Raw genomic sequence first — 42,249 nt, forward strand, 5'->3', positions numbered from 1 at the left:
TCATCAACAAGCGATTCGTGTGTCATCGCAGTGTAGAATCACACCCGATTCCGCAGGGCAATACCTATCTTAGCGCCTATGCCCTTGCGGGGGAGATGTCCGGCAGGACAGAGGGGGGTGTGAGGGAACGCGACACCGGGTGATCACCGCGTCTAAGCGACCTCTCTCAACCGCTCGTCCTGCGGCAGCGCCGCCACCGCCGCCTGCCACAAAATATCCGCCAGCCGCGTCGCCACCGGGTCCAGTTCGGCGTCTTTCTGGTGCATCACCAGCGCCATGGTTGGCAGCGCGGGTAAGCCCAACGTTTGCGGTGCCATCGTCCTGACATTGGCCGGCAGGCCGATATCGGTGCGGATGGTCAGGCCGAGGCCGACGGCGACCGCCGCCCAGATGCCGCCAAGGCTGGGGCTGGAGAAGGCCATCCGCCATGGCAGGCCGGCGCGGTCGAGCGTTTCCGTCGTCACTGTGCGCAGCAGGCATGGCGCTTCCAGCGCCACCAGCGGCAGTGCCTCGCCCTCGCGTAGCCTGGTCTCGATCAGCTTTGCCGGCCCGATCCAGCGCAATTGCGCGTCGCCGACATGCCGGCTGTAAGGCAGCGCCTGGCCGCTGTCCCAGGCCAGCGCAATGTCGAGATTGCCTGATGTGATCCGCTCGGCGAGTTCATAGCTGCGCCCGATCCGCGCCTCGATCTTGACCTTGGGGTGCGCGCGGGCGAAGCGTCCGAGCACCTCCGGCAGCACCGCCTCGCCGAAATCCTCCTGCAGGCCGAGCCTGACCCAGCCTTCCAGTTCCACGTCGTGGATGGCCGAGGCCGCCTCGTCGTTCAACTCGAGCAGCCGCCTGGCATAGCCGAGCATGGTTTCGCCGGCTTCGGTCAACGCCAGTCCGCGGCCCGACTTGCGGAAGATCGGCGTCGCCGCCTGGTCCTCCAACTTCTTCAGTTGCGCGCTCACCGCCGAGGTCGAGCGTCCAAGCCGGTCGGCGGCCTTGGCGAAGCTGCCGAGTTCCATGCCGGTGACGAAGCTTCGGAGGACATCGAGGTCGAAGGTTACGCGGCGCATCACAACGATCCTGTTTTTCGGGAACAATTGTCAAAAACTTCCCGATATTCGGGATGAAGTTATGGCGGTAAAGACGAGGCGTCAAGGTCCCGAAAGGGCATCAACAGGAGTCCCGCCATGTCGATTGCCGACGCAAATTGTGAGCCAGGCCGGGTTGGCCGAGCCGCCGCCGTCAGGTCGAAGGCTGAACGATTTCGCGCCAATCATCGCTGGAAGGTGCTTGGCATCGGCGTTGCCGCCAATGCCAGTTTCTCCGCCACCTTCGCCGGCATACCGGCGGCGGCGGTGTTTCTGCGGTCGGGCTATCACTTGAGCAATGGCAATCTCGGCCTGGTCCTCGGCCTTCTCGGACTGGGCGTTGCCTTGAGCGAACTGCCCTGGGGTCTGCTCACCGACCGCTGGGGCGATCGCGGCGTGCTGTTGACCGGCCTTGGCGCGACCGCGGCGTGGCTCGCCTTGATGGCGTTGTTCATCGTGCCCTCAGTGACCTATGTGCCTGGCGTCGCAATGCTGGCCGCATGCCTTCTGGTCGCCGGCCTGCTCGGCGGCAGCGTCAACGGTTCCAGCGGCCGCGCCATCATGGCCTGGTTCCACGAAGGCGAACGTGGCTTTGCCATGAGCATTAGGCAGACCGCCGTGCCGCTCGGCGGCGGGCTCGGCGCGCTGGTCCTGCCGTCGCTGGCATCGGTGCACGGTTTCGCGGCGGTCTTCGGGCTGCTGGCCGCCATGAACGCCGTCTCTGCGCTGTTTGCCTGGCGATGGCTGCACCAGCCGCCGGAACTGGACAATGCCGGCAGCATGGCCATGGCAAAGTCGGGCGGTCCGGCGCCGCTGCGCAATGTCGAGGTCTGGCGCATCGCCACCGCCATCGGCCTGCTCTGCTTTCCGCAAGTGGCGGTGCTGACCTTTGCCTCGGTCTTCCTGCACGATTTCGCCGGCATGGCCACGCTCACGATCAGCGCCAGCCTTGCCGCGGTGCAGACCGGCGCCATGGTGATGCGCGTCTGGAGCGGCCGCTTCACCGACCGCCATGGCAACCGCCGCTGGTTCCTGCGCCTCTGCAGCATGACAAGCGCGCTTGGCTTCGCGGCCGTCGGCCTGCTGGTCCTGGCGGCAGGAGCCACGCCAGACGCCCATGCCGCGTTGATCCTGGCGATCGCCGTGCTGCTGGTCGTTGCCGGCATTTCGGTCTCCGCCTGGCATGGCGTCGCCTACACCGAACTCGCCACGCTTGCCGGCGCCAGCCGCGCCGGAACCGCGCTCGGTCTTGCCAACAGCTTCGTCTTCATCGCCTTCTTCGTGGTGCCGACCGCCATTCCGGCATTGCTGCTCATCTGGTCGTGGCCTGGCGTCTGGCTGGTGGGCGCGCTCTGCGCCTTGATTGCATGGCCAATTTTCCTGCGGCCGAACTGACGGGTTGCCGGTCGGCAAACGGCGTCCCATTTCGGGCCGCTTCGGAAAAACACGATCAACCGCGTTAACCCCGCATCAAGGTTAATGCTTCACTTTGGCTCTCCAGTGGCTCAGTGGCGTTTCTGGAGAGTTCCCCGTGCATCGACGTGTCTTGAAGCGGCTGGCCGCCGCCGCCGGTGAGAAAAAACGTTCCTTCGTAGCGCCATTGGTCATCGGGCTCGGCATCTGGATCGGCTTTCCGACCGTCGTCGCCTACCAGGACATGGGCAGCTTGATTTCCGGCCTCGAAGCTTCGGGCACCCGCTGGAACTCTTATGTCGAGCGCTCCGTCGCCGGCTCGGTTCATGCCGCCGAAATGCCTTTCATCGATTCCGTCACCACCGGTTCGCTCTCGGGCTCGGGCGTGCGCCTGCCCGGCGTCGGCAAGGTCTCGTTTCGCGGCAAGGGCAATGTCGCCGGCATCACGCCCGACGAGGACCGCATCATGCGCGCCGACAAGAAGGGCCGCATCATCCAGGTCTCGCCGGTGGCGCCGCCGAAGAACTTCAATGCCGGCTCGATCTTTCAGCGCACGTCCTCGCTGCTGCGGCCGAGCATGGACAGCGGCCTGAAGCTCGCCTTCGCCAAGCCCGGCATCAAGGGCAAGGAAATCCAGATCGCCCAGGCCTTCCACACCAATGTGGACAAGAAGCCCGATCCCGGCGTGCCGGCCATGCTTGCCGCCCTCGTCAACAATGACAGACCGGACGTGCTGGCCACCGCCTATGCCCAGGCCGAACCAGATTACGCCAAGGCCTCGCCCTTCGAAGCGCTGCTGCAGGACGAGGAGCCGAGCAGCGGGCGCTTCATTCCGCCGATGGCCAAGGGCGATCATTCGTGGATCCAGAACCCGCTGCCGGCCAGCGTCTTCTCCACGAAGGAGCAGGCCTGCCTTGCCAACGGCATCTATTTCGAGGCGCGCGGCGAATCCGTGCGCGGCCAGGCCGCCGTCGCGCAGGTCATTCTGAACCGAGTCCGCAATCCGGCCTATCCGAACTCGATTTGCGGCGTCGTCTACCAGAACGACAACTGGCTGAACCGCTGCCAGTTCTCCTTCGCCTGCGACGGCCGCAAGAAGCGCATCGAGAGCCCCGCCCACTACAAGACCGCGCAGGACGTCGCGATGGCGGTCACCGCCGGCAAGATCTTCATTCCCGAAGTCGGCTCATCGACCCATTACTACGCCAACTATGTCCATCCGGGCTGGGCGCGCACGATGCAGAAGATGACCAAGATCGGCCTGCATATCTTCTACCGCACGTATGGCGGCGGCTGGAGCTGAGCCCTTCGGCTTGCCTGTCGCAAACGAACCGCAAAGGCCCTGGAAGCCGAAATCGGACAGCGGTCGCCGGACGGATTCGGGGCATGTGCCGACCCGATAGTGCCGGGCACGATGTCGCACCTCGCCAAGTGGTTGATTCCAATAGAAAAAATACATGGCTTTGAAGTCCCGCCCGTGGCTTGACGGGCGCAAACCCTCTAACTATGTTGCCGGCGACTTTAGAAGCGGACGGACGGTGACGGTCTGACCGGGCAGGGGGGTTACGATGGCCGACAAGAACGGGCCAGACGGAACCGGAGAAACCGGCCGCGGCAGCAAGCACGAGGCCGACATCCGCGACGAAGATCTCGAACGCCGCCGGCGTGAGCTTGGAGCATCGCTTGCGACAAGACGGCCGGATCAGCTCGAGGGGAATGACGGCGCGAAAGCGACGGCCGGATATGGCCAGGCGCTCAAGCTGTCCAGCGAGTTCATCGCCGGGATAGTGGTGGGTGTGGGCCTTGGCTGGTTTCTGGATCGCGTGGCGGGAACCTCGCCATGGGGTCTGGTCGTCGGCTTGTTGCTGGGCTTTGGCGCCGGCGTGCTCAATGTCCTGCGTTCGTCAGGTGTTGTGGCGGAATTCGGAAAAAGCGAGAAGTCGCACGATCCGAAAGAATGAAATGGCGCGCCGCCAATGGCGCACAAGGACACTTAAGGCCGCTCGCGGTTTTGACGGGGATGTAAATGGCTGCTGACAAGGTCGATCCGATCCACCAGTTCCATATCGTCAAGCTGATTCCGATCAATATCGGAGGCTATGACCTGTCCTTCACCAATTCGTCCCTGTTCATGGTCGCGACCGTGCTCGTCGCATCGGCGTTTCTGTACCTCTCGACCTCCAGCCGCAGCCTTGTTCCCGGGCGCCTGCAGTCGGTTTCGGAAATGGGCTACGAGTTCGTCTCCAACATGCTGCGCGACGCCGCCGGAACGCAGGGCATGAAGTTCTTCCCCTTCGTGTTCTCGTTGTTCATGTTCGTACTGGTCGCCAACCTGCTTGGCCTTTTCCCGTACTTCTTCACCGTCACCAGCCACATCATCGTCACCTTCGGCCTCGCAGCCCTGGTGATCGGAACCGTCGTTGTCTACGGCTTCACGAAGCACGGTCTGGGTTTCCTCAAGCTCTTCGTGCCGCATGGCGTTCCGGTGTTCCTGCTGCCACTGGTGGTGCTGATCGAAGTGATCTCCTTCGTGTCGCGCCCGGTCAGCCTCTCGGTTCGTCTGTTCGCCAACATGCTGGCCGGCCACATCACACTGAAGGTGTTTTCGGGCTTCGTCGTCAGCCTGAGCGCGCTCGGCGCCGTCGGCGTTGCCGGTTCGGTGTTGCCGCTGGCCATGGCAGTCGCGCTGACCGCGCTGGAATTGCTGGTCGCTTTCCTGCAGGCCTACGTCTTTGCGGTGCTGACCTGCATGTATCTGAACGACGCCCTGCATCCCGGGCACTGACCTAGAATTTCCGGCATCTTTCGCCGGATGGAATTGCAACGAATTACAGATCCAAAGGAGTTTAAAATGGACGCAGAAGCAGCAAAGTACATCGGCGCCGGTATCGCTTGCCTGGGCATGGGCGGCGCGGGCATTGGCCTCGGCAACATCTTCGGCAGCTACCTGGCGGGCGCCCTGCGCAATCCGTCGGCCGCCGATGGCCAGTTCGGCCGCCTGATTTTCGGCTTCGCCGTGACCGAAGCTCTGGGCATTTTCTCGCTTCTCATCGCGCTTCTCGCCCTGTTCGGCTGAGCCCCTGTTCGGCCAATATCGGTCGGACGAGCATTGGGAAGAATTGGCTGGCCGCATTCCTGCGGCCATGCCTGATATCAGGGGATAGTCCATGTTCGTGACATCTGCGTTTGCGCAAGAGTCCGCACCCGCCGCTGAAGGCGCCCATACCGGTACGGAAGGCGGCACGCATTCCGGCGCCGGCGTGCCTGCCGAGGCGCACGGCACGTTCCCGCCATTCGATCCGGCGACGTTTCCGTCCCAGCTTCTGTGGCTGGCGATCACGTTCGGGCTGTTCTATCTGTTCCTGAAGAAGGTGGTGATGCCGCGCCTTGGCGGCATCATCGACGTCCGCAGCGATCGCATCACGCAGGACCTCGACCAGGCCGCCAGGCTGAAGGGCGAGGCCGACGCCGCCGTTGCCGCTTACGAGCAGGAACTTGCGGAAGCCAAGGCCAAGGCCAACGCGATAGGCCAGCAGGCCAACGACGCTGCCAAGGCTGAAGCCGAGGCTGCCCGCAAGAAGGTCGAGGCCGCCCTCGACAAGAAGCTCGGCGAGGCCGAGGCCAGCATTGCTTCCATCAAGGCCAACGCCATGAAGGAAGTCGGCACGATTGCCGAGGACACCGCTTCAGCCATCGTCGATGCGCTTGTCGGCGGCAAGACGAGCAAGGCCGAGATCTCGGCTGCGGTCAAATCCGTGGCCCGGTGAGGAGCACATCATGGACGCCACATCTCTCGCAACGCTTTGGGCAACAGTTGCCCTCGTCATTTTCCTCGGCGTTGCCGTTTACATCAAGGTGCCAGGCCTGATCGCCAAGTCGCTCGACGCCCGTGCGACCAAGATCAGCGACGAGCTTGCGGAAGCCCGCCGGTTGCGCGAAGAGGCCCAGCAACTGCTCGGCCAATACCAGAAGAAGCGCAAGGAAGCAGAGCAGGAGGCCGCAGCCATCGTCGCTGCCGCCAAGCGCGAGGCCGACATGCTTGCCGCCGAGGCGCACAAGAAGACCGAAGACTATGTCACCCGCCGCACCGCGCTTGCCGAGCAGAAGATCGGCCAGGCCGAGCGCGAAGCCGTCGCCGAAGTGCGCGCCAGCGCCGTCGACATCGCCGTCGAGGCGGCCCGCACGCTGCTTGCCGGCAAGATCGACGCCAAGGCCGGCGCCGACCTGTTCAAGTCCGCGCTGCAGGACGTGAAGGCCAGGCTGAACTGAGCGGGGTAACTCGCTGACATCAAGCCGCCCGGGCAACCTGGCGGCTTTTTTGTTGAGCGCGGACAATCTCCCCCCTTGAGGGGGAGATGTCGCCAAAGGCGACAGAGGGGGTCGGTGCCACCGGGCGCGACGCATTCTGCTGCGAAGAAGGGCTGGCGCTTCACGCGCGGCGACCCCCCTCTGGCCTGCCGGCCATCTCCCCCTCAAGGGGGGAGATTAGCTGTCCAACCCGACAAACCCTTCTTCCTCAACCACCTCAACTCCACCCAGCCTGAACGGCGCGAATGACGCCCGGTGCAGCCTTGCCACCGGACCATGCGCTTCGATCGCGGTGCGGTGCCGCACGGTGGCGTAGCCCATGTGGACTTCGAACCCGTAGCGTTCGTGGTGGCTGCCGCAGCCGCACATCATGCGGTCGCGCATCACCTTGGCGACGATCGAGGCGGCGGCGATCGATTGCGAGCGCTGGTCGCCCTTGATCAGCGCGCGGCCTTCGCAGAGGAGGCCCGGCGGCACATCGCGGCCATCGGCCAGCGCCAGCTTCGCCTGGATCGGCAGGCCGGCAAGGGCGCGGCGCATGGCTTCCAGGCTGGCCTTGAGGATATTGCTGCCGTCAATGCCTTCGGCGCTGACCGAGGCCATCGACACGCCGAGCGCTGACCCCAGGATTTTCAGGAACAGCGCCTCGCGCTGCAAATGGTTGAGCCGTTTGGAATCGTCTAGCCCGTCGGGAATGTTGGCGGGATCGAGGATCACCGCCGCCGCCACCACCGGCCCGGCCAGCGGACCGCGGCCGGCCTCGTCCATGCCTGCCACCGGCCACAGGCCTTCAGCCATCGCCTTCGTCTCGAAGGAGAAGTCGGGCTTTTCGACGATTTCTAAAAGAAGCGGAGAATCGGAACGCGCGCGAGCCATGTTGCGGCGAGGTTCGCATCGGCTCCGATTCTCCGCAAGTCCCTCCAGGGTCGAGTGGGGCAAGACCGGGAGGGCACCGTCTGCAGGCCGGGGGACAGGCCGGACGGGATTCTTGGGTCGCCTGCCAACCACGAGGGCAGGGCAGGCGCTACTCTCAGAGCAGCATCAGCTGCTCGGTCGCCTTGGCGGCGGCGACAAACTGGTCGGTTCGGAGGGTGCGCCGCTCGGCGTTGAGGCCGAGCCGCTTGGCCGTGATCTCGAAGCGCCGGCCGATCTGCCAGGCATAGGGGCCGGCGCCTTTCATCCGCTTGCCCCATTCCGAATCATAGTCCTTGCCGTCGCGCATCGAACGGATCAGCGACATCACGTGCCGGTAGCGGTCGGGATAATGGCGCAGCAGCCAGTCCTTGAAGATCGGCGCCACCTCGAGCGGCAGGCGCAGGATGACATAGCCGGCCTCGCGGGCGCCTGCGGCGCGTGCCGAATCGAGGATGCGCTCCATCTCCTGGTCGGTCAGGCCGGGAATGATCGGCGCCACCATGACAGAGGCCGGGATGCCGGCATCGGAAAGCTGCCGGATTGCCTCAAGCCGCTTGGTCGGCGTCGACGCGCGTGGCTCCATGGTGCGCGCCAGCATGCGGTCCATCGTCGTCACCGACAGCGCCACCTTGGCCAAGCCCCGTTCGGCCATGCGCGACAAGATGTCGATGTCGCGCGTCACCAGATGGGATTTGGTGACGATGCCGACCGGATGGCCGCGCGCCTCCAGCACTTCGAGGATCTCGCGCATGATCCGGTATTGTTTCTCGATCGGCTGGTAGGGATCGGTGTTGGTGCCGATCGCGATGGTGCGCGGCTGATAGCCATCCTTCGACAGTTCCTTGTCGAGCAGCCGCGCCGCATCCGGCTTGGCAAACAGCTTCGCTTCGAAATCCAGCCCCGGCGACAGGCCCATGAAGGAATGCGTCGGCCGGGCGAAACAATAGACGCAGCCATGCTCGCAGCCGCGATAGGGGTTGATCGAGCGGTCGAAGGAAATGTCGGGCGATTCGTTGCGGGTGATGATGGTGCGCGGCTTCTCGACCTGCACTTCGGTCTTGAACGGCGGCAATTCCTCCAGCGAATTCCAGCCGTCGTCGAACACATGCCGGCTGACCGGCTCGAACCGGCCGGACGGGTTGATGCCCGCGGAACGGCCGCGGTTGCGATCCGGACGGACGCGCATGCCGCTCTGTTCGATCATCGCATTGGCCATCTCGGCTCGCCCTGCTCCGAAAGCAGCAATGTCCGCACGCACGATATGTTCCATTTTGGCCCTTTCCCAAGGACTGTCGGCTGGCTGTCGAATCGCTCTGTTCATGAAAATAATCCTATTTCGCTGATGAGAACAAAGCAAGAACTTTTTCGTTGGGCCATGCAAAACTGGCGCTGCGCCGGGCTTTCCGCTATTCGGCTAAAAATGCTCAGCGTTCTCATCGAAACCCGGGATGACGAAGAAGGCCTTGCCCGCACGCTCGCCTCGTTGATCGGCGGCGCGGTCGAGGGCGTGGTGCGCGATGTCATCGTCTGCGACACCGGCTCGACCGACCAGACGCATCGGGTTGCCGATCATGCCGGCTGCCACTTCGTGGCCGGCGGCATTGCCGCGGGAATCAGGCAGGCGAAGGGTGACTGGCTGCTGTTTCTGGAACCCGGCGCAAGGCTGGCGGAGGGCTGGATCGACGACGTTGTCGCTCACACGGCGCGGCAAACCATGCCGGCGCGCTTTTGCCGTGCGCGCGGCAGCCGCACGCCGTTCCTGTCACGGGTGTTTTCGGGCAACCGGGCGCTGGCCGAAGGGCTGGTCATCAGCAAGCGCCAGGCCGCTGCCCTGTCGAAGAACGCGCACAGCGCCGAAGCCCTTGCGCGCGGTCTCGCCACCAAGCGGCTCGACGCCGAAATCTGGCTGGCGCCGAAGAAGTGATGTTTCTCCCTTTTCCCGTTCCCAGGGAGAAGGGTGCCCGAAGGGCGGATGAGGGGCAGCGTCGGCGTCTCATCCGCATTGGCACGGTCGCAGCACCATCCCTCTTTTTCGCCGCAAAAAGCTATTGTGCATTGCACAAAAGCTGACGCGGGATTAGCATTCCGTTGATGCGGGATATCGGGGTTTGGGTAGTGCCGGAGCGGTAAGCAAGCGCCGCGTCGTCGTTGCTGCCGTTCATATCTGAGGACCCCGATGAACCTTTCGTCCCCTGACAAATCCGGCGCCCCCAGTCTGGAAGCCATTGCCCGCAACGGCAGCCTGCTCCGCCGCATTGCGGTGCGTATCCCGACCTATCTGTCCGACCTGCGCGAAAATCCCGCATGGCTGCCGATGTTCGTGCTTGCCCGCACCATGCCGGCGCGCAAGCTGCACTGGCTTGGCGCCAAAGCCGCGCGCCCCGCGCAGAGTGCCGGAGCGACGATGTTCAGGGACGTCGACCTCAAGTCGATCGTCGCGGCGCTGCGCACCGATGGCCTGTTCTCCGGACTGGTCCTGCCGCAGGCAATCCACGAAGAGATCGCCAGCTTCGCGCAGAGCACGCCGTGCTTCGGCAATTTCGACCGCCGGCTCGAATTCATGCCCGGAGAACACGCAGAAGCCGAGAAGCGGTTCGGTCGCTCTTTGCTCAGCGGCCACTATTTCGAGCGCATCCTCGGCTGCAAGGCGGCACTCGCCATCCAGAACGACCCGCTGCTGTTCGACATCGCCCAGCACTATCTGGGCGGGCAGGCAAAGCTGATCACCACGCGTGTGTGGTGGAGTTTCCCGACTGGCGAGGCTTCCGACGCCGACAAGAACCTTGCCTCGCTCGGCAAATATCATTTCGATCTCGACGACTGGCGGATGCTGAAATTCTTCTTCTATCTGAAACCCTGCGATGCCGGCACCGGCCCGCATGTCTATGTCAAAGGCAGCCACAACAGGCGCAGTCTCAAGCACCAACTGACGCTGCTGGTCGGCCATCCGGCGCAAGACGTGTTCAAGGTCTATGGCGAGGACAGCCCGGTCACGCTGACCGGCGAGGCCGGGCTCGGCTTCGTCGAGGACCCGTTCGGCTTCCACATGGGCACCGTGCCGTCCACCACGCCACGGCTGATGATGGAGGTCGGCTTCGGCGTCTCGCCGCCCTCGCGCCGCCGCTTCCACGGCGAGCCGGTCATCCGCTGACGCCGGAGCGGATCTCGACCGGCATCCAGCGCGCTTGCCGCCGGGCAATGCGACCCTCTTTGTTCTCGGCATCATAGTCCATTGGGACCGGCTCGCGGTTGAACCGCGGCCGGTCATCCAGCGCATTGACGATGACGATCGCTCTCGGTTCGCCGTCGGTGGTCACAGCAGCGACATAGACGCCGCAGTCCCGGCAGATGAGATAATCGGCGGTGCGCAATCCGAACCGGTATCGGTGCAGCCGGGCCTCGTCCTCGACCGCGACGATCAATCGCCCCTGCGGATCGGCGGCGGCGCGTGAGCCATGCCGGACGCAGAAGGCGCACTGGCAGGCGCGGATCTCCATCTCGGACGGCTCAATTCCGGTTTCGAAGGTCAGGTGGATGTTGCCGCAATGGCAGCCGCCGCGGTGCGCGCTCATTGGATCTCTTCCGTCTTGACTTGGCGACAGACTATCCGCCCGACGACCCGGAGGAAATGACCTCTCGAAGGCGCAGCCGCCATTCTGCCTGACAAAGGCAGCACTTGGCCGGCACTTTGCCTTGGTTTACGAGGCGGCCTTGCCGCGCCGCAAATGCTCGTCCAGGCGCGGCATGATCTCGACGAAGTTGCAGGGCATGTGGCGGTAGTCGAGCTGCGGTTTCAGGATGCCGTCCCAGGCGTCCTTGCAGGCGCCGGGCGAGCCCGGCAGCACGAAGACGAAGGTGGCGTTGACGACGCCGCCCGTCGCTCGGCTCTGCACTGTCGAGGTGCCGATCTTGTCGTAGGAAATGCGATGGAACACTTCGGAAAAGCCGTCCATGCGCTTTTCGAAGATCGGCTCCAGCGCCTCCGGCGTCACGTCGCGGCCGGTAAAGCCAGTGCCGCCGGTGGTGATGACGACATCGATGTCTTCGTCGCGCGACCAGCCCAGCACCTTGTCGCGGATTTTCTCCCGGTCGTCGGTGACGATGTCGCGCGCGGCCAGGACATGGCCGGCCTCGACGATGCGATCGGCCAGCGTCCGCCCTGATTTGTCGTCGGCAAGGCTGCGCGTATCGGACACCGTCAGCACCGCGATGCGCACCGGGATGAAGGGGCGGCTTTCGTCAATTTTGGTCATCGGCCCCCTCTGAAGCGATGCTTCGTGTCGCGGCGACAAACCATTCCGGTTCGCGGCTGCGGATCTCGGCGGCGGCGCGCTTGGCGACATTGCCGGTCTCGAACAGCCCGAAGCATGTCGCGCCGGACCCCGACATGCGCGAGAATCCAGATCCGGCCCTGTTCAGCAGGGAAAGCGCTCTGCCGATGGGCGGCTGTATTGCTTGCGCCGGTTCCTCAAGATCGTTGCGGGTGATCTCCAGCCAATTGCGGACGCCGTGGAAATCGAAACCGCGCGGCAGCGGCGGCAGTCCTTCATTGTCGCGTTTCTCAAGTGCGTTGAACACATCAGGCGTCGAAACGGCGACGCCGGGATTGACCAGCACCAAGGCCAGCGCAGGAAAATCCGCAATTGGCGACAGCTCGTCGCCGACGCCACGCGCAACCAGCGGTTTTGCCGCAAGACACATCGGCACGTCGGCGCCGAGCGTGAGACCGATCCGGCTCAGTTCGGCCTCGCCGATGTCGAGCCCCCAGGTCCGGACAAGACCCTGCAATACCGCCGCCGCGTCGCTTGAGCCGCCGCCGACGCCGGATGCGATCGGCAGGTTCTTTTCCAGCCGGATGGCAACCGGCGGCGTGCTCTGCTGGCCGGCCTGCCTGCGCAGCGCCTCGCGCGCCTTCACCACCAGATTGCTGTCGTCGATCGGCACGGAAGTCGCGTAACGGCCCGATACGGAGAACCGGTCGGCGTCGGCAGGCTCGATCTCGACCCTGTCGCCGAAGCGGGTGAAAACGACCAGGCTCTCGAGCAGATGGTAGCCGTCGGCGCGCTTGCCGGTGACGTGCAGCGCCAGATTTATCTTGGCGGGCGCAAGCCACGTCCGGGCTGCGGCATCCAAACTGTCGGCTGCTGACGGGATGATGATCAGTCCTTGGCCAGGCGGTATTCGCCGGTCTTGGGATCCTGGACCAGCGTGCCGTTGGTGCCGTTGGCTGCCTGCTTTTCGGTGCGCCGCACCTTGGCGGTCACACGTTCGGCCTCGCGGACGAAGGTGCGGTAGCCGAAATAAGCGGCTGCGCCGACAACTGCGAAGAAAATGATCTGTGGCATTTCAAAGCTCCTCCCTCGCAAGGCGGCAAGGCAGACTGTCAAGCCCTCATGCTAGACGCTTTCCCTGCTTTTTCAAAGCCCGAAGCGAGCCCACAATGCGCGCTCTTCCGCCGCATCGATCACGCCGCTTGCGGCGGCGGCGGCAATATCGGGCGCTGAAAAGTTCGAGCCGAACAGGCCGATGCGGCCAAACAGGCCACGCGGCGCGGTGACCAGCCTGAGCTGGGTTTTCGCGCCGAAGCGGGTTTTCAGTACCGTGCGCATGTCGCTCAACGCATCGACGAGGCCAAGCTCCAGCCCTTTCTTGCCGGTCCAGAACAGGCCGGTGAACAGGTCCGGATCGTCCTTCAGCTTGGTGCCACGGCGTTCCCTGACCAGGTCGATGAAGGTCTCGTGCACTTCCAGCTGCAGCGCCTTCAGGCGCTCGACGTCTTCCCTCTTCTCCGGCTTGAACGGGTCGAGCACCGCCTTGTTCTGGCCGGCGGTGTGGACACGGCGCTCGACACCGATCTTCTTCATCAACTCGGGAAAGCCGAACGAGGCCGAGACGACACCAATCGAACCGACGATGGAGGACGGATCGGCAAAGATCTCGTCGCCGGCGACCGCGATCATGTAGCCGCCCGAGGCCGCCACATCCTCGACAAAGACCAGCACCTTTTTGTTCTTCTCGACCGCGAGGTCGCGGATGCGCTTGAAGATCAGCCGCGACTGCACCGGCGAGCCGCCAGGCGAATTGATTGAAATGGCGACGGCGGGCGCATCGAACAGGAACGCCTTTTCGATGAGGGCGGCGGTGGACGCCAAGGACAGGCTCGGCCGGAACGGGCCGCCGCCGGCCATGATGGTGCCATGCAGCCTGATGACGGGAATGGTGACGACGCTGGATCGCCAGGATTTCGGCAGCAGGCGGTTGAAAAGGCGTTTCACGAGGTGGCTGTCTCCAAATGGCTTCAACGCATGTAGGGATTTGCCGGTCAACGGCAATGCTGCAATCCATCTCAGCGAACTGTGTGCCGGTTTTGCGGCAACGACACTGACGGGCCCAAAATCAATCGCCAAACAGCGACGCCAGTCCGTTGTTGATCATCTCGGTGCGTTCCGACGGGCCGTCGCCCGTTTGCCCATGCAGCATCAAAGGCTGGCGGATCGACAGCTTGCCGCGCGCGCCGAGCGCTGCCCTGACGACAATGCGGATTGCGGCTGCTTCCGGGCGCGGATGGACGGCCAGCATCTCGGCGTCGCCGAAGCGACCCGACAGCGCATGGAGGAGGTCGCCAAGCTGTTCCGGCCGCGCAATGACGGCCAGGCCCCCGCGCGGTTTGGCGACGGCAGCCGCACTCCGGATCCAGCTTTCGAACAGCCCCTGTTCCATCACATGCGCTTGCCGCCGCAGCGGATCGGGCGTGGCGCGGTCTTGCGCCGCGTTGAAGGGCGGGTTCATGATGACGAAATCGAAGGAATTGTCGGCAAGGCCGGCTTGCGTCCGCGCCCGGCCCGACAGCGTGACGTCGGCGGTCAGCACCGAGGCGCGATTGCCGAGATGCGCATTGCCGGGATGGGCGAGCGTGGTTGTGGCGAAGCCTGCCATCTCGGTCGACCGTTCGACGAGCACGACCTGCGCCTCTGGGCAGCGCGACAGCACGGCGAGACCCGCCGCACCGGCGCCGGCGCCGAAATCGGCGAGGCGTCCAGAAAAGCCGGATGAAACTGCTGCCGCCAGCATCATGGCATCCATCCCGGCGCGATGCCCTGTCCTGGGCTGGACCAGCCAGAAGCGGCCGCGATGGAAGGCATCGACCGTATGGGCCGGCGTATCGCTGGTAAGCGCGCTCGCTTCAGCCATTATGTCTGGCGGATTTCGTTCTCGATGCCGGCGTCTTTCAAGATGCGCCGCGCCTGATCGGCCTGGTCGGCATCGACCATCACGCGCTTCTGCAAAAGACCGATCGACCCTTCGAGAATGCTCATGTTCTGGTCGGCGACGAAGCAGGCAATCCCGGCATCGCGCATCAGCGATTCGACAAAGGAGATGATCACGGCATCGTTGGTGCGCACGAGTTCTATCATCGGACGAAGTTCGCAGGTTGCAGCGTTGATGTAAACGCTGGAGCATGGCGCCGAAAGTGTGGAGCGGTTTTCGGGCAACGGCATGCGGTCGCTAAGGTTGACACGCCGTCACCGCAGCCGCGCCAATTCGCCTCTTGCCGTGCCCGTATGTGCCGCCCTAGAGTCCCAGGCGGGACCAGGGTGCCGTCGCACGCGTGATCAAAGACGGGAGTGTTTGTTGGTGGGTGTCGTTCTCAACATCGAAAACGGGAAGCGGGAACCCGCCTCCATCAAGGATCTCATCGACCTGACAGCAGCCGATATGGGGCGCGTCAACAAACTGATCCTGTCCAAGGCCGGCTCCGACGTCGAGATGATCCCGGAGGTCGCCAATCATCTGATCTCGTCGGGCGGCAAAAGGCTGCGTCCCATGCTGACGCTCGCGGCGGCCCAGATGTTCGGCTATTCCGGCGAGGGCCACGTCAAGCTCGCCACCGCGGTCGAGTTCATGCACACCGCCACGCTGCTCCATGACGACGTCGTCGACGAGAGCGGCATGCGGCGCGGCAAAAAGACTGCCCGCATGATCTGGGGCAACCAGGCGAGCGTGCTGGTCGGCGATTTCCTGCTCGGCCAGGCTTTTCGCATGATGGTCGATGTCGGTTCGCTGGAAGCGCTCGACATCCTGTCCAGCGCCGCCTCGATCATCGCCGAGGGCGAGGTGATGCAGCTGGCGGCCGCCAAGAACCTCGATACCACCGAGGACGAGCATTTCGCCGTCATCAAGGCCAAGACCGCGGCGCTGTTCTCGGCTGCCGCCGAGGTCGGTCCGGTCATCGCATCGGCGACGCGCAACGATCGCGCCGCATTGCGCTCCTACGGCATGAATCTCGGCCTTGCCTTCCAGCTCATCGACGATGCGCTGGATTATGGCGGCTCCAGCCAGGAGCTGGGCAAGAATGTCGGCGACGATTTCCGCGAAGGCAAGGTTACGCTGCCGGTCATCCTCGCCTACCGGCGCGGCACCAAGGCCGAGCGCACCTTCTGGAAGCGCGCCATCGAGGACAATGTCACCGACGATGCCGGACTGGAAAAGGCCATCGGCCTGATGACCCGCCATGGCGCCATTGCCGACACCATCGGACGCGCCCGCCATTTCGGCGAGATCGCCCGCGACGCGCTGGCGCCGCTGGAGGCGACGCCGCAGAAATCGGCGCTGATCGACGTCATCGACTTCTGCATCAGCCGGGTGAACTGACCCGCGCCTGGCGCCAAAGCAAGTTTGCACGCAAAATCGGGCAATCACCGCTCGACAATCGGTTGCGGCGCAAATTATCTATAAAACATGGCAAAGACCGCAGACGACACCATCGCCGTGCGCATCAGCAAGGTGCTGGCGGATCGCATCATATCGGGTGCGATCGAACCCGGCGCCCGGCTGCGGCAGGATCACATCGCCGAGGAATTCCAGACCAGCCATGTCCCGGTGCGCGAGGCCTTTCGGCGCCTGGAGGCGCAAGGGCTGGCGGCCAGTGAGCCCAGGCGGGGCGTACGCGTCGCTGCTTTCGATCTCGGCGAGGTAAGGGAAGTCGCCGAAATGCGGGCAGCGCTCGAAGTGTTGGCGCTGCGCCATGCCGCGCCGCATCTGACGGCTTCCATTCTCAATCTTGCCGAAGAAGCCACAAAGGCCGGCGACAAATCCCGCGATGTCCGCTCTTGGGAGGAGGCCAACCGCACCTTCCACCGGCTGATCCTGGCGCCCTGCGGCATGCCGCGGCTGATCGCCACCATCGACGATTTGCACGCAGCAAGCGCCCGCTTCCTGTTCGCCGCCTGGCGCTCGGAATGGGAAATCCGCACCGACCAGGATCATCGCGCGATCCTCAGCGCGCTGCGGCAAGGCAACACCGAATCGGCCGCCGCCACGCTTGGCCGGCACGTGCAGTGGATCGGCCAGAAACCGGTCAAGACCGCGTCGGGCAAGATGCGCGAAGCGTTTGCCATCGTCGGGTAGGGCTCGGCGGAGCTAGCGGCTGCGGACAAATCGTCAGCCTCTTTGACAAGCGCGAGCGTCGCGATCCTTCACACCCCCCTCTGTCCTGCCGGACATCTCCCCCGCAAGGGGGGAGATCAACAGCTTTGCCGTTGCGTTAGTCCTGCAACGTCGGCCATTGGCGAAAGCAGAGGCGACATCCGATCTCCCCACTTGCGGGGGAGATGGCCGGCAGGCCAGAGGGGGTGCTGTCCCGCCAGCCTTCCAAATGCCCTTTATTCGGCACGCAAGCCCAAGCCTTTTTAGGGGCGAGGGTTGCCATTCCCGCGCAAATATGGATTCGATAATAGATCGAACAACAAAATTATCTATAATTTAAACCAGCCAGGAAAGCCGCCATGACCGACATCGCCTTTTCGCCCTCCAAGCCCTCCTTCAGCCCGTTGCGCCTGCAAACCCGCTCGTATGCCTGGCAAGCCGCGGCCATCGTCATCGGCACGCTGTTTCTGGCGCTGTTGTCCCAGATCGAGGTGCCGATGGTGCCGGTGCCGGTCACCATGCAGGCCTTCGCCGTGACGCTGGTCGGCGCGCTCTATGGCTGGCGGCTTGGCGCCATCACCATCATCGCCTGGCTGGTCGAAGGCGCCGTCGGCTTGCCGGTCCTGTCGGGAGGGGCAGGCGGTGCGGCCCATTTCGTCGGGCCGACGGGTGGCTATCTCTTTGCCTTCCCGCTTGTCGGCGCGCTTGTCGGCTGGCTAGCCGAACGCGGCTGGAACGGCAGCCGCGTGCTGCTCGCGTTCGCCGGCATGGTCCTCGGCAACCTCGCCTGCCTGGTTCTCGGCACGGCCTGGCTCGCCGTCATGATCGGCCTCGAACAGGCCATCGCCTTCGGTTTCCTGCCGTTCCTCGTCGGCGGCCTGCTGAAATCGGCGCTCGGCGCCGCGACGCTCAAGCTGTTTTGGAGCAACAAGGCGGACCCGGCAGGAGCATGATCCCGAAAAGTGGAGTCCGGTTTTCGGAAGAGATCATGCTCAAACAAAGAGATGGAACAGGCTCCGCTGGCGCGTCCTGACCGATGACCGTCCGGCTGCGCTCCCACCATCTGCTTTGCCTGCTGACCTATATTGGCGAAGGGTACAGCGCAGCCTTCGTCGCCAATTATGACGTGATCGCGAAACGTCTGGGCCGGGGCGAGGATATTCTGATCGTCTCCGGCCCCGACGACATCTGTCGGCCGCTGCTCGGCGAGGCCGAGCCCCACTGCTTGCGCGAAAGCGCGGCAGGCCGGGACGAGCTGGCAGCACGCGATGTCGGCAAGCTGCTGGCCCGGCCCATCGAGGCGGGCGTCCGTCTCAGCCTCGACGCGGCAACGCTTGCCGCCTTGCGCGCGGCCTTTTCAGCCGGCGTGACGCGTGAGGCCTGCCAGGGTTGCGAGTGGGCCGGCCTGTGCAGCACGATAGCGGCAGGCGGATATCGCGATGTCAGGCTGTAGCTCCCAACCCCGATCTGCTATTGTCGGAACCGATAGTGTCTGCGTCGCCATGGTTTGTTAATCGGGTGACCCGATTGTGAATTCGGCCCGGATTGAAGCCTGACCCCAAAAAGGCCATGCTTTGTCAGGAAACATCGAGTCTATGGCTTCTCCGCGCCGACGCGGGATGGCGCTTGGCTGAAAGGGATACGATGCGGCAAGGACGTGCGCGCTGGCTCGCGGGGCTGGCAATTGTGGCAGGGATGGCGATTTCTCCGCTGCCTGCCTACGCCAAGGAATCGACCGACCCGGTCAAGATCACCTCCTTCTCGGGCGCCTATCTCGCCGCCCGCATCGCCGAAGGCGACAACGACCTCGACAATGCCATCGCTTATTACAAGCAGGCGCTCGCCTTCAATCCCGGCGACACCTCACTGCAGCAAAGCCTGATGCTGTCGCTGATCGCGCAAGGCCGCTTCGAGGAATCGCTGGTCTATGCCGACAAGCTCAAGGGAGTTCCCGACGTCGAGCGCTTCTCGCGTCTGGCTCTGGCGGTCGATTCCTTCCACAAGAAGGATTTCACCAAGGCGCAGTACTGGCTCAAGCTGTCGCTCGAATCCGATCTCGACCGACTGATTTCCGGCGTCATGTCCGGCTGGGCACAAGAGGGCGCCGGCGACCCCACCGGGGCGATGGCCTCGATCGACAAACTGCAGGGGCCTGACTGGTTCGGCCTGTTCAAGTCCTTCCACCGCGCGCTGATCGCCGATGCCGCAGGCCTATCGGACAAGGCCGACGCGCTTTATGACGCGACCCTGACCGACGTCACGGCCGGCGGTGCCGCGCCCGAGACATGGATGCGCAACGCCCAGGCCTACGCGTCTTTCCTGGCGCGCAAGGGCAACAAGAACAAGGCGCTCTACGTGCTCGACAAGGCCGAGGCGTTCGCGCCCGGCAAGCTCGACATCCAGGCGCTTCGCGACAGGATCAGCAAGGGCGACAAGATCGAGCCCTTCGTCGCCAGTCCCTCCGAAGGCGCCGCTGAAATCCTGCTCGACCTCGCCATCGCGCTCAATCGCGGCGGCGGCGAGCCGTTCGTGCGCCTCTATCTGCAATATGCGCTCGCGCTCAAGCCAGACAGCGACGCCGCTTTGGTGCAGCTTGCCGCCGTTGCGGAGCAGCTGAAGGACGGCGAAGGCGCCATTGCGCTCTATAGCCGCATTCCAGCCTCCTCGCCGCTGAAGGAGCTTTCCGACCTGCAGCTCGGCCTCAACCTTGCCGATCTCAACCGTCACGACGAGGCGATCGCCCATCTCAAGGCATTCGTCGAAGCTCACCCCGATGACATGCGCGCCTATCTGGCGCTGGGCGGGGTCTATGCCTCGAAGGAGGATTTCCGCTCCGCCGCCACTCTCTACGACAAGGCGGTCGCGGTGCTGAAGACGCCGACCAATGCCAACTGGAACATCTACTATCAGCGCGGCATCGCCTATGAGCGGCTGAAGGAATGGCCCAAGGCCGAACCGAACTTCCTCAAGGCGCTGGAACTGTTCCCCGACCAGCCGCAGGTGCTGAACTATCTCGGCTATTCCTGGGTCGACATGAACATGAACCTCAAGGAAGGCCTGGCGATGATCCAGAAGGCCGTCGACCTCAGGCCGAGCGACGGCTACATCGTCGATTCGCTGGGCTGGGCCTATTTCCGCATGGGCCGGTTCGACGACGCCGTGCGCGAAATGGAGCGCGCCGTGTCGCTCAAGCCGGAAGATCCGGTGCTCAACGACCATCTCGGCGATGCCTATTGGCGCGTCGGCCGCAAGCTCGAAGCCACTTTCCAGTGGAATCAGGCGCGCGACCTGAAGCCGGATCCCGATGTGCTTGCCATTTTGCAGCAGAAGCTGATGAAGGGCCTGCCGCCGATCGAATCCAACACGGCGCAGGAAACCCCGAAGGTCAAGCCGGCCACCCCGCCAGCGCCGAAGGGGTGATCGGGCCATACTTCTGATGAAACGGGGCTCGCTGAGCCCCGTTTTTGTTTCGGCTTGGCGTCTTAGAGCAATTCCAGGAAAAGTGTGCGCGGTTTTCCGCTCGGAATTGCGACAGAAACAAAGAGATAGAGACGCCCTATCGCGATCGTCATTCTATGGCGGAGCAAGGAGCGAAGCGACGCGGCGCAGACCCAGCGTTGGCGCTCATTCTAGAACAGCTTTCGGTAGACGACGAAGCCCGAGAGATCGCCGATCTTGTCGTAGAGCTTCATCGCCGTGTGGTTGGTTTCGTGTGTCAGCCAGTAGACGCGGCTGGAGCCTGCGGTTTGCGCCCTGGTATAGACGTCTTCGATCAGTGCCCGGCCGACGCCCTTGCCGCGCGACGCCTCATTGGTGAAGAGGTCCTGCAGATAGCAGTTCGGCGAAATCGCCGTCGTGGTGCGGTGATAGAGATAGTGGACAAGACCGAGAAGCTTGCCTTCGCTCTCCGACCAGCGCATGCATAGGCTCATAGGCATCGAAGAAGCGCGACCATGTCATTGCAGTGATGTCACCGGGCAGGGCGGTCTCGCCCGAGCGGCCGTAAAACGCATTGTAGCCGTCCCACAGCGGCAGCCATTGCTCGTAATCCTCTCGGGTGACGGGGCGTACGGTGAGCTGGCCTTGCATGGCTGAACCTCTGTCGTTGAAGCTGGGCGAGCAAACGGCCACCGGCACCGTCCGGCAATGGGCCAGTCCGAAGCAAAGCGTTCAACCTCTCATCAAGGCGGCGATAGGCGCTGCCTTGACGCTAGCCGGCCCGGCAACTAGGGAATGGCATCATTTCAGCGCTTTCCGAGGCCGCCGTGACGTCAGACAGTCCAGCCCATATACATCCCAGCCGCTCGTTCCAGGGGCTGATCCTGACCCTGCACAATTACTGGGCCGCCTATGGCTGCGTCATCCTGCAGCCTTACGACATGGAAGTCGGCGCCGGCACCTTCCATCCGGCCACCACGCTGCGCGCGCTCGGGCCCAAGGGCTGGAACGCCGCCTATGTCCAGCCCTCGCGCCGGCCCAAGGACGGCCGCTACGGCGAAAACCCCAACCGGCTGCAGCATTATTACCAGTACCAGGTGATCCTGAAGCCCAACCCGCCGAACCTGCAGGAGCTCTATCTCGGCTCGCTCAAGGCGATCGGCGTCGATCCGTTGCTGCACGACATTCGCTTCGTCGAGGACGACTGGGCAAGCCCGACGCTTGGCGCCTGGGGGCTCGGCTGGGAGTGCTGGTGCGACGGCATGGAAGTGTCGCAGTTCACCTATTTCCAGCAGGTCTGCGGCATCGAATGCGCGCCGGTGGCGGGAGAACTGACCTACGGCCTGGAGCGGCTGGCCATGTATGTGCAGGGAGTCGACAATGTCTACGACCTCAACTTCAACGGGCGCGAAGGTGCTGAAAAAGTCACCTATGGCGAGGTCTTCCTGCAGGCCGAGCAGGAATATTCCAGGCACAATTTCGAATATGCCAACACCGCCATGCTGCTCAGGCATTTCGAGGACGCCGAAGCCGAATGCAAGGCGCTGCTCGCGGCCGGCGCCCCGGCCTTGAACGACAATCTGCCGATGCACCGCATGGTCTTCCCGGCCTATGACCAGTGCATCAAGGCCAGCCACGTCTTCAACCTGCTCGATGCGCGCGGCGTGATTTCGGTGACTGAGCGGCAGAGCTACATCCTGCGGGTGCGCAATCTGGCGAAGGCCTGCGGCGAGGCATTTTTGCAGACCCAGGCCGGCGGCCTCGCCGCCTGAGGCTCACTTCATCATTTCGGGGGAAATGTTGATTGGCGCCGATAACTGGCCAGTCGACCCCGCCATGGTCCGCATAGCCTGCCGTACGCCCGGCATCGAGAAGGCGCCATGCACCTGCGCGGCGAAACAGGCGCTGAGCGCGATGATCTGGAGAAGTCTCGATGCCGTTTTCATGGTCGTTCAGCCAATAGGTCCCTGCCTGAGCGTTGGTCGCTTCAGCGCTGCGTTTGGTTCATGGAAATCTTTGATCCAAGGACGGGCGGGCTGGTTGCGGCCCGACAGCGCCTTGAAAATTTTAGAAAATCGGCCCGGGCCGACGATCGGCAAGCGCAGAGGGTGACAGCGGCCAGCCGAGTTGCTATGCCCCGCCGACCATTGTCGCGCGAGCCTAACCATGCCGGATCTTTTGCTAGAACTTCGCTCCGAGGAAATCCCCGCCCGCATGCAGCGCAAGGCGGCGGGCGATCTCAGGAAGATGCTGACCGACGGTCTGGTCGAGGCGGGTCTGACCTATGACGCCGCGCGCGAATACTGGACGCCGCGGCGCCTGGCGCTCGATGTCAGGGGCCTGACCGCGCGCTCGAAGGATATCCACGAGGAGATCAAGGGGCCGTCGACGACGGCGCCGGAACAGGCGGTGCAGGGTTTTCTGCGCAAGGCAGGCCTTGCCTCGGTTGCCGAGGCGCATGTTCATTCCGATCCGAAGAAGGGCGATTTCTACGTCGCCCATATTTCGAAGCCGGGCAGGGCGGCGGAAGAAATCATCGCCGAACTGGTGCCGGCCATCATTCGCGGCTTCCCCTGGCCGACATCGATGCGCTGGGGGCCGGCTTCAGCCAAGCCCGGTTCGCTGCGCTGGGTGCGGCCGCTGCAGACGATTCTGTGCACCTTCGGCCCGGAGACCGAGGAGCCGGTGGTGGTCGATTTCGAGATCGATGGCATCCGCTCGGGCAATATCACCTACGGCCATCGTTTCATGGCGCCGGGGGAAATTACCGTGCGCCGCTTCGACGATTACGTGACCAAGCTGGAAGCGGCCAAGGTCGTGCTCGATGGCGACCGCCGCAAGGAGATCATCCTTGCCGACGCCCGCAACCTCGCCTTCGCCAACGGGCTCGATCTGGTCGAGGACGAAGGGTTGTTGGAAGAAGTGTCGGGCCTGGTCGAATGGCCGGTGGTGCTGATGGGCGAATACGAGCAGGCCTTTCTCGCCATTCCGCCCGAGGTGGTCCGGCTGACCATCCGTGCCAACCAGAAATGCTTTGTCACCCGTCCGCAAGGCGACGGCGAAAACCTTTCCAACCGCTTCATCCTCACCGCCAACATCGAGGCGAAAGACGGCGGCAAGGAGATCGCGCACGGCAACGGCAAGGTGGTGCGCGCCCGCCTGTCGGATGCGCTGTATTTCTGGAAGACCGACCAGGGCGATCTGCCCGATCTGGGAGAGCTCGAGGCATCGGCGAAAAAGTTCGGCCTCGATCTGAAAAAGCCGCTCGACCAGCGCATGGCCCGCCTCGACCATCTCAATGTCACCTTTCACACCAAGCTCGGTACGCAAGGCGATCGGGTGGAGCGGATCAAGCGGCTGGCGCAGGAGCTGGCGCCAACAGTGGCGCAGTCGATCTCCCCCCTTGAGGGGGAGATGGCCGGCAGGCCAGAGGGGGTCGCTTCGGCTGCCGCGACGCCGTCCGGTCTCTCGAAGAAAGAGGGAGTTGGCACTCCACGCGAGACGACCCCCTCTGTCGCCTTCGGCGACATCTCCCCCTCAAGGGGGGAGATTACCGCGCTCGCCGCTCGCGCCGCCGTGCTGGCCAAGGCTGATCTCACGACAGAAGCAGTGGGCGAGTTTCCGGAACTGCAAGGCGCAATGGGCCGCAAATACGCGCTGCTGCAGGGTGAGCATCCGTCCGTGGCTGCGGCGATCGAGGAGCACTACAAACCGCAAGGTCCGTCGGATAGCGTGCCGACCAATCCGGTGTCGATTGCCGTCGCGCTGGCCGACAAAATCGATACGCTGGTCGGCTTCTGGGCCATTGATGAAAAGCCGACGGGGTCGAAGGACCCTTACGCGCTGAGAAGGGCCGCACTGGGCGTGGTGAGGATCCTGATCGAGAATGGGATCTCACTGCCGCTGACATCGCTCTTCGATAGTGCCTATCAAACGGCGAGTTATCTCGCGTCTAAGGCTGGACGGGCCTTTGGCCCCGACCTCCTCGCCTTCTTCCACGACCGCCTGAAAGTCTATCTCCGCGACCAGGGTGCTAGGCATGATCTCATTGACGCCGTGCTGGCAGGTGGTGGAAGCGCGCCAATCTCCCCCCTTGTGGGGGCGGCGAAGCCGACAGAGGGGGGCGCTGTCCCGCCGACCTCTCATTCTGGCGCGCCCCCCTCTGCCCTGCCGGGCATCTCCCCCACAAGGGGGGAAATCGGCCAATCGCACTCGGACGACCTCCTGCAGATCGTGCGCCGCGTCGAAGCGCTCGGCTACTTCCTCGACACCGAGGACGGCAAGAACCTGCTCGCCGGCACCAAGCGCGCGGCCAACATTCTGGCTGCCGAGGAGAAGAAGAAAACGCGTGTCGCCGCGACTGTTGAGCCGGCGCTGTTTCGCGAGGAGGCCGAGAAATCGCTGTTTGCGGCGGTGAATCAGGCGGAGAGAGAAGCCGGCGAAGCGATTCAAAACGAAGACTTTTCCGCCGCCATGCTGGCGCTTAGCGTGTTGCGTGAACCGGTTGATTCATTCTTTGAACGCGTTCTCGTGAATGATGAGGACCAGGCCGTGCGCGCCAACCGCCTGGCGCTGCTGGCTCGCATCCGCACGGCCACCGATCAGGTCGCGGATTTTTCCAGAATAGCTGGCTAAGGGACGGACAAGCCCGAACACGGGCGGCGTTCACACGCCGCCCGTCTTGTTTTCAGTCCTCCCGAGGCTGACCCCGTCAGTCCTCCAAAATGCTGACATGCACGCTGTCTGAATAGACGTCGACCTGGATCAGCGGCTCGCCATTGACGATGGCGTTCCGTGTCGAGGAGCTCATCGCGCCACCGCGCTTCAGCATGCGTTCCAGATACGCGCGATCATCGTTGCTGCGGAACCAGTCATCGCCCTGGTCGTCGGCATCGCGCCGGTGGAACTTGTGCCAGTTGGCACGGTCCTGCCGCACCATCTGTGCTGCGCTGCTCAGCTCATAGCCGTCGCTGGCATGGTGGTCGCGATCGGAAATGCGCGCGACGTAGGACCCTAGCTCGTCACCGGCCTGCGCGCCGCCGACACCTATAGGTGACGCCAGCAACAGGCCGGCAATAGTCAAAGATTTCGTCATGTTCATGATAACCCCTCGCTCTCCTAGAACCCGGCGCGCTCATGCCAAACCCGATTGGCGAAATTGGGGCCGCCGCCGCCAAGCCGATCGTGCGCCGGGGCGTCGATCGGCGTCAAGCGGCATGGATCGGCCGACTGTCTTGGCCGACTGTCTTGGCTGAATGGCCTACTCGGCTTTGCCGACGCCCTCGATCGGCTGCTGCGGTGTTGCTGCCGGCTGCGGCGCTGCCGGTTGCGACTCGGGCTTGCCGTTCGATGCCGTTGCAGTTCCTGCTGGTGCGGTCTCTGCCGTCGTCTCCGCTGCCGGCGCTGAAGTGCTCGCACTGGCCGGAGCCGGCGCGGCGAAGGCACCGCCGACGACGCCGCCGCGAATGATCATCGGATCCTGCCTAGGCTTTTCGGGGATCGCCGCGACCTTTTCATAAGTCACATCGGGCTGGGCATCGCCGAGCGCGACGATCGATGGCGACGAAGCGATCCTGACCGGTTCGGATCCGCCAACCTTGATGACCGATGGCGTCGAGGTCGAGACGCCGAGAAAGACGATCGACGAGGCGTGCGCCCCACCGGTCATCGCCGCCAGGGTGAAACCAAGCGCTCCAAGCACACGCATCGACATCGAAACCGTCCCCTTGCCCGACAAGCCGCCAGCCCTAACCGCAAATAGCCTTAACCCCAGTGGATTGATGCCGGCTTGCAGGGAAACGTAGCATTTTAGGCATTGATAATTCGCCAACGCCGGCTTGCCCGAAAACCACTGCCGTATTAGAGCAATTCCAGGAAAAGTGAGTAGCGGTTTTCCGTCCGGAATTGCGCAAAAACAAATACTTAGAGCGTTTCAGCGAACCGCTGAACCGCTCTAATGCATGTCGCTCAAAAGTGGCCCCGGTTTTGAGAGAACGACATGCATCAAAACAAAGACCTAAAGCGCGTCGCATGAATCCGGTTCAGCGCGACGCGCTTTAGGTCCGGTGCCTGTGAGGTGAAGCGAGTGGCTGAGATACTATCCGTCGGCGAAGCGATGGAGCAGGCGTTGGCGCTGCTCGAGGGCGGCGACGTCGTCGCTATCCCGACGGAGACCGTCTATGGACTGGCCAGCGACGCGACCAATGGCGTCGGCGTCGCCCGCATCTTCGAAGCCAAGGGCCGGCCGCGCTTCAACCCGCTGATCGCCCATGTCGCCGATCTCGCGATGGCCGAGCGCATTGCGATCTTCGACCCGCTGTCGAAGCGGCTGGCCGAGGCGTTCTGGCCGGGGCCGCTGACGCTGGTGCTGCCGCTCCGACCCGGCAACGGCATCCATCCGCTGGTCACCGCCGGGCTCGATACGATCGCGCTCCGCATGCCGAGGGGCTTCGGCGGCGAGCTGATCGCCAGGCTCGGCCGGCCGCTGGCCGCGCCCAGCGCGAACTCTTCGGGCAAGATAAGCGCCACGACGGCGCAAGCCGTGGCGGCCGATCTCGGCGCCAAAATCCGGCTGGTGGTCGATGGCGGCGCCACCCCGGTCGGGCTGGAATCGACCATCGTCAAGGTCGAAGGCAACAGCGTGCGGCTGCTGAGGCCAGGCGGCATCGCTGCCGCCGATATCGAGGCCGTCACCGGCCTCAAGCTGCAGCGCGGCGCGACGGCCGGCATCGAGGCGCCCGGCATGCTGGCGTCGCATTATGCGCCGGGCGCCGCGGTGCGGCTCGACGCGCAAAACGTGGTTGAAGGCGAGGCCTTGCTGGCCTTTGGCGTCCGCCGCGCCGAAGGCTGGCAAGCGGCGGCCGCCTTGCGCAACCTGTCGGCATCAGGCGATTTGCGCGAAGCCGCAAGCAATCTGTTCGCGTATCTGCAGGAACTCGACCGCAGCGGTGCGGCGACGATCGCCGTCGAGCCGATCCCGTTCGATGGGCTCGGCGAGGCGATCAACGATCGGCTGTTTCGTGCCGCTGCCCCCCGTGACAAGCTCGACTGAGCGCCATAGTTTGCGCCCATGAACGACTCCCCCTTCGATCTCGATCCCGCCCTCATCGACCGCTTCACTGCCATTGTCGGCGAAAAATATGCACTGAGCGACCAAGCCGATATTGCACCGTATCTTACCGAGAGGCGCGGTCTGTGGCATGGCAGGACCGCCTTGGTGCTGCGTCCCGGCAGCGTCGACCAGGTGAGCCGTATTATGCGGCTGGCGAGCGAGACGGGAACGCCGGTCGTGCCGCAAAGCGGCAACACCGGGCTGGTCGGCGCCCAGGTGCCTGACGCATCCGGCCGCGAGATCGTGCTTTCTTTGTCGCGGCTGAACCGCATTCGCGAGATCGACGTCTTCTCCAACACGGTAACCGTCGAGGCCGGCGTTATCCTGCAGACGCTGCAGGAAGCCGCCGACGCCGCCGACCGGCTGTTTCCGCTGTCGCTTGCCGCGCAAGGGTCCTGCCAGATCGGCGGCAATCTCTCGTCCAATGCCGGCGGCACCGGCGTGCTTGCCTATGGCAATGCGCGCGAACTCTGCCTTGGTGTCGAAGTCGTGCTGCCGACCGGCGAGGTGTTCGACGATCTGCGCAAACTGAAGAAGGACAACACCGGTTACGATCTGAAGAACCTGTTCGTCGGCGCCGAAGGCACGCTCGGCATCATCACTGCGGCGGTGCTGAAACTGTTTCCCAAGCCCAAGGGGCGCGAAGTGGCCTTTGCCGGCCTGTCGTCGCCGGAAGAAGCGCTTTCGCTGTTCAGCCTGGCGATGGACCGGGCAGGGGCGGCACTCACCGCCTTCGAGCTGATCGGCCAGCGTCCTTATGATTTCACGCTGCGCCATGCGCAGGGCGTCACGCGCCCGCTGGCGCAGGATTGGCCATGGTATGTGTTGATGCAGGTGTCGTCGGGCCGTTCGGCCGAGGACGCCAGGGGGCTGATCGAAGAAGTGCTGTCGGCAGGCCTCCAGCAAGGCATCGTCGGCGACGCGGTGATCGCGGCCAGCCTGGCGCAGGGCGACGCGTTCTGGAACTTCCGCGAGGTGCTGCCGGATTCGCAAAAGCCCGAAGGTGCTTCGATCAAGCATGATATTTCGGTGCCGGTGGCATCCATCCCGGCGTTTATCGAAAAGGCGGCCGGTGCAGTGGCTTCGGTCAGTCCGCAGGCGCGCGTGGTCTGCTTCGGTCATATGGGCGACGGCAATCTGCACTACAACATCTCCCGGCCGGAGGGCGGTGATGACGAAGCGTTTCTCGGCCTCTACCACGCCATGAACCATGCCGTGCACGATGTCGTGCGCTCCTTCCACGGTTCGATCTCGGCCGAGCATGGCATCGGCCAGTTGAAGCGCGACGAACTGATCGCCACCGCGCCGCCAATGGCGATCGAACTGATGCGCCGGGTGAAGGCCGTCTTCGATCCGGCCGGCATCATGAATCCCGGTAAGGTTATCTGATCCTTTCAACATTTTGTGGCTGGTCTCATTCCGATAACCATCGCCTGAGATCAGCAAAATTTAACTGACTTTCTTAAGCCGCGCGGCAGAAGCTCGCGCTAATGTTTCACACAACGAGGCCGGGAAAACTGGCCCGGTGGGATCCGTGAAAGCGGCTCTCAGGAGAAACACAGGAAGGCAGCAGATGAACAGTGTATTGAAGCCCGTCTGGGCCGGGCGCAACATGCGCCTCGACCCATTCCGCCTGCCGCAAGTGGTGAGCTATGCCACGCGCGACGACTATGGCGACGTTACCTTCACCATCGACCAGCGCGGCGCCGTCATCCGCCGCACGCTCGAGATGAGCGGCGTGCCGGCGATCATCGCGCTGCCCGCCAACGCGTTTCGCGGCGTCGCCGCCCGCGCGATGGAGGATGCGCAAGGCAATGTCACGGTAACCCTCGAACTCCTGCACAACGACCCGATGCTGTCGGTGCCGCTGCTGGTGGCCGACGATCTCGACGACGTCGCCGCCGACTGGCGCGCCTGGGCCGATGCTTACCGGCTGCAGATGCTGCTGATCGAATCCGACGGCATTGCCCGCACGCTTGAGGAATCGCTCGGCGCCGCCATCAAGGCGCTGCCGGCCAAGGATCGCCGCAAGGGCCGGGTCTCCACCACGCGCCGCCCGCGCTTCCTCGCCCGCCGCAGGGCCGGCAATCTCGGGCTGAGGCTGGTTATTGATGGCCAGGAGATTATTTCGAGAGAATAGAGCGCTCTTCTCCTTCCCCCTTGTGGGGGAAGGTGGATTGCCGCGAAGCGGCAAGACGGATGAGGGGTGTTCCAGGGAACGCCAACGCCTCACTCCGCTGGAGCACCCCTCATCCGTCTCGGCGCTGCGCGTCGATCCACCTTCTCCCACAAGGGGAGAAGGAAGAGGGAGCCTACACCAGCGGCTTTAGCGCCACCCACAGCGCACCGCCGATCAGGCCGATGAAGATCAACCAGCCGACCTGGTTGTTGGATTTGAACAGCCGCAGGCATTGATCGGGATCGTCGATATCCAGAACCGCTATCTGCCGCGCCATATGGGCGCCGGCGGCGATCAGCCCGGCCAGCGCCACCACAGGCGCCTGCGCCGAGGCGAAGGCGATGGCGAAGCAGACCAGCGTGCCGCCATAAAGCCCGACCAGCCAGGTCTTGGTGTTGTCGCCGAACAGCCGCGCCGTCGAGCGCACGCCGACAATGGCGTCGTCTTCCTTGTCCTGATGCGCGTAGATAGTGTCGTAGCCGATCACCCACAGGATTGAGCCGATATAGAGCATGACGGCCGGGCCATCGAGATCGCCGAACTCCACCGCCCAGCCCATCAGCGCACCCCAGGAGAAGGCGAGCCCGAGCACCAACTGCGGCCAGTTGGTGAAGCGCTTCATGAAGGGATAGACGGCAACGATGACCAGCGAGACGATGCCGAGCGGAATGGCGAAGTCGTTGAACTGCAACAGCACGACGAGGCCCAGCAACGCCTGGATGACCAGGAATATCCAGGCCTGGCGGCGCGTCACCTTGCCGGCCGGCAGCGGCCGCGAACGGGTGCGCTCGACCTTGTTGTCGATGTCCTGGTCGACAATGTCGTTATAGGTGCAGCCGGCGCCACGCATGGCGACGGCGCCGACAAAGAACAGGAACAGGAACCACGGCGACGGCAGCAATGTGAGCAACGGGTCTGCCGGGCGCGGATAGGCGCTGGCCGCAAGCGCTGCCGACCACCAGCAGGGCCACAGCAGCAATTGCCAGCCGATCGGCCGGTCCCAGCGCGCAAGCTGCGCGTAAGGCCACAGCCAGCGCGGCAATATCTTGTAGACCCAATGGCCGCTCGGCGCGTCGGCGACGCGGCCCTGTGCGGCTTTCGACTGGATGGTTTCCATCGTGCTGGAGTGGCAGCAGCGGCGTGCGCCGTCAAGCGGCCGCATTGTCGCTCAGGCGGTGAAAACATCGTGGCTGGCAAACCATTCCTTCGCCACCTCCGTGAAGGCCAGCGCCGCCTTCGACAGCCTTTGCCTTGTGTCATGGGTGAGGATGATGCGCTGCATCGGCAGCGGATCGGACAGCGGCTTGCAGACCAGCGGCAGCCCGTCATAACTCCTGTCGCCATAAGGCCTGGTGTAGCTCACCGCGACGCCGAAGCCGTTGGCGACCATGCTGCGCTGCAGTTCGAACGAACTCGCCGTCGATTGCGAGACCGGCGACAGGCCGCGGCTGAGGAACAGGTCCAGCATATGCTGCCAGCTATGCGGCTGGTCGGTGGTGATCAAGGGATGGGTCGCCAGCTCCGCCAGGCTGACGCTGGCCTGGCTGGCCAGCGCGTGGCCTTGCGGCAGAAGCGCGTGTGGCCGCAGCTCATGCAGCAGGATGCGGGCGAAGTGCGAGGGCAGGCCGAGATCGTAGGTCAGGCCGAGATCGATTGCCGCATCGCCGAGCCGCCGGCCCAGCGTCTCGAAGGTCTCGTCGCGGACCACCACGGTGACCGCCGGGCAGCGTTGCGAAAAAGCGCGGATCAGCGCCGGCGCGAAATAAGGCGCCAGATCCTCGAAACAGCCGAGCACAAGTTCGCCCCCGACATCGGCGTCGCGCGTCCCGAGCCCAACCAGTTCGTCCGCTTCGGCCAGCACCTGCTTTGCCTTCGCCACCGCGCTGCGGCCGAACGAGGTCAGCGCGATGCCGCTGCCGCGCTGGCGCACGAACAGTTTCTGGCCGAGCGTCGCTTCGACATTGTCGATCGCCACCGAGATCGAGGGCTGCGAGACGTTCAGCATCCGCGCGGCCGCGGTGACGCTGCCATGCCGTGCGACGGCGACGAGGTAACGCAGCTGGGTGAGGGTCAGATTCATAGTCTAAAACTATAAGAGAGATGAGAAGTTATTATTTTACGCGATGTGCGGCGGCTGCGATAGTCGGTCATCGAAACAGGGAAGACATGAGATGGCCGCCAGACATATCGATGCCGCAGCGATTGCCGACTACCAGCGCGACGGCGCGGTCTGCATACGCGGCGCTTTCAAGGACTGGGTCGGCACCATCGGCGCCGGCATCGAGCGCAACATGCAAAACCGCAGCGCCACGGCGTCGGACATCGCCAACGGCAAGGGCAGCTTCTTCGACGATTACTGCAATTGGGAGCGCATTCCCGAATTCGTCGACGTGGTGCGCAATTCCCCGGCCGCGGAACTCGCGGCAGCGGCGATGCAGTCGCGCAGCGCCCAGTTCTTCCACGACCATGTGCTGGTCAAGGAACCGGGCACGCAAAAGCCGACGCCTTGGCACCAGGACATCCCGTATTACTTCGTCGATGGCACCCAGACCGTCAGCTTCTGGATTCCGATCGATCCGGTCAAGGAAGCGACGCTGCGGCTGATCGCCGGCTCGCACAAATGGGACAAGATGATCCTGCCGGTGCGCTGGCTAGATGACAGCAATTTCTATGCCGGCGAGGGCGATTATCTGCCCGTGCCGGATCCAGACAAGGACCCGTCGCTGAAGGTGCTCGAATGGGAGATGGAGCCGGGCGACGCCATCCTGTTCGACTTCCGCACCGCGCATGGTGCGCGCGGCAATCCGACCGCGGCGCGGCGCCGGGCGCTGTCGCTGCGCTGGGTCGGCGACGATGCGCGCTATGTCGAGCGCCCCGGCCGTACCTCGCCGCCCTATGCCGGCCATGACATGAAGCCCGGCCAGAAACTGCGCGAGGACTGGTTTCCAGTGGTCTTCCAGAGCTGATACCGGCCGGGGACGCCGTGCTCTCGGCGCGACGTTCCCGTGCGCAACCGGTATGGCGCAAGGTAAAACTCTTGACCCGCGCCGCCCGGGGCAATAGCGCAGTCCCTGTCGTGAAATGACAAGGGACATCGGCATGCGCGTTTTGTTGATCGGCTCCGGCGGCCGCGAACATGCCCTGGCCTGGAAGATCGCGGCCTCGCCGCTTTTGACCAGGCTCTATGCCGTGCCCGGCAATCCGGGCATCGCCCACGAGGCCGAACTGGTCAAGCTCGACATCGCCGACCATGCCGCTGTTGCCAGCTTCTGCCAGGACAACGCGATCGATCTCGTCGTCGTCGGGCCGGAAGGGCCGCTGGTCGCCGGCATTGCCGACGATCTGCGTGAGCAGGGCATCCGCGTCTTCGGCCCGTCGAAGCGGGCAGCGCGGCTCGAAGGCTCGAAAGGTTTTACCAAGGACCTTTGCGCCAAATACGGCATCCCGACCGCCGCCTATGGCCGCTTCACCGATCTTGCCTCGGCGAAAGCCTATGTCGAAAAGGTCGGCGCGCCGATCGTCATCAAGGCCGACGGGCTTGCCGCCGGCAAGGGCGTCACCATCGCCATGACGCTGGACGAGGCGCGCGCCGCCCTCGATGCTTGTTTCGACGGCGCATTCGGTGACGCCGGCGCTGAGGTCGTGGTCGAGGAATTCATGACCGGCGAGGAGGCGAGTTTCTTCTGCCTGTGCGACGGCACGACCGCACTTCCCTTTGGCACCGCGCAGGACCACAAGCGCGTCGGCGATGGCGATACCGGCCCCAACACCGGCGGCATGGGCGCCTATTCGCCGGCGCCGGTGATGAGCCCCGAAATGGTCGAGCGCACCATGCGCGAGATCGTCGAGCCGACCATGCGCGGCATGGCCGAGCTTGGCGCGCCGTTCGCCGGCATTCTGTTTGCCGGGCTGATGATCACCGACAAGGGGCCGAAGCTGATCGAATACAACACCCGCTTCGGCGATCCCGAGTGTCAGGTGCTGATGATGCGGCTGAAGGACGATCTGCTGGTGCTGCTCAACGCCGCCGTCGACGGCCAGTTGGCGCACAGTTCGATCCGCTGGCGCGACGATGCCGCGCTGACCGTGGTGATGGCGGCACAGGGCTATCCCGGGACGCCGGAAAAAGGCTCGGTCATTCGGGGTCTCGACGAAGCCGCTGGCGAAGGCGTTGAGATTTTCCATGCCGGCACTGCCATCAATGGCGGCGCGCTGGTCGCCAATGGCGGCCGCGTGCTCAACGTCACGGCATCAGGCAAGACGGTGGGCGAAGCGCAAAGCCGCGCTTACGCCGCGCTCGACCGTATCGACTGGCCGCAAGGCTTCTGCCGCCGCGACATAGGCTGGCAGGCGGTGGCGCGGGAAAAGGCCAGCGCCGCCACATAAGCCTCAGCGCTCGCGAACCAGTTCCGTCGAAGCGGTGCTGACCGGGTCGGCGGCCTGCGAGAAGGCGGCCTCGAGCAGAGCCTCCGAACGATACGTGGTCCGCTTCCAGGCGACATACTCGGCAATGCCGAAGCGCGCGCGGCGCGGCACCGTCTTGACCACCGGCATGCGGAAGGCGGCGCGGAATGTCTGCCAGCGCGCGCCGAGCACCGCCACCATTTCCTCGACCGTCGGTGGCGTCGCCACATCGGCGTATGTGATGGTGACTTTGCCGGCGAGCCCGGCCGCGCGCGACACCGGCACCGGTATTGAGGCGAGGTAGTCGGGCGGCACGTCGATCAGGCCGCCGAAGGGCCATTGCTGGCGCAGTGCCGCCGCGTCCATCGGCGCGACGTTGACGTCGATGTCGTTGGGCGTGCCGGCGACGCGGTAGGGGCAGCGCAGGCGCCCGCAATTGGCCTGCGCCGAGAACTGCCACAGCGCATAGCCCTGCCAGTTGCCCATCGGAAAATGCACGTCGATGTCGGGCTTGTAGCGCGCATACCAGAGCGGCAGCCGCGACAGCAGACGGTATTGGTAGCGGTTGTCGGCGATGTACTGGGCGGTCTTGCCGTTGGTGTAGAGGATCGGGAAACGGCCGAGCCGCCGGTGCACCTGGCGCACGAATTCCTCGGCATCCTCGAGCGACATCCATTGCGAGGGGTCGTTGCCTTCGAGATCGAGGGCGAGCAGATCGTCAGGGGCTGGCTCGGCGAAATCGATGAAACTGTTGGCCTGCTCGAGCGGATTGCCGGGGCGGGCAAGATGATACGCGCCCCATTTCAGCCCGAGCGCCTTGGCCACCACCTTGCGCGTCTGAAACAGCTCGCGCGTCACCGCAAAGCGTTTCCACAATGTCTTGCAGAGTTTGACCGTAGGCTCGTCGCCGTAGCAGAAATAGGGCGGCGGCAGCCCGTCGGAGGCCTTGTTGATGAAGCCGACAATGCGCTTGTCGGTGGCAAGCTGCGCCCACTCGATGGAATTGTATTCATAGGCGTCGACTACCAGCGCGCGGTCGCCATCCCGCCAAGGCTCGGAAAAGTCCGAGGCTGTAGCCGCTGACGTCAGCGCCATCATCGCCGCGAGAGCGATCGCTGAGCGGCGAAGAAGATGCGCCGGCGTTTTCAAACAGGGATCCCCGCTGACCAAACACCGATGGTGGACCGGTATGGTTAAGGAAGTGCTTTCGGCAGGAGTCCTGTCGCTCTCGCGATTTCGTCATTCTATGGCGAAGCAAGGAGCGAAGCGACGCGGCGCGGACCATAGTATGCATTCCGCGACTTCGAAGCGTTGCCACGGCGCAGAATTCTGCACCGTTGCGCCCCTAGCGCGAGGTCGCGACATGGTACTCGGCGTCCGCTACGCTCCCGCTCCACCTGTGGACGACGAAGTTCGATGAAAATCCGCGTGACAAAGTTTGACGTTTACGTAAAAAGAACGTCGGAGGCCGCCCAGAGGCGGATGGTTTTGCATCGGCCCGGGTCCTAGGATCGAGCGATCGGAGCAGCGGAGGAGAAGCGGCATGTACAAGGCCCCGGTCGACGACATTTCGTTCACGCTCAAGCATGTCGCCGGGCTCAAGCCGGCACTCGACAGCGGCGCGTTCGGGGACCTCGGCGAAGACCTTGTCGACGCCATCCTGGCCGAGGCCGGCCGCTTCGCCAGCGAGGAGGTGGCGCCGCTCTACAAGATCGGCGACCAGCACGGCGCGGTGCTGAAGGATGCAGCCGTGACCATGCCGCCCGGTTGGAAGGCGCTTTACCGCAGCTGGATCGACGGTGGCTGGAACGCGTTGTCGGGGCCGGAAGAATTTGGTGGCCAGGGCCTGCCGACCATGCTCGGCGTTGCCGCGCTCGAGATGTGGAACTCCGCCGCCATGGCCTTCGGCATCGGCCCGACGCTGACCATGGGCGCCGTCGAGGCGCTGGACAAGCATGCCTCCGAAGCGCTGAAGGCAAAGTATCTGGCAAAGCTCGTCTCCGGCGAGTGGATGGGGACGATGAACCTGACCGAGCCGCAGGCCGGTTCCGATCTCGCCGCCTTGCGCAGTCGCGCCGAGCCTGCCGGCGACGGCACCTACCGCATCTTCGGCCAGAAAATCTTCATCACCTATGGCGAGCATGATTTCACCGACAACATCATCCATCTGGTGTTGGCGCGGCTGCCCGACGCACCGGCCGGCACGCGCGGTATTTCGTTGTTCCTGGTGCCGAAATTCCTGGTCAATGATCACGGCTCGCTCGGCGCCCGCAACGACGTCTTCTGTTCCGGCCTCGAGCACAAGCTCGGCATCCATGCCTCGCCGACTTGCACCATGATCTATGGCGACGGGTTCCAGGGTGCTGCGCCCGGCGCCATCGGTTGGCTGATCGGCGAGGAGAACAAGGGGCTCGCCTGCATGTTCACCATGATGAACAACGCGAGGCTTTGCGTCGGCATGCAGGGCGTGGCAGTGGCCGAAGCCGCGACGCAGAAGGCGATCGCCTATGCCAATGAGCGCCGCCAGGGCAAGGCATCGGACTTTTCAGGCGCCGGGATGGCGCCGATCGTCCATCACCCCGACGTGCAGCGCAATCTCTTGACCATGAAGGCTTTGACCCAGATCGCCCGCGCCATCAGCTATTCCTGCGCCCATGCCATCGACCTCGCGCGAGTCTCGCCCGGCGATCAGGCCGCGCATTGGCGCGACCGCGCCAATCTGCTGACGCCGCTGGCCAAGGCCTTTTCCACCGATATCGGCGTCGATATCGCATCGCTCGGCGTCCAGGTCCACGGCGGCATGGGCTTCATCGAGGAGACGGGCGCGGCCGCGCTCTATCGCGACGCCCGCATTGCGCCGATCTATGAAGGCACCAACGGCATCCAGGCGATCGACCTTGTAGCCCGCAAATTGCCGCTTGGCGGCGGCGAGCATGTGCATGGCTATATCGCCGAACTGAAGGCCATCGCCGACGAGGTGCGGACCTCGAACCTGCAGGGCTTCGGCCGCACCGCCGAAGCGCTTGACCAGGCGTTCGACGATCTCACCGAGGCGACGCGCTTCCTGCAGAAACTGCTAGCCGATGGCCGCCTCGACGAAGCTCAGGCCGGTGCGACACCCTATCTCAGGCTGATCTCGCTTGCTGCCGGCGGCGCCTATCTGGGGCGCGGCGGACTTGCCGAGCAAAGCCGCATCGCCCTTTGCCGCTTCTTCGCCGAAAACCTGCTCGGCGAAGTCAGCGCCTTGAAGGAACGCGTCATCGATGGCGCCGAGAGCCTCGCTACCGCCGGCAAGGCGCTGATAACGGCCTGAATACCAGAGCGCTCACCAGGGAAGAATGACCGTGACAGACCATATTCTCGTCGAGCGCCAGGGCGCCATCCAGATCATCCGCATGAACCGTCCCGACAAGAAGAACGCACTGACGCGCGCCATGTACGCGACAATGTCCAAGGCGCTGGCTGATGGCGATGCCGACCCGGCGGTTCGCGTCCATGTCTTCCTCGGCGTTTCAGGCGCCTTCTCTTCCGGCAACGATCTCGCCGATTTCCTGGTCATCGCCACCGGCGGTGAGGGCGGCAACGAGGTCTGGGACTTCCTGATGGCGCTGGCCAAAACGGAGAAGCCGATGGTCTCCGGCGTCGACGGCATTGCGGTCGGCATCGGCACCACGCTCAATTTGCATTGCGACCTGACTTTCGCCACGCCGCGCACCGTCTTCCGCACGCCCTTCGTCGACCTCGGCCTGGTGCCGGAGGCGGGCTCCAGCCTGCTGGCCCCGCTCATCCTCGGCAGGCAGGGCGCCTTCGCGCTGCTTGGCCTCGGCGAAGGTTTTTCCGCCGAGCGCGCCAAGGCCGCCGGCCTGATCTATGAGGTGGTCGAGGAGGACGGGCTAGAAGCTACGGTACTCGCAGCAGCCGGCGCGATCGCCGCCAAGCCGCCGCAGGCGCTGAAGATTGCGCGTGACCTGATGCGCGCCCCGCGCGACGAGCTTGTCGCCCGCATCAAGGTGGAGAGCGAGCATTTCTCCGAGCGGCTGAAGTCCGACGAAGCGCGCGCCGCGTTGACCGCGTTTATGACTAGGAAGAAGGCCTGAACTTATCCTCAGGGATAAAGCCGTGTCTTGTCCCAGCCGCCTTCGGCGTTGCGCGAAAAGACCAGCCGATCGTGCAGACGGAATGGCCGGTCGTGCCAGAACTCGATCGCCTGCGGCACGATGCGGAAGCCCGACCAGTGCTTTGGCCGCGGGATTTCGCCGATAGGGTAGCGCGCCGTGTATTCGGCCACCGCCTTCTCCAGGGCAAAGCGGCTTTCCAGCGGCCGCGACTGTTTCGAAGCCCATGCGCCGATCCGGCTGCCGCGCGGCCGCGTCGCGTAATAGGCGTCGGCTTCAGCGTCGCTGACGATCTCCACCGGACCGCGTATGCGCACCTGGCGGCGCAGCGATTTCCAGTGGAAGCACATCGCCGCCTTCATGCTGCCAAGAATCTCGCGGCCCTTGGCGCTCTCGAAATTCGTGTAGAAGACAAAGCCGCTTTCATCGAAACCCTTGAGCAGCACCATCCGCACATCCGGCATGCCGTCGGCATCGACGGTTGCAAGTGCTACGCCGTTGGCGTCGTTGATTTCGCTTTTCTTGGCGTCCTCCAGCCACTCGGCAAAGAGCCGGAACGGCTCGGCGGCTTCGGTAAAGTCACTACTTGTTAACTCAGTGTCACTCATAGTTTTTCTCAAATTGTCTCGAGCTTCAGGAGGTTGCCGATTGTCGCGTATCGCGCAAGCTTTTGACAGCGGGCAATGGAGCGTTATCGCTTCGGCCAGTTCGAAAGCCGTGATCGTGATTATCGCCCTGCCGCTTGCCGCCTGCGGCGCCGGCGGCTTCAGCCTGGAAAAGGCCGAGGTCGATCGTTCCATCGTCACCTCAAGCGCGCCGGCGAGGGTGACATCGACGGACGCCGACAGCGCTTCCGACCAGACCACGATCGGCAATGCGGTGTCTTCGGCCGACATCGAGGAGCTTCGCGGCCAGGCCGTGCCGTGGGCGAATGCCGACACCGGCTCGCGGGGCTCCATCACCGAACTCGCCGAAGTGCAGGACAACGGCCAGGCCTGCCGCAGCTTTACCGCCTCGCGCGAAAGCTTCGACGGCGTCGCTTTGTTCAAGGGGCAATTGTGCATCACCGCGGCCGGCGGCTGGCACATGCAGGACTTCAAACCGCTCTGATTTTTCGAGGTTTGCGGGCGCTGCAATTTCAACCCTCGATAAGCCTGTGCGCCACTGGAATTTCTTCCTATGGGAGCGCATATAAGGGCCAACGTGGATTTAACTCATTTTCCAGGGCAGGACGCATGCGCGACCCCTATGAGGTGCTGGGCGTTGCCAAGAACGCATCGGCCAAGGACATAAAATCGGCCTACCGCAAGCTCGCCAAGAAGTATCATCCGGACCAGAATCCGAATGATCCCAAGGCCAAGGACCGTTTTGCCGCCGCCAATCAGGCCTATGAGGTCGTCGGCGACGAGAAGAACCGTGCGGCCTTCGACCGCGGCGAGATCGACGCCGACGGCAAGCCGAAATTCCAGGGCTTCGAGGGTGCAGCCGGCGGCGGCGATCCGTTCGGTGGCTTCCGCCGCCAGCAGGGCGCCGGCGGCTCGCGCTTCGAATTCCGATCGGGGCGTCCGGGCGGCGATCCGTTCGACGGCAACAGCGACATTTTCAGCCAGATCTTCGGCGACGCCTTTTCCGGCGCGCGCGGCGCCGGAACAGGCGACCGCCGCCAGCAGGCGACCGCCGCCGATCTGAACGTCACGCTCGACGTCACCATCGAGGAGATAGCGACCGCCGACAAGGTGACGGCGATGTTCCCCGACGGCCGCAAGATCGCGGTCAAGCTGCCGGTCTATGTCGAGGATGGCCAGACCATCCGGCTGAAGGGCCAGGGCGAGCAGGGGCCGGGACAGCCGGGCGATGCGCTGGTCAAGATCCGTATCCGCAGGCACCCGCGCTACCGCATCGAGGGCCGTGACCTGCATGCCGATCTGGAGGTAGCGTTGGCCGACGCGGTGCTGGGCGCCAAGGTGCCGGTCGACACGCCGACCGGCAGGCTGGCGGTCAACATTCCGGCCTGGTCGAGTTCCGATAAGGTGCTGCGCCTGAAGGGCAGGGGCTTGCCGGAAAAGGCCGGCGGCCATGGCGATCTCTACGCCCATGTCCGCATCATGCTGCCGGAAGGCGGCGACAGCGAACTCGAAGCGCTGATGCGCAGCCGCAAAGGCTGACGCGGCTCGACTTCGCTGGCTAGCTGCCGGGCGCTGCTTCCTCCATCCGCCGGATGGTTTCGCCGAAGCGGCGCAACGCCTGCCGCACCGGGACATGCGGGCTCTCGATCTCAAGCAGGATCATCGTCTCGCTGCCGAGGAAGGCGGCGCTGACCAGGCTGGTCACTTCGGCGGCGGAGAATGGCCCGAGGCCGCCAAACCGCCGCTCCGCCTCTTGCGCCAGTCCGTCCAGCAGTTCGAACCAGCCGCGCAGGTCGCGGCGCACCGCCTTGGCGATTTCGGGGCTCGACAGGCTTGCCGCGATCATCTCGTGCAGGATCCGGACATAGCCGGACGCCAGATCATCGTCGAGGAAATCGCAAGCGCGCTCCCAGCGTTGCCACAGCGGCATAGGTGCCGCGAAAGTCTCCGCCTGGCGTTTCAGCAGGCCCTCGTTCAGATGGTCCAGCAGGGCCAGGAACAGCCGTTCCTTGGAGCCGAAATGGTAATGGATCTGGCTGAGCGGAACGCCGGCGATCTCGGCAACGCGGCGCGTCGACAGATCGGCATAACCGCCTCGATGGAGGCATAATTCGGCAGCCGAAATCAGTTCGGCGCGCGTGTCGCGCTTTTGCTTGTTCTGCGGCGGGGTAACGGCTTCGGCAGCGTCCGTCATGCGGCGTGGCTGCCGCTGGTAGCGGTGCAATCTGGGCGGATCATAGCTTCTCCTGTCCGGGGCTGGACGTCCCTCCACTCTATCTCGGTCGAGCGACCGATCAAGTTGACTCGTCAGAAAATTTATGGTTTTTGACGCTGAATTCGGTCGACCGACCGAATCCTGATGCTTGCACGGAGGGGCAGTCATGGCGGGCGTAATCACCCTTATCTACGGCGTTGCCGCATACCTGATTTTTCTCGGTTCGTTTCTCTATGCGGTCGGTTTCGTCGGCAACATGGTCGTGCCGAAATCGATCGATTCCGGAGTCGCTGGAAGTCCGGTCGAAGCCGTCATCGTCAATGCACTGCTGCTCGGCCTTTTCGCCGCCCAGCACAGCATCATGGCGCGGCCGGTTTTCAAGCGCTGGTGGACACGGATTGTCCCGCACGCGGCCGAACGCAGCACCTATGTGCTTTTGGCCAGCCTCATCCTGCTGCTGCTCTACTGGCAATGGCGGCCGATTCCCGGTCTCGTCTGGACGGTCGAGAACCCGGTCTGGGTCGCCGTCATCCATGGCGTGTTCTGGCTCGGCTGGGCGGTATTGTTGACCAGCACCTTTCTGATCAACCATTTCGAACTGTTCGGCTTGCGCCAGGTTCTCGCCGCTTTGCGCAAGAGCGAACCGGCGCCGCCCGTGTTCAGGACGCCGCTGTTCTACAAATGGGTCCGGCACCCGCTCTATGTCGGGTTTCTCCTGGCCTTCTGGGCGACGCCGTCGATGACATGGGGCCATCTTCTGTTCGCGGCGGGCAGCATCGGCTACATCCTGCTCGGCATCTTCCTCGAGGAACGCGATCTCGTCGCGATGTTTGGCGATCAGTACCGCCTCTACCGCAAGCAGGTGGGAATGCTCATTCCCTGGCGCAAAATGGCTGGATAGGGCCGATGCGTTGCCGCCCCCCCCCGTGGGGGGGGGGGCCCGGGGGGGGGGCCGCACGGGGGCCGGGCGCCCATGGGGGGTGAAAAAACACAAAAAACCAGTTTAATTGTTGGTAGTAT

At 64.1% G+C, this 42,249-nt stretch carries 44 protein-coding genes and 1 pseudogene; 27 read left to right on the plus strand and 18 right to left on the minus strand.

All coding sequences use genetic code 11. From position 1 onward, the window contains the following. Nucleotides 1-152: 152 nt before the first annotated feature. Nucleotides 153-1,061, minus strand: a complete 909-nt coding sequence (locus NKI88_RS28805) for a LysR substrate-binding domain-containing protein (RefSeq protein ID WP_352658800.1) — start codon at nucleotides 1,059-1,061, stop codon at nucleotides 153-155. A 117-nt stretch (nucleotides 1,062-1,178) separates the two neighbouring features. Between NKI88_RS28805 and NKI88_RS28810 the strand changes: the two genes are divergently transcribed. From NKI88_RS28810 to NKI88_RS28840, 7 genes are all read left to right on the plus strand, one after another. After that, the gene (locus NKI88_RS28810; RefSeq protein ID WP_352658802.1) at nucleotides 1,179-2,474 is read left to right on the plus strand and encodes an MFS transporter; all 1,296 of its coding nucleotides are present in this window, start codon (nucleotides 1,179-1,181) and stop codon (nucleotides 2,472-2,474) included. A gap of 136 nt (nucleotides 2,475-2,610) precedes the next feature. Continuing rightward, a complete protein-coding gene (locus NKI88_RS28815) occupies nucleotides 2,611-3,795 on the plus strand; it encodes a cell wall hydrolase (RefSeq protein WP_352658804.1) in 1,185 nt (394 codons plus the stop codon). 265 nt (nucleotides 3,796-4,060) lie between these two features. After that, nucleotides 4,061-4,453 (plus strand): AtpZ/AtpI family protein, encoded by a 393-nt coding sequence (locus tag NKI88_RS28820; RefSeq protein WP_023668486.1) that lies wholly within the window; start codon nucleotides 4,061-4,063, stop codon nucleotides 4,451-4,453. A gap of 65 nt (nucleotides 4,454-4,518) precedes the next feature. Then, nucleotides 4,519-5,277, plus strand: a complete 759-nt coding sequence (locus NKI88_RS28825) for a F0F1 ATP synthase subunit A (protein ID WP_023668485.1) — start codon at nucleotides 4,519-4,521, stop codon at nucleotides 5,275-5,277. Between the two features lie 66 nt (nucleotides 5,278-5,343). Continuing rightward, on the plus strand, nucleotides 5,344-5,568 hold the full coding sequence (locus tag NKI88_RS28830; protein ID WP_006206606.1) for a F0F1 ATP synthase subunit C: 225 nt from the start codon (nucleotides 5,344-5,346) through the stop codon (nucleotides 5,566-5,568). Between the two features lie 91 nt (nucleotides 5,569-5,659). Next, nucleotides 5,660-6,259 carry a F0F1 ATP synthase subunit B gene (locus NKI88_RS28835; protein WP_023668484.1) on the plus strand — a complete coding sequence of 200 codons (600 nt, stop codon included), beginning with the start codon at nucleotides 5,660-5,662 and terminating at the stop codon, nucleotides 6,257-6,259. 10 nt (nucleotides 6,260-6,269) lie between these two features. After that, entirely contained in the window at nucleotides 6,270-6,761 is a 492-nt protein-coding gene (locus NKI88_RS28840) for a F0F1 ATP synthase subunit B (protein WP_023668483.1), read from the plus strand. A 216-nt stretch (nucleotides 6,762-6,977) separates the two neighbouring features. On the opposite strand, the gene rnhB is transcribed toward NKI88_RS28840, so the two are convergent. Together rnhB and NKI88_RS28850 are read right to left on the minus strand one after the other, a co-directional pair. Then, a complete protein-coding gene (gene rnhB, locus NKI88_RS28845; RefSeq protein WP_023687104.1) occupies nucleotides 6,978-7,676 on the minus strand; it encodes a ribonuclease HII in 699 nt (232 codons plus the stop codon). Nucleotides 7,677-7,830: 154 nt separating this feature from the next. Further along, nucleotides 7,831-8,985, minus strand: coding sequence for a PA0069 family radical SAM protein (locus NKI88_RS28850; RefSeq protein ID WP_023684378.1), 1,155 nt, complete (start codon nucleotides 8,983-8,985; stop codon nucleotides 7,831-7,833). 150 nt (nucleotides 8,986-9,135) lie between these two features. Between NKI88_RS28850 and NKI88_RS28855 the strand changes: the two genes are divergently transcribed. Both NKI88_RS28855 and NKI88_RS28860 read left to right on the plus strand, forming a co-directional pair. Continuing rightward, nucleotides 9,136-9,639: a glycosyltransferase gene (locus tag NKI88_RS28855; protein WP_352658807.1), complete on the plus strand. Its 504-nt coding sequence runs from the start codon at nucleotides 9,136-9,138 to the stop codon at nucleotides 9,637-9,639. Between the two features lie 252 nt (nucleotides 9,640-9,891). Continuing rightward, complete coding sequence (locus NKI88_RS28860; RefSeq protein ID WP_352658809.1) at nucleotides 9,892-10,866, plus strand: hypothetical protein; 975 nt, start codon at nucleotides 9,892-9,894, stop codon at nucleotides 10,864-10,866. On the opposite strand, the gene NKI88_RS28865 is transcribed toward NKI88_RS28860, so the two are convergent. The 7 genes from NKI88_RS28865 to NKI88_RS28895 all read right to left on the minus strand — a co-directional run bounded on the left by NKI88_RS28865 (nucleotide 10,856) and on the right by NKI88_RS28895 (nucleotide 15,130). Continuing rightward, on the minus strand, nucleotides 10,856-11,287 hold the full coding sequence (locus NKI88_RS28865; protein WP_352658811.1) for a GFA family protein: 432 nt from the start codon (nucleotides 11,285-11,287) through the stop codon (nucleotides 10,856-10,858). The genes NKI88_RS28860 and NKI88_RS28865 overlap by 11 nt on opposite strands. Nucleotides 11,288-11,413: 126 nt before the next feature. Further along, nucleotides 11,414-11,968, minus strand: coding sequence for a molybdenum cofactor biosynthesis protein B (gene moaB, locus NKI88_RS28870; RefSeq protein ID WP_023687108.1), 555 nt, complete (start codon nucleotides 11,966-11,968; stop codon nucleotides 11,414-11,416). Next, nucleotides 11,955-12,848 (minus strand): 4-(cytidine 5'-diphospho)-2-C-methyl-D-erythritol kinase, encoded by an 894-nt coding sequence (locus NKI88_RS28875; protein ID WP_352658813.1) that lies wholly within the window; start codon nucleotides 12,846-12,848, stop codon nucleotides 11,955-11,957. Before NKI88_RS28875 ends, moaB begins: the two co-directional genes overlap by 14 nt. Before the next feature lie 26 nt (nucleotides 12,849-12,874). Continuing rightward, entirely contained in the window at nucleotides 12,875-13,060 is a 186-nt protein-coding gene (locus NKI88_RS28880; protein ID WP_023668475.1) for a membrane protein, read from the minus strand. Between the two features lie 72 nt (nucleotides 13,061-13,132). Further along, complete coding sequence (locus tag NKI88_RS28885) at nucleotides 13,133-13,990, minus strand: S49 family peptidase (RefSeq protein ID WP_023668474.1); 858 nt, start codon at nucleotides 13,988-13,990, stop codon at nucleotides 13,133-13,135. 121 nt (nucleotides 13,991-14,111) lie between these two features. Continuing rightward, nucleotides 14,112-14,906, minus strand: a complete 795-nt coding sequence (locus NKI88_RS28890) for a tRNA1(Val) (adenine(37)-N6)-methyltransferase (protein WP_352658815.1) — start codon at nucleotides 14,904-14,906, stop codon at nucleotides 14,112-14,114. Then, nucleotides 14,906-15,130, minus strand: a complete 225-nt coding sequence (locus NKI88_RS28895; protein WP_023692106.1) for a putative signal transducing protein — start codon at nucleotides 15,128-15,130, stop codon at nucleotides 14,906-14,908. The genes NKI88_RS28890 and NKI88_RS28895 overlap by 1 nt, the downstream gene beginning before the upstream one ends. Before the next feature lie 220 nt (nucleotides 15,131-15,350). Here NKI88_RS28895 and NKI88_RS28900 point away from each other — a divergent pair, with 220 nt between their 5' ends. The 5 genes from NKI88_RS28900 (at nucleotide 15,351) to NKI88_RS28920 (ending at nucleotide 20,561) form a co-directional block, all read left to right on the plus strand. Further along, nucleotides 15,351-16,367 carry a polyprenyl synthetase family protein gene (locus NKI88_RS28900; RefSeq protein ID WP_023668471.1) on the plus strand — a complete coding sequence of 339 codons (1,017 nt, stop codon included), beginning with the start codon at nucleotides 15,351-15,353 and terminating at the stop codon, nucleotides 16,365-16,367. A gap of 87 nt (nucleotides 16,368-16,454) precedes the next feature. Beyond that, complete coding sequence (locus NKI88_RS28905; protein ID WP_023702055.1) at nucleotides 16,455-17,123, plus strand: GntR family transcriptional regulator; 669 nt, start codon at nucleotides 16,455-16,457, stop codon at nucleotides 17,121-17,123. 377 nt (nucleotides 17,124-17,500) lie between these two features. Continuing rightward, on the plus strand, nucleotides 17,501-18,094 hold the full coding sequence (locus NKI88_RS28910) for a biotin transporter BioY (RefSeq protein WP_352658817.1): 594 nt from the start codon (nucleotides 17,501-17,503) through the stop codon (nucleotides 18,092-18,094). A gap of 83 nt (nucleotides 18,095-18,177) precedes the next feature. After that, nucleotides 18,178-18,594 (plus strand): DUF1284 domain-containing protein, encoded by a 417-nt coding sequence (locus tag NKI88_RS28915; protein WP_352521273.1) that lies wholly within the window; start codon nucleotides 18,178-18,180, stop codon nucleotides 18,592-18,594. Nucleotides 18,595-18,785: 191 nt separating this feature from the next. Continuing rightward, nucleotides 18,786-20,561: a tetratricopeptide repeat protein gene (locus tag NKI88_RS28920; RefSeq protein WP_023828033.1), complete on the plus strand. Its 1,776-nt coding sequence runs from the start codon at nucleotides 18,786-18,788 to the stop codon at nucleotides 20,559-20,561. Nucleotides 20,562-20,770: 209 nt separating this feature from the next. Here the strand turns inward: NKI88_RS28920 and NKI88_RS28925 are convergent. Continuing rightward, nucleotides 20,771-21,230: pseudogene (locus NKI88_RS28925) on the minus strand (GNAT family N-acetyltransferase). A 176-nt stretch (nucleotides 21,231-21,406) separates the two neighbouring features. Here NKI88_RS28925 and NKI88_RS28930 point away from each other — a divergent pair. The 3 genes from NKI88_RS28930 to glyS are packed head-to-tail and all read left to right on the plus strand — an operon-like array spanning nucleotide 21,407 to nucleotide 25,214. Beyond that, the gene (locus NKI88_RS28930) at nucleotides 21,407-22,351 is read left to right on the plus strand and encodes a glycine--tRNA ligase subunit alpha (protein WP_352658819.1); all 945 of its coding nucleotides are present in this window, start codon (nucleotides 21,407-21,409) and stop codon (nucleotides 22,349-22,351) included. 25 nt (nucleotides 22,352-22,376) lie between these two features. After that, nucleotides 22,377-22,691, plus strand: coding sequence for a hypothetical protein (locus NKI88_RS28935; RefSeq protein ID WP_352658821.1), 315 nt, complete (start codon nucleotides 22,377-22,379; stop codon nucleotides 22,689-22,691). A gap of 54 nt (nucleotides 22,692-22,745) precedes the next feature. After that, nucleotides 22,746-25,214, plus strand: a complete 2,469-nt coding sequence (glyS, locus tag NKI88_RS28940; RefSeq protein WP_352658823.1) for a glycine--tRNA ligase subunit beta — start codon at nucleotides 22,746-22,748, stop codon at nucleotides 25,212-25,214. Nucleotides 25,215-25,290: 76 nt separating this feature from the next. Here glyS and NKI88_RS28945 read toward each other — a convergent pair whose 3' ends face one another. Next, entirely contained in the window at nucleotides 25,291-25,674 is a 384-nt protein-coding gene (locus NKI88_RS28945) for a hypothetical protein (RefSeq protein ID WP_081732299.1), read from the minus strand. Nucleotides 25,675-25,839: 165 nt separating this feature from the next. Continuing rightward, nucleotides 25,840-26,292: a hypothetical protein gene (locus NKI88_RS28950; protein WP_023732113.1), complete on the minus strand. Its 453-nt coding sequence runs from the start codon at nucleotides 26,290-26,292 to the stop codon at nucleotides 25,840-25,842. Between the two features lie 372 nt (nucleotides 26,293-26,664). On the opposite strand from NKI88_RS28950, the gene NKI88_RS28955 reads away from it, so the two are divergent. The 3 genes from NKI88_RS28955 (at nucleotide 26,665) to NKI88_RS28965 (ending at nucleotide 29,830) form a co-directional block, all read left to right on the plus strand. Then, complete coding sequence (locus NKI88_RS28955) at nucleotides 26,665-27,630, plus strand: L-threonylcarbamoyladenylate synthase (protein WP_023727502.1); 966 nt, start codon at nucleotides 26,665-26,667, stop codon at nucleotides 27,628-27,630. 18 nt (nucleotides 27,631-27,648) lie between these two features. Further along, nucleotides 27,649-29,079, plus strand: a complete 1,431-nt coding sequence (locus NKI88_RS28960) for an FAD-binding oxidoreductase (RefSeq protein WP_352658826.1) — start codon at nucleotides 27,649-27,651, stop codon at nucleotides 29,077-29,079. A gap of 184 nt (nucleotides 29,080-29,263) precedes the next feature. Further along, complete coding sequence (locus tag NKI88_RS28965) at nucleotides 29,264-29,830, plus strand: DUF6101 family protein (protein ID WP_023668457.1); 567 nt, start codon at nucleotides 29,264-29,266, stop codon at nucleotides 29,828-29,830. A gap of 172 nt (nucleotides 29,831-30,002) precedes the next feature. On the opposite strand, the gene ubiA is transcribed toward NKI88_RS28965, so the two are convergent. Both ubiA and NKI88_RS28975 read right to left on the minus strand, forming a co-directional pair. After that, nucleotides 30,003-30,986, minus strand: coding sequence for a 4-hydroxybenzoate octaprenyltransferase (gene ubiA, locus NKI88_RS28970; RefSeq protein ID WP_023692096.1), 984 nt, complete (start codon nucleotides 30,984-30,986; stop codon nucleotides 30,003-30,005). A 51-nt stretch (nucleotides 30,987-31,037) separates the two neighbouring features. Further along, complete coding sequence (locus NKI88_RS28975) at nucleotides 31,038-31,949, minus strand: LysR family transcriptional regulator (protein WP_352658828.1); 912 nt, start codon at nucleotides 31,947-31,949, stop codon at nucleotides 31,038-31,040. A 91-nt stretch (nucleotides 31,950-32,040) separates the two neighbouring features. Here NKI88_RS28975 and NKI88_RS28980 point away from each other — a divergent pair, with 91 nt between their 5' ends. Next, complete coding sequence (locus NKI88_RS28980) at nucleotides 32,041-32,835, plus strand: phytanoyl-CoA dioxygenase family protein (RefSeq protein WP_023709886.1); 795 nt, start codon at nucleotides 32,041-32,043, stop codon at nucleotides 32,833-32,835. Between the two features lie 133 nt (nucleotides 32,836-32,968). Then, entirely contained in the window at nucleotides 32,969-34,255 is a 1,287-nt protein-coding gene (gene purD, locus NKI88_RS28985) for a phosphoribosylamine--glycine ligase (protein ID WP_023687125.1), read from the plus strand. A 3-nt stretch (nucleotides 34,256-34,258) separates the two neighbouring features. Here purD and NKI88_RS28990 read toward each other — a convergent pair whose 3' ends face one another. Further along, complete coding sequence (locus NKI88_RS28990; RefSeq protein WP_352658840.1) at nucleotides 34,259-35,371, minus strand: glycoside hydrolase family 25 protein; 1,113 nt, start codon at nucleotides 35,369-35,371, stop codon at nucleotides 34,259-34,261. Nucleotides 35,372-35,816: 445 nt separating this feature from the next. On the opposite strand from NKI88_RS28990, the gene NKI88_RS28995 reads away from it, so the two are divergent. Then, on the plus strand, nucleotides 35,817-37,586 hold the full coding sequence (locus NKI88_RS28995) for an acyl-CoA dehydrogenase family protein (protein ID WP_352658831.1): 1,770 nt from the start codon (nucleotides 35,817-35,819) through the stop codon (nucleotides 37,584-37,586). Between the two features lie 31 nt (nucleotides 37,587-37,617). Further along, nucleotides 37,618-38,370: a crotonase/enoyl-CoA hydratase family protein gene (locus tag NKI88_RS29000; RefSeq protein WP_352658842.1), complete on the plus strand. Its 753-nt coding sequence runs from the start codon at nucleotides 37,618-37,620 to the stop codon at nucleotides 38,368-38,370. Nucleotides 38,371-38,378: 8 nt separating this feature from the next. Here NKI88_RS29000 and pdxH read toward each other — a convergent pair whose 3' ends face one another. Further along, nucleotides 38,379-39,008, minus strand: coding sequence for a pyridoxamine 5'-phosphate oxidase (pdxH, locus tag NKI88_RS29005; RefSeq protein WP_081725434.1), 630 nt, complete (start codon nucleotides 39,006-39,008; stop codon nucleotides 38,379-38,381). A gap of 28 nt (nucleotides 39,009-39,036) precedes the next feature. Here pdxH and NKI88_RS29010 point away from each other — a divergent pair, with 28 nt between their 5' ends. Both NKI88_RS29010 and NKI88_RS29015 read left to right on the plus strand, forming a co-directional pair. Beyond that, entirely contained in the window at nucleotides 39,037-39,498 is a 462-nt protein-coding gene (locus NKI88_RS29010) for an RT0821/Lpp0805 family surface protein (protein WP_352658833.1), read from the plus strand. A 125-nt stretch (nucleotides 39,499-39,623) separates the two neighbouring features. Continuing rightward, the gene (locus tag NKI88_RS29015; RefSeq protein WP_352658835.1) at nucleotides 39,624-40,553 is read left to right on the plus strand and encodes a DnaJ C-terminal domain-containing protein; all 930 of its coding nucleotides are present in this window, start codon (nucleotides 39,624-39,626) and stop codon (nucleotides 40,551-40,553) included. Nucleotides 40,554-40,572: 19 nt separating this feature from the next. Here the strand turns inward: NKI88_RS29015 and NKI88_RS29020 are convergent, their stop codons facing one another. After that, entirely contained in the window at nucleotides 40,573-41,208 is a 636-nt protein-coding gene (locus NKI88_RS29020) for a TetR/AcrR family transcriptional regulator (RefSeq protein WP_023692089.1), read from the minus strand. 187 nt (nucleotides 41,209-41,395) lie between these two features. On the opposite strand from NKI88_RS29020, the gene mddA reads away from it, so the two are divergent. Continuing rightward, nucleotides 41,396-42,130, plus strand: a complete 735-nt coding sequence (mddA, locus tag NKI88_RS29025; RefSeq protein ID WP_352658837.1) for a methanethiol S-methyltransferase — start codon at nucleotides 41,396-41,398, stop codon at nucleotides 42,128-42,130. The last annotated feature ends 119 nt before the right edge of the window (nucleotides 42,131-42,249 follow it).

This window comes from Mesorhizobium sp. M0317 (genome assembly GCF_040321555.1).
Classification (GTDB): Bacteria; Pseudomonadota; Alphaproteobacteria; order Rhizobiales; family Rhizobiaceae; genus Mesorhizobium.

What these genes read in the sequence shown, in the direction of transcription:
- NKI88_RS28960 (WP_352658826.1), top strand. Translation starts at nt 27,649, where the DNA reads ATGAACGACTCCCCCTTCGATCTCGATCCCGCCCTCATCGACCGCTTC.
- NKI88_RS28980 (WP_023709886.1), top strand. Translation starts at nt 32,041, where the DNA reads ATGGCCGCCAGACATATCGATGCCGCAGCGATTGCCGACTACCAGCGC.
- NKI88_RS29015 (WP_352658835.1), top strand. Translation starts at nt 39,624, where the DNA reads ATGCGCGACCCCTATGAGGTGCTGGGCGTTGCCAAGAACGCATCGGCC.
- NKI88_RS28840 (WP_023668483.1), top strand. Translation starts at nt 6,270, where the DNA reads ATGGACGCCACATCTCTCGCAACGCTTTGGGCAACAGTTGCCCTCGTC.
- NKI88_RS28805 (WP_352658800.1), bottom strand. Translation starts at nt 1,061, where the DNA reads ATGCGCCGCGTAACCTTCGACCTCGATGTCCTCCGAAGCTTCGTCACC.
- NKI88_RS28910 (WP_352658817.1), top strand. Translation starts at nt 17,501, where the DNA reads ATGACCGACATCGCCTTTTCGCCCTCCAAGCCCTCCTTCAGCCCGTTG.
- NKI88_RS28835 (WP_023668484.1), top strand. Translation starts at nt 5,660, where the DNA reads ATGTTCGTGACATCTGCGTTTGCGCAAGAGTCCGCACCCGCCGCTGAA.
- NKI88_RS28820 (WP_023668486.1), top strand. Translation starts at nt 4,061, where the DNA reads ATGGCCGACAAGAACGGGCCAGACGGAACCGGAGAAACCGGCCGCGGC.
- NKI88_RS28915 (WP_352521273.1), top strand. Translation starts at nt 18,178, where the DNA reads ATGACCGTCCGGCTGCGCTCCCACCATCTGCTTTGCCTGCTGACCTAT.
- NKI88_RS28935 (WP_352658821.1), top strand. Translation starts at nt 22,377, where the DNA reads ATGTTGATTGGCGCCGATAACTGGCCAGTCGACCCCGCCATGGTCCGC.
- NKI88_RS28950 (WP_023732113.1), bottom strand. Translation starts at nt 26,292, where the DNA reads ATGTCGATGCGTGTGCTTGGAGCGCTTGGTTTCACCCTGGCGGCGATG.
- NKI88_RS28975 (WP_352658828.1), bottom strand. Translation starts at nt 31,949, where the DNA reads ATGAATCTGACCCTCACCCAGCTGCGTTACCTCGTCGCCGTCGCACGG.
- NKI88_RS28810 (WP_352658802.1), top strand. Translation starts at nt 1,179, where the DNA reads ATGTCGATTGCCGACGCAAATTGTGAGCCAGGCCGGGTTGGCCGAGCC.
- NKI88_RS28825 (WP_023668485.1), top strand. Translation starts at nt 4,519, where the DNA reads ATGGCTGCTGACAAGGTCGATCCGATCCACCAGTTCCATATCGTCAAG.
- ubiA (WP_023692096.1), bottom strand. Translation starts at nt 30,986, where the DNA reads ATGGAAACCATCCAGTCGAAAGCCGCACAGGGCCGCGTCGCCGACGCG.
- purD (WP_023687125.1), top strand. Translation starts at nt 32,969, where the DNA reads ATGCGCGTTTTGTTGATCGGCTCCGGCGGCCGCGAACATGCCCTGGCC.
- NKI88_RS28905 (WP_023702055.1), top strand. Translation starts at nt 16,455, where the DNA reads ATGGCAAAGACCGCAGACGACACCATCGCCGTGCGCATCAGCAAGGTG.
- NKI88_RS28895 (WP_023692106.1), bottom strand. Translation starts at nt 15,130, where the DNA reads ATGATAGAACTCGTGCGCACCAACGATGCCGTGATCATCTCCTTTGTC.
- rnhB (WP_023687104.1), bottom strand. Translation starts at nt 7,676, where the DNA reads ATGGCTCGCGCGCGTTCCGATTCTCCGCTTCTTTTAGAAATCGTCGAA.
- NKI88_RS28850 (WP_023684378.1), bottom strand. Translation starts at nt 8,985, where the DNA reads ATGGAACATATCGTGCGTGCGGACATTGCTGCTTTCGGAGCAGGGCGA.
- NKI88_RS28995 (WP_352658831.1), top strand. Translation starts at nt 35,817, where the DNA reads ATGTACAAGGCCCCGGTCGACGACATTTCGTTCACGCTCAAGCATGTC.
- NKI88_RS28990 (WP_352658840.1), bottom strand. Translation starts at nt 35,371, where the DNA reads ATGATGGCGCTGACGTCAGCGGCTACAGCCTCGGACTTTTCCGAGCCT.
- NKI88_RS28830 (WP_006206606.1), top strand. Translation starts at nt 5,344, where the DNA reads ATGGACGCAGAAGCAGCAAAGTACATCGGCGCCGGTATCGCTTGCCTG.
- NKI88_RS28890 (WP_352658815.1), bottom strand. Translation starts at nt 14,906, where the DNA reads ATGGCTGAAGCGAGCGCGCTTACCAGCGATACGCCGGCCCATACGGTC.
- NKI88_RS28920 (WP_023828033.1), top strand. Translation starts at nt 18,786, where the DNA reads ATGCGGCAAGGACGTGCGCGCTGGCTCGCGGGGCTGGCAATTGTGGCA.
- NKI88_RS28855 (WP_352658807.1), top strand. Translation starts at nt 9,136, where the DNA reads ATGCTCAGCGTTCTCATCGAAACCCGGGATGACGAAGAAGGCCTTGCC.
- NKI88_RS28945 (WP_081732299.1), bottom strand. Translation starts at nt 25,674, where the DNA reads ATGACGAAATCTTTGACTATTGCCGGCCTGTTGCTGGCGTCACCTATA.
- NKI88_RS28880 (WP_023668475.1), bottom strand. Translation starts at nt 13,060, where the DNA reads ATGCCACAGATCATTTTCTTCGCAGTTGTCGGCGCAGCCGCTTATTTC.
- mddA (WP_352658837.1), top strand. Translation starts at nt 41,396, where the DNA reads ATGGCGGGCGTAATCACCCTTATCTACGGCGTTGCCGCATACCTGATT.
- NKI88_RS29020 (WP_023692089.1), bottom strand. Translation starts at nt 41,208, where the DNA reads ATGACGGACGCTGCCGAAGCCGTTACCCCGCCGCAGAACAAGCAAAAG.
- NKI88_RS28860 (WP_352658809.1), top strand. Translation starts at nt 9,892, where the DNA reads ATGAACCTTTCGTCCCCTGACAAATCCGGCGCCCCCAGTCTGGAAGCC.
- NKI88_RS28965 (WP_023668457.1), top strand. Translation starts at nt 29,264, where the DNA reads ATGAACAGTGTATTGAAGCCCGTCTGGGCCGGGCGCAACATGCGCCTC.
- moaB (WP_023687108.1), bottom strand. Translation starts at nt 11,968, where the DNA reads ATGACCAAAATTGACGAAAGCCGCCCCTTCATCCCGGTGCGCATCGCG.
- NKI88_RS28865 (WP_352658811.1), bottom strand. Translation starts at nt 11,287, where the DNA reads ATGAGCGCGCACCGCGGCGGCTGCCATTGCGGCAACATCCACCTGACC.
- glyS (WP_352658823.1), top strand. Translation starts at nt 22,746, where the DNA reads ATGCCGGATCTTTTGCTAGAACTTCGCTCCGAGGAAATCCCCGCCCGC.